This window comes from Streptomyces sp. NPDC050704 (genome assembly GCF_040654355.1).
Taxonomy (GTDB): domain Bacteria; phylum Actinomycetota; class Actinomycetes; order Streptomycetales; family Streptomycetaceae; genus Streptomyces.
The window spans coordinates 115,344-161,751 of the sequence record NZ_JBFAHW010000013.1 but is presented as its reverse complement, the minus strand read 5'-3'; the positions used below and the strand labels follow the sequence as shown (position 1 = coordinate 161,751).

At 71.0% G+C, this 46,408-nt stretch carries 41 protein-coding genes and 1 pseudogene (1 of these 42 running past the window's edge); 9 read left to right on the top strand and 33 right to left on the bottom strand.

The window, feature by feature from the left end:
* From AB0I18_RS10345 to AB0I18_RS10335, 3 genes are all read right to left on the bottom strand, one after another.
* A partial coding sequence (locus tag AB0I18_RS10345; protein ID WP_363104988.1) for a glycosyltransferase family 4 protein occupies positions 1-952 on the bottom strand: 952 nt, incomplete at its 3' end.
* A gap of 23 nt (positions 953-975) precedes the next feature.
* Complete coding sequence (locus tag AB0I18_RS10340) at positions 976-1,374, bottom strand: 6-carboxytetrahydropterin synthase (protein WP_363104976.1); 399 nt, start codon at positions 1,372-1,374, stop codon at positions 976-978.
* 236 nt (positions 1,375-1,610) lie between these two features.
* Entirely contained in the window at positions 1,611-2,594 is a 984-nt protein-coding gene (locus AB0I18_RS10335) for a zinc-binding alcohol dehydrogenase (protein ID WP_363104975.1), read from the bottom strand.
* A 144-nt stretch (positions 2,595-2,738) separates the two neighbouring features.
* Between AB0I18_RS10335 and AB0I18_RS10330 the strand changes: the two genes are divergently transcribed.
* On the top strand, positions 2,739-3,566 hold the full coding sequence (locus AB0I18_RS10330; RefSeq protein ID WP_363104974.1) for a CDP-alcohol phosphatidyltransferase family protein: 828 nt from the start codon (positions 2,739-2,741) through the stop codon (positions 3,564-3,566).
* A 43-nt stretch (positions 3,567-3,609) separates the two neighbouring features.
* Here AB0I18_RS10330 and AB0I18_RS10325 read toward each other — a convergent pair whose 3' ends face one another.
* Positions 3,610-4,485, bottom strand: coding sequence for an oxidoreductase (locus AB0I18_RS10325; RefSeq protein ID WP_363104973.1), 876 nt, complete (start codon positions 4,483-4,485; stop codon positions 3,610-3,612).
* Between the two features lie 147 nt (positions 4,486-4,632).
* Between AB0I18_RS10325 and AB0I18_RS10320 the strand changes: the two genes are divergently transcribed.
* Positions 4,633-5,538, top strand: a complete 906-nt coding sequence (locus AB0I18_RS10320) for a helix-turn-helix transcriptional regulator (RefSeq protein ID WP_363104972.1) — start codon at positions 4,633-4,635, stop codon at positions 5,536-5,538.
* Between the two features lie 13 nt (positions 5,539-5,551).
* On the opposite strand, the gene AB0I18_RS10315 is transcribed toward AB0I18_RS10320, so the two are convergent.
* Together AB0I18_RS10315 and AB0I18_RS10310 are read right to left on the bottom strand one after the other, a co-directional pair.
* On the bottom strand, positions 5,552-8,146 hold the full coding sequence (locus AB0I18_RS10315; RefSeq protein WP_363104971.1) for an FtsX-like permease family protein: 2,595 nt from the start codon (positions 8,144-8,146) through the stop codon (positions 5,552-5,554).
* The gene (locus tag AB0I18_RS10310) at positions 8,146-8,922 is read right to left on the bottom strand and encodes an ABC transporter ATP-binding protein (RefSeq protein WP_363104970.1); all 777 of its coding nucleotides are present in this window, start codon (positions 8,920-8,922) and stop codon (positions 8,146-8,148) included. The genes AB0I18_RS10315 and AB0I18_RS10310 overlap by 1 nt, the downstream gene beginning before the upstream one ends.
* A gap of 327 nt (positions 8,923-9,249) precedes the next feature.
* On the opposite strand from AB0I18_RS10310, the gene AB0I18_RS10305 reads away from it, so the two are divergent.
* The gene (locus AB0I18_RS10305) at positions 9,250-10,572 is read left to right on the top strand and encodes a sensor histidine kinase (protein WP_363104969.1); all 1,323 of its coding nucleotides are present in this window, start codon (positions 9,250-9,252) and stop codon (positions 10,570-10,572) included.
* Positions 10,541-11,209: a response regulator transcription factor gene (locus AB0I18_RS10300; RefSeq protein ID WP_363104968.1), complete on the top strand. Its 669-nt coding sequence runs from the start codon at positions 10,541-10,543 to the stop codon at positions 11,207-11,209. Before AB0I18_RS10305 ends, AB0I18_RS10300 begins: the two co-directional genes overlap by 32 nt.
* Positions 11,210-11,245: 36 nt before the next feature.
* On the opposite strand, the gene AB0I18_RS10295 is transcribed toward AB0I18_RS10300, so the two are convergent.
* The 8 genes from AB0I18_RS10295 to AB0I18_RS10260 all read right to left on the bottom strand — a co-directional run bounded on the left by AB0I18_RS10295 (position 11,246) and on the right by AB0I18_RS10260 (position 17,043).
* Positions 11,246-11,734: a hypothetical protein gene (locus AB0I18_RS10295; RefSeq protein ID WP_363104967.1), complete on the bottom strand. Its 489-nt coding sequence runs from the start codon at positions 11,732-11,734 to the stop codon at positions 11,246-11,248.
* 154 nt (positions 11,735-11,888) lie between these two features.
* Complete coding sequence (locus tag AB0I18_RS10290) at positions 11,889-12,272, bottom strand: STAS domain-containing protein (protein ID WP_363104966.1); 384 nt, start codon at positions 12,270-12,272, stop codon at positions 11,889-11,891.
* A gap of 219 nt (positions 12,273-12,491) precedes the next feature.
* Complete coding sequence (locus tag AB0I18_RS10285) at positions 12,492-13,223, bottom strand: GAF and ANTAR domain-containing protein (RefSeq protein ID WP_363104965.1); 732 nt, start codon at positions 13,221-13,223, stop codon at positions 12,492-12,494.
* Positions 13,220-14,071: a GAF and ANTAR domain-containing protein gene (locus AB0I18_RS10280; protein ID WP_363104964.1), complete on the bottom strand. Its 852-nt coding sequence runs from the start codon at positions 14,069-14,071 to the stop codon at positions 13,220-13,222. The genes AB0I18_RS10285 and AB0I18_RS10280 overlap by 4 nt, the downstream gene beginning before the upstream one ends.
* A gap of 243 nt (positions 14,072-14,314) precedes the next feature.
* Positions 14,315-15,061 carry a dienelactone hydrolase family protein gene (locus AB0I18_RS10275; protein WP_363104987.1) on the bottom strand — a complete coding sequence of 249 codons (747 nt, stop codon included), beginning with the start codon at positions 15,059-15,061 and terminating at the stop codon, positions 14,315-14,317.
* An 80-nt stretch (positions 15,062-15,141) separates the two neighbouring features.
* A complete protein-coding gene (locus AB0I18_RS10270) occupies positions 15,142-15,795 on the bottom strand; it encodes a phosphoribosyltransferase family protein (RefSeq protein ID WP_363104963.1) in 654 nt (217 codons plus the stop codon).
* A gap of 219 nt (positions 15,796-16,014) precedes the next feature.
* On the bottom strand, positions 16,015-16,281 hold the full coding sequence (locus AB0I18_RS10265; RefSeq protein WP_363104962.1) for a GlsB/YeaQ/YmgE family stress response membrane protein: 267 nt from the start codon (positions 16,279-16,281) through the stop codon (positions 16,015-16,017).
* A gap of 66 nt (positions 16,282-16,347) precedes the next feature.
* Entirely contained in the window at positions 16,348-17,043 is a 696-nt protein-coding gene (locus AB0I18_RS10260; RefSeq protein ID WP_363104961.1) for an enoyl-CoA hydratase-related protein, read from the bottom strand.
* A gap of 284 nt (positions 17,044-17,327) precedes the next feature.
* On the opposite strand from AB0I18_RS10260, the gene AB0I18_RS10255 reads away from it, so the two are divergent.
* Positions 17,328-18,224 carry an NAD(P)-dependent oxidoreductase gene (locus AB0I18_RS10255; protein WP_363104960.1) on the top strand — a complete coding sequence of 299 codons (897 nt, stop codon included), beginning with the start codon at positions 17,328-17,330 and terminating at the stop codon, positions 18,222-18,224.
* Between the two features lie 82 nt (positions 18,225-18,306).
* Here AB0I18_RS10255 and AB0I18_RS10250 read toward each other — a convergent pair whose 3' ends face one another.
* From AB0I18_RS10250 to AB0I18_RS10185, 14 genes and pseudogenes are all read right to left on the bottom strand, one after another.
* Positions 18,307-19,113 (bottom strand): N-formylglutamate amidohydrolase, encoded by an 807-nt coding sequence (locus tag AB0I18_RS10250; RefSeq protein WP_363104959.1) that lies wholly within the window; start codon positions 19,111-19,113, stop codon positions 18,307-18,309.
* 128 nt (positions 19,114-19,241) lie between these two features.
* Positions 19,242-19,826, bottom strand: a complete 585-nt coding sequence (locus AB0I18_RS10245) for a hypothetical protein (protein WP_363104986.1) — start codon at positions 19,824-19,826, stop codon at positions 19,242-19,244.
* A gap of 496 nt (positions 19,827-20,322) precedes the next feature.
* Entirely contained in the window at positions 20,323-22,449 is a 2,127-nt protein-coding gene (locus AB0I18_RS10240; protein ID WP_363104985.1) for an elongation factor G, read from the bottom strand.
* Between the two features lie 519 nt (positions 22,450-22,968).
* Entirely contained in the window at positions 22,969-23,811 is an 843-nt protein-coding gene (locus tag AB0I18_RS10235) for a DUF429 domain-containing protein (protein ID WP_363104958.1), read from the bottom strand.
* Between the two features lie 189 nt (positions 23,812-24,000).
* A complete protein-coding gene (locus tag AB0I18_RS10230) occupies positions 24,001-25,512 on the bottom strand; it encodes an MFS transporter (protein WP_363104957.1) in 1,512 nt (503 codons plus the stop codon).
* Positions 25,513-25,931: 419 nt separating this feature from the next.
* Positions 25,932-28,940, bottom strand: coding sequence for a family 16 glycoside hydrolase (locus AB0I18_RS10225; protein WP_363104956.1), 3,009 nt, complete (start codon positions 28,938-28,940; stop codon positions 25,932-25,934).
* A gap of 225 nt (positions 28,941-29,165) precedes the next feature.
* Positions 29,166-30,308 carry a M23 family metallopeptidase gene (locus tag AB0I18_RS10220; protein WP_363104955.1) on the bottom strand — a complete coding sequence of 381 codons (1,143 nt, stop codon included), beginning with the start codon at positions 30,306-30,308 and terminating at the stop codon, positions 29,166-29,168.
* A gap of 174 nt (positions 30,309-30,482) precedes the next feature.
* Complete coding sequence (locus AB0I18_RS10215) at positions 30,483-32,159, bottom strand: (2,3-dihydroxybenzoyl)adenylate synthase (protein ID WP_363104984.1); 1,677 nt, start codon at positions 32,157-32,159, stop codon at positions 30,483-30,485.
* Positions 32,152-32,541: an acetate--CoA ligase family protein gene (locus AB0I18_RS10210; protein WP_363104954.1), complete on the bottom strand. Its 390-nt coding sequence runs from the start codon at positions 32,539-32,541 to the stop codon at positions 32,152-32,154. Before AB0I18_RS10210 ends, AB0I18_RS10215 begins: the two co-directional genes overlap by 8 nt.
* A gap of 139 nt (positions 32,542-32,680) precedes the next feature.
* Positions 32,681-32,944, bottom strand: a pseudogene (locus AB0I18_RS10205) (CoA-binding protein); the annotation flags it as partial.
* A gap of 80 nt (positions 32,945-33,024) precedes the next feature.
* Positions 33,025-34,578 carry an FAD-dependent monooxygenase gene (locus AB0I18_RS10200; RefSeq protein WP_363104953.1) on the bottom strand — a complete coding sequence of 518 codons (1,554 nt, stop codon included), beginning with the start codon at positions 34,576-34,578 and terminating at the stop codon, positions 33,025-33,027.
* 19 nt (positions 34,579-34,597) lie between these two features.
* Positions 34,598-35,323, bottom strand: a complete 726-nt coding sequence (locus tag AB0I18_RS10195) for a maleylpyruvate isomerase family mycothiol-dependent enzyme (protein ID WP_363104952.1) — start codon at positions 35,321-35,323, stop codon at positions 34,598-34,600.
* The gene (locus AB0I18_RS10190; protein WP_363104951.1) at positions 35,320-36,150 is read right to left on the bottom strand and encodes a fumarylacetoacetate hydrolase family protein; all 831 of its coding nucleotides are present in this window, start codon (positions 36,148-36,150) and stop codon (positions 35,320-35,322) included. Before AB0I18_RS10190 ends, AB0I18_RS10195 begins: the two co-directional genes overlap by 4 nt.
* Positions 36,147-37,223 carry a cupin domain-containing protein gene (locus AB0I18_RS10185; protein ID WP_363104950.1) on the bottom strand — a complete coding sequence of 359 codons (1,077 nt, stop codon included), beginning with the start codon at positions 37,221-37,223 and terminating at the stop codon, positions 36,147-36,149. Before AB0I18_RS10185 ends, AB0I18_RS10190 begins: the two co-directional genes overlap by 4 nt.
* A 119-nt stretch (positions 37,224-37,342) precedes the next feature.
* Here AB0I18_RS10185 and AB0I18_RS10180 point away from each other — a divergent pair, with 119 nt between their 5' ends.
* A complete protein-coding gene (locus AB0I18_RS10180; protein WP_363104949.1) occupies positions 37,343-38,128 on the top strand; it encodes an IclR family transcriptional regulator in 786 nt (261 codons plus the stop codon).
* A gap of 59 nt (positions 38,129-38,187) precedes the next feature.
* Here AB0I18_RS10180 and AB0I18_RS10175 read toward each other — a convergent pair whose 3' ends face one another.
* From AB0I18_RS10175 to AB0I18_RS10160, 4 genes are all read right to left on the bottom strand, one after another.
* On the bottom strand, positions 38,188-39,108 hold the full coding sequence (locus AB0I18_RS10175; RefSeq protein WP_363104948.1) for an NADP-dependent oxidoreductase: 921 nt from the start codon (positions 39,106-39,108) through the stop codon (positions 38,188-38,190).
* A gap of 61 nt (positions 39,109-39,169) precedes the next feature.
* The gene (locus AB0I18_RS10170; RefSeq protein WP_363104947.1) at positions 39,170-40,360 is read right to left on the bottom strand and encodes an amidohydrolase family protein; all 1,191 of its coding nucleotides are present in this window, start codon (positions 40,358-40,360) and stop codon (positions 39,170-39,172) included.
* A gap of 121 nt (positions 40,361-40,481) precedes the next feature.
* The gene (locus tag AB0I18_RS10165) at positions 40,482-42,017 is read right to left on the bottom strand and encodes an aldehyde dehydrogenase family protein (RefSeq protein WP_363104946.1); all 1,536 of its coding nucleotides are present in this window, start codon (positions 42,015-42,017) and stop codon (positions 40,482-40,484) included.
* Between the two features lie 320 nt (positions 42,018-42,337).
* Complete coding sequence (locus tag AB0I18_RS10160; protein ID WP_363104945.1) at positions 42,338-43,129, bottom strand: SDR family NAD(P)-dependent oxidoreductase; 792 nt, start codon at positions 43,127-43,129, stop codon at positions 42,338-42,340.
* Positions 43,130-43,201: 72 nt separating this feature from the next.
* On the opposite strand from AB0I18_RS10160, the gene AB0I18_RS10155 reads away from it, so the two are divergent.
* From AB0I18_RS10155 to AB0I18_RS10145, 3 genes are all read left to right on the top strand, one after another.
* On the top strand, positions 43,202-43,657 hold the full coding sequence (locus AB0I18_RS10155) for a MarR family transcriptional regulator (protein WP_363104944.1): 456 nt from the start codon (positions 43,202-43,204) through the stop codon (positions 43,655-43,657).
* A gap of 90 nt (positions 43,658-43,747) precedes the next feature.
* The gene (locus AB0I18_RS10150) at positions 43,748-44,203 is read left to right on the top strand and encodes a MarR family transcriptional regulator (protein ID WP_363104943.1); all 456 of its coding nucleotides are present in this window, start codon (positions 43,748-43,750) and stop codon (positions 44,201-44,203) included.
* A 117-nt stretch (positions 44,204-44,320) separates the two neighbouring features.
* Positions 44,321-45,295 carry an Lrp/AsnC family transcriptional regulator gene (locus AB0I18_RS10145; RefSeq protein WP_363104942.1) on the top strand — a complete coding sequence of 325 codons (975 nt, stop codon included), beginning with the start codon at positions 44,321-44,323 and terminating at the stop codon, positions 45,293-45,295.
* Between the two features lie 46 nt (positions 45,296-45,341).
* Here AB0I18_RS10145 and AB0I18_RS10140 read toward each other — a convergent pair whose 3' ends face one another.
* Positions 45,342-46,408 carry the final stretch of an MFS transporter gene (locus AB0I18_RS10140; RefSeq protein WP_363104983.1) on the bottom strand. Its footprint extends 1,360 nt past the window's final position, so only the last 1,067 of its 2,427 coding nucleotides appear in the window; the start codon falls outside the window, past its right edge — the gene reads right to left on this strand; the stop codon is at positions 45,342-45,344.

Sequence of the window (46,408 nt, the reverse complement as noted above, 5' to 3'; positions counted from 1 at the left end):
CAGACAGATCAGGCAAAAACGAAGTGCTCTTCCGTCGTGCACCGGACAGGCATGAGGCGAGTACGGGAGGCGGCAGCCCGACGGCCTCGGGGAGCCCGCCGACGTCGGTGGCGAGAACCGGGATGCCACGGGCCAGCGCCTCGGTGACGGCCATGCCGTACGTCTCGGCGTACGAGGTGAGGACCATCAGGTCGGCGGACGCGTAGCTGGCGTCGAGGTCGGCACCGGACTTGGGGCCGGCGAGGTGCAGCCGGTCGCCGAGGCCGTGCTGGTCGATCAGGGCCCGGAGCCGGGTCACGTATTCGGGGTCATGGGTGAGACCGCCGACGAAGACGCAGCTCCAGGGCAGCTCGGTGACGGTGGCGAGGGCCTCGACCAGGCGGTGCTGGCCCTTGCGCGGGGTGACCGCGGCGACGCACAGCAGCCGCGAGACACCGTCGGTGCCGGGGGCGAGGGGCGCGATGTCGGCGCCGGGCGCGGCGACATGGACCCGGTCGGGCGCGAGCCCGTGGTGGGCCACGAGTCTGCGGGCCGCCCACTCGCTGGTGGCCACGACGGCGGGCACGGCACGCAGGGTGCGGCGCTCGCGGGCGTCCAGGTCGGCGGCCAGCGCGGGCGTGAGTCCCGTCTCGTCGCCGAGCGGCAGGTGCACGAGGACGACCAGCCGCAGCCGTTCGGCCTCCGGGATGATGATCTCGGGGACGGCGCAGGCGACGATTCCGTCGAGCAGTACGACGGTGCCGTCGGCCAGTTCACCGAGGGTGCGGGCCAGTTCCGCGCGGGCCGGGGCGCCGGGCGTCGGCCAGCTGCCGGAGACGGCGTGCTTGTGGACCTGCCAGCCGAAGCCGGGGAGATCGAGGCTCACCCGGGCGTCGTACGTGTTGCCGCCGCTGGGCCTGGTCAGGTCGTCCACTCCGCCGGGCATCACGAAGTGCATGGCGCGCAGGGACATGGGGATGATGTCGGCGTGCTTGTTCACAGGCCACGCTCGTAACTCGCCCAGGCGATGTGCGACTCGTGCAGGGTGACGGCGATGCCGGCCAGTCCGCGGGCGCCCTCGCCCAGTGCTCCCTTGTGCACGCGCTCGGCGAGGCGGTCGGCGATGACCTTGGCCAGGAACTCCGTCGAGGTGTTGGTGTCGGCGAAGTCGGGCTCGTTGTCGAGATTGCGGTAGTTCAACTCGGCCACCAACTCTCCGAGTTCCCGAGTGGCCAGTCCGATGTCGACGACGATGTTGTCGTCGTCCAGCTCGGCGCGGCGGAACGTGGCGTCCACGAGGAACGTCGCTCCGTGCAGGCGCTGCGCGGGGCCGAAGACCTCGCCGCGGAAGCTGTGGGCGATCATCAGGTGATCGCGGACGGTGATGCTGAACAACGGACGACCCTCCAGGTGCGGTGCGTCTGACCCCTCTTGCCGGGGCGTGCCGTGTAGTACGGCCGGTCTGTTCTCCGTGTTCAGGGGGTTCGGTCGGAGTTTCTGTCGGGTTCGATCCGCTGGGTGGGGCGGAGTGGGGTCGGTGAGGGGGCTGAGGTGAAGTGAGTGCGTTGTTGACTGCGGGTAGTGGGGGCTGGGCGCGCAGTTCCCCGCGCCCCTATAGGGGGCTGCGCCCCCTATTGCTCGGTGTCGTAGCGCACCAGGTGGCACAGCGCGGTCGTGTTGCCCTCGGTCAGGTCTGCCATCGTTCGCGGCAGGTCCTCGAAGGTGCACTCGCCTGTGAGCAAGGCGTCGAAGGCTGGGTCGGCGAGGAGGTCCAGGGAGAGGGCGAGGCGGTCGGCGTAGGTGCGGCGGGCGCTCCGGGCCGGGGAGACGGTGCCTACCTGGCTGCTGCGTATGACCAGGCGGCGGGAGTGGAAGGCCTCGCCGAGCGGCAGGCTGACCTGGCGGTCGCCGTACCAGCTCAGTTCGAGGACGGTCCCCTCCGGGGCGAGGAGTTCGAGGGAGCGGGCGAGTCCGGCCTCGGTGGCGCTGGCGTGGACGACGAGGTCGCAGTCTCCGGCGGCGTCCGCGGGGAGCGCGAAGTCGACGCCGAGGGCTCGGGCGATGTCCGCGCGCGCCGGGTTGGCGTCGACCAGCTGGACGCGGACGGCGGGGTACCGGGCGAGGAGCGCGGCGACACCGGCGCCGACCATTCCGGCGCCGACCACGGCGATCCGGTCGCCGAGCAGCGGGGCCGCGTCCCACAGGGCGTTGACGGCGGTCTCCACGGTTCCGGCCAGGACGGCGCGCGAGGCGGGCACGGTCTCGGGTACGGGGGTCACGGCGCTCACCGGGACGACGTACCGGGTCTGGTGCGGATAGAGGCAGAAGACGGTCCGTCCGAGGAGTTCCGGGGGCCCCTCCTCCACCATTCCCACGTTGAGGTAGCCGTACTTGACCGGACCGGGGAACTCGCCCTCCTGGAAGGGTGCGCGCATGGCCGTGTGCTGGCTCTCGGGCACGCCGCCGCGGAAGACGAGCGTCTCTGTCCCCCTGCTCACCCCTGAGAAAAGTGTTCGCACCTGCACCTCCCCCTCGGCGGGTTCCGGCAGGTCGACGTCCCTTATCTCGGCGTGGCCGGGAGAGCGGAGCCAGAAGGCGCGGGCGGAGCGGTCCATTCGGCGTCCTCCTGAGTGATCCCTGTGAAGGGGCTGAGCGAATCAGCTGAACGGTCGGGCGGCGAGGCACGTACCGACCTTTGCGAAGTCGCGCACAAGGTACGCGGCAATGATCGACTCTGTCACCTGGCCGGAGGATGTGCGGTGGCCCTGAACAACACGTACGACGCGAGGCTCTTGCAGCAGGAGACGGCTGTGGGGGCGGGCGTGCAAGTCCTTCTGCTGGCCGTGCTCGGCACGGCGATCGGCATGGGACCTGCGGGCTGGCTGACGGGGCTGGCGTTCGCGCTTGCCACGTGGGCCGTGCTCTCGCGGGCACTGCACCGCTCCCGGACCCGCTCCTTCGGCCCGGCGAACCGCGTCACCCTTGGCCGGGCGACCCTCGTCGGCGGTGTGACGGCACTCGTCGCGGACTCCTTCCAGAGCCCGCCCCCGATCACGCTCCTGGTCGCTCTCACCGCGGTCGCCCTGATCCTGGACGCGGTCGACGGCAAGGTCGCCCGCCGCACGGGCTCCTCCACCGCGCTGGGCGCCCGCTTCGACATGGAGGTCGACGCCTTCCTGATCCTGGTGCTCAGCGTGTACGTCGCCACGTCCCTGGGACCCTGGGTCCTCCTGATCGGCGGCATGCGCTACGCCTTCGTGGCGGCGGCCAAGGTCCTCCCCTGGCTGAACGGCTCCCTGCCGCCGAGCGCCGCCCGCAAGACGGTGGCCGCCCTGCAGGGCGTCATGCTGCTCCTTGCGGGCTCGGGAATCCTCCCGTACGCGATGACGTTCGGGGTCGTCGCGCTCGCGCTGGCGCTGCTGATGTGGTCGTTCGGCCGGGACATCGGGTGGCTGTGGCGGGTCAGGGACCGCGGGGAGACGGGCTCCGCAGGCCGTCAGGACGACGCCGGCCGGGAGTGTGCCGACGCCGCCGCTCACGAGGTACCGCGGTTGCGGCCCACGTCAGGAGTGGGCGCCGCCCGATGACGCGGGCGGCCGACGCCGACAGGCGGGCGGCCGCCGCTTCCGGTCAGCGGCCGATGGTGTCGAGTTCCGCGATCGCGTCGGCCGGCAGCACCAGGTCCGCGGCGGCGATGTTCTCCCGCAGGTGGGTGCGCGACGAAGTGCCGGGGATGAGGGCGATGGCGGGCGAGCGCTGCAGCAGCCAGGCCAGTGCCACCTGTTGGGGTGAGGCGTCCAGGCGGGCGGCGACGTCGGTCAGGATCCGGGACTGCAGCGGGGAGAAGCCGCCCAGGGGGAAGAACGGGGTGAAGGCGATGTTCTGTGCCGCGCACCGCTCGACGAGGGCGTCGTCCTGGCGGTTGGCCAGGTTGTAGAGGTTCTGCACCGTGACGACCGGCGCGATGGCCTGCGCCTCGGTCAGCTGGGCGGCGGAGACGGCACTGAGTCCGAGGTGGCGGATCAGGCCTTCCTTCCGCAGCTCGGCCAGCGCGCCGAACATGTCGCCGAGCGGCTCCTCGTCCGTTCCCCCCTCGTTGGTGCCGAGGCGCAGGTTCACCACGTCGAGCGTGTCCACGCCGAGGTGCTGGAGGTTCTCGTGGACCTGGGCCTTGAGGTCCTCGGGGTCCCGTGAGAGGTTCCAGCCGCCGTCGTCGCCGCGACGGCAGCCGACCTTGGTCACGATGCGCAGGTCGGCGGGGTAGGGGTGCAGGGCTTCCCTGATGAGTTCGTTGACGACGGCGGGCCCGTAGAAGTCACTGGTGTCGATGTGCGTGATGCCCCGCTCGACCACCTCGCGCAGCACCGCGACGGCTTCGTCCCGGTCCTTGGGCGGCCCGAACACGTTGGGGCCCGCGAGCTGCATGGTTCCGTATCCCATGCGGGTGAGGGTCAGATCGTCGGCGAGGGTGAGAGTTCCGCCGGAGACGGTGTTGGTGTCAGTCATGGTGTGGGGTGCCTTTCGCTGCGTACCGGTGCGGACGGTTCGTCCGCTGCCGACTCTGCGCGTGCTCGACCGCGCCCGGCAGTACCCCGCTGTTCCTGGGAGTGACAGGGACAGTCACCCGCGCCGATACGGACCTACGGTTGGGGCATGGACGGTACGAACGCTCTCGGCGAGTTTCTGCGCGCCCGCCGTGCCCTGGTGCGGCCCCAGGACGCCGGAATCCGCGGCGGCGGGCTGCGGCGCGTACCGGGACTGCGCCGCGAGGAGGTCGCGATGCTCGCCGGGATCAGCGCCGACTACTACCTGCGCCTGGAGCAGGGCCGCGACCGCAACCCCTCGCTCCAGGTCCTCGAAGCCCTGGCCGACGTCCTGAACCTGGACGCGGACGCCACCGCGCATCTGATCGGCCTGACCCGGGCGCGCCCCTCCCTGGCTCGCCGGAAGCCCCGCTCCGCGGACCGTGGACGGGCCGCACGAAAACCCGAGCCCGTGCCGCCCGGCATCCTCCAGCTCATCGACGGCTGGACGAGCAATCCCGCCTACGTCGAGAACAGGTTCAGCGATGTGCTCGCGGCCAACGCGCTGGCGAGGGCCCTGTCCCCGAAATTCACCCCCGGCACCAACATCCTGCGTGCCGTCTTCCTCGACGACACCGAACGGGAACTGCTCCGGAACTGGGAGGAACTGACCGAGGCGGGGATCGCGGCTCTGCGGGCCAACGTCGGGCCCGACGTCGACGACCCCCGCCTGGTGGAACTCGTGGGCGAGCTCTCCGTACGCAGTGAGCGCTTCCGCCACCTGTGGGGCCGGCACGACGTACGGCCCAAGCATCCGCGGGTCAGCCGGCTGCGCCATCCGAAGGTCGGCGACATCGAGCTTCAGTCCAACAAGATGGACATCCGCGGCACGGACGGCCTGATCCTGAAGGTCTTCCACGCCGAACCGGGCAGCCGCGACGCCGAACTGCTGGGCATATTGGGGAGCCTGGCGGCGTCCGACGAAGGCCGGAACCCGACCGGCTCCGACGAACACCAGGCCGCCGACGAGCAGTGACCGGCCGTCACCGTCATTCCCTCGCGCCGATCGCCTCGACCGGGCGGATTCTCAGCAGGAGCCGTGTCGGCACCATCGTGCCCGCGACCGCCAGGACCGCCGTCGCCCCCGCGATCGCCAGATAGCCGAGACCGGGCACGGCCGGGACCGGTGAGCCGCTCAGCGCCAGGGAGACGAGGATCAGCGGGAACGCGGACAGCAGCGTCCCGATGCCGATCCCCGCCACGATGACGATGACGCTCTCCCGGCGCATCATCCCGACGACCTGACCGCGGGCCGTACCGGACAGCCGCAGCAGCGCGAACTCCCGGCGCCGGGCGCCCGTGCTCATCGCCAGTGTGTTGACGACGGTGATCGCCGTGTACGCGATGATCAGGCCGACCACCAGGTAGTTGACCCAGGCGTTGGCCCGCTGTTCCGTCAGCTGGTCGTCGACGGCGAGCCCGTCCCGGAGCACGGTGCCCGGGTAGGCCGCCGCCACGTCGGCCAGGGCCTCGGGAAGGCCGGCCGCCGAGGGGGCGGAGCGTACGAGTACGGACTCGTCGGCCTTCGCCGTGGTGTGGGCGAGCAGCAGATCGTGCTCCAGGGTCAGGTCGGCGAACCCGAAGCCGCGTTCGTAGACGGCGACGACCCTGCCCCGGAACGGGGTGCCGTCGCCCAGGTGCAGTCGGGCGGTGTCGCCGACGCCGAGGTCGAGCCAGGAGGCCGCTGTAGTACTGATCGCCACCGTCGTGGGTGACAGCTCCTTCAGGTCCCCCTCGGTCGGCCGCAGGTCGAGGGTGGTGCCGAGCGCCCCGGGATCCACCCCCTGCGCACTGAGCGAGACGGCATCCTCCGTGCCCAGCATCCTGCCCACCGCGACGGCCTTGGACTTCACGAGTCCGGTGGCCGACTCCACCTGCTTCAGTTCCCCGACCTTCCGGGCCACCTCGGGCGACACCCCGTTCGGCGCCGTGAGGACGTGGTCGGCGACCAGGCCGGCCCGCAGCTGGTCGGCGGACTCACGGAGCCCGGTGGTCTGGGCGAAGACCACGGTCGACGCGAAGGAGACGGCGAGCACGAGGGGGGTGATCGCGCCGGCCAGCCTGCCCACGTTGGCCCGGGTGTTGGCGGCCGCCAGATAGCCGGTGACGCCGGTCCTGTTCAGCAGCGGACCGAGGAGGCGTACGGCGGATTCGGCGACCAGCGGGCCGAGGACCGCGACGGCGATCACGAGGACGAGTACGAGGGAGTTGGCGAGCCCGACGAGGGTGAAGAAGTCGGCGTCCTGCGCGAGGCCGGTGACGAAGACGCCCGCCGAAAGGACCAGCAGCACGGCGCCGGTGATCCTGCGTCCGCGGCCGAGCCCGGGGGACTCCACGGCGGCCTCGCCGAGAGCTTCCGTAGGCCGGATCCTGGTCGCGCGCAGGGCGGCGCACAGGACCGCGACCAGCGCGGTCAGGACGGTCACGAGCACCGCCGCGAGGAAGGGCAGCGGGCTGACGGCAAGCCCGAAGCCGGCCGGCACGATGCCCTGTCCGGCGAACCGGTCGCGGAGCCAGTACACGAGGACCAGGCCGACCGGGCAGCCGAGCACCCCGGCGAGCAGCCCGGTGGCAGCGGCCTCCGCGGCGACCATGCGGCGGATCTGGCCGGGTGTGGTGCCGATCGCGCGCAGCAGGGCGATCTCCCGGCGGCGGTGCCGGATGGACAGCGAGGTCGTGGCGAACAGCACGAAGACGGCGATGAGCAGGACGTTGCCGCCGACCGCGGCCGCAAGGACCACGAGGTTGGAGCCGCTGACGGCGACGTCGAGGAACTCCGCCCGCCCGCGTCCCTCCCCCGTGTGCACGGCGAGGGTGTCGTCGTCGAGCGCCGACTCGATGCGGTCGGCCAGTCGCCCGGGTGACGTGCCGGGGTCGGCGAGGACTCCGAAGGCGTATACGGAGGGCGTCAGTTGGCGCATGGCCGCGTCGGACACGAACGCCACCGGCCGGCGGGGCGACCGGCCGTCCGTCAGTTCGACGAGTCCGGCGACCTCGAAGGCGCGGGGTACCGAGGTGGTCATCAGGCGGACTTCGTCGCCGGGGCGTACGCCCGCCCGTTCCGCGATCCCGGTGTCCAGGACGACCTCTCCGGACGCGCGCGGCGCGTGTCCGGCGGTCAGTCGGAAGTCGCCGAGGCGGCGGCTCGACCAGTTGTGCGCCTCGGGCGCCGTGCCGTGCCGTCCCGCCACCGGCTGCCCGTTCCCGTTCCCGTTCCCGTCCCCGTCTCCGTCTCCGGCAATCAGCCGCACCGGCGCTCCCGCGTCCGCGATCACCGAGCGCACACCGTCGACGCCGGTGATCCGGTCGGCCAACGGGGCGCGCAGCGGCACGCGTTCGGGCAGTGGCTGCGACTGTTTGAGCGTCGAGCCGTCCAGGTCCTTCAGGGTCAGTTCCACTTCCTGCCGGCCCGTGACGACGACGTCTGCCGCCGCGTACCGCTCGGGCGAGGAGCCGGCCCGTATACCGGATTCCAGGAGGACACCGCAGGCGCCGAGGACGGCGGCGCCCAGCAGCAGCGCGACGAACGTACCGGCGAAACCGCCCTTTCGGGCCCTGAGCGTCCGCAGGGCGAGAGTCAGCATCAGGCGGCCCTCCGCAGGCCGGACAGCACATGCGCGACGCGGTCCGCGTTCGGTGCGTGCATCTCGTCGACGATGCGTCCCGCGCTGAGGAAGATCGCGTGGTCGGTGTGCGCCGCGGCCATCGGGTCGTGCGTGACCATGACCACCGTCTGGTGCAGATCGGTGACCGCCTGCCGCAGCAGGCCCAGGATGTCCCGGGCGGTCTCCGGATCGAGGGCCCCGGTCGGCTCGTCGGCGAAGATCACCTCGGGCCGGGTGACCAGGGCGCGCGCGATCGCCACCCGCTGCTGCTGACCGCCGGACAGCTGTGCGGGGAAGCGGGAGAGCCGCTCGCCCAGGCCGATGGTGGTCAGGATGTGGTCGAGCCAGCCCGCGTCGGCCTGCCGGCCGGCCAGCCGCAGGGGCAGCGTGATGTTCTGCTCCACGGTGAGGGAGGGGAGCAGGTTGAACGCCTGGAAGACGAAGCCGATACGGGTGCGCCGCAGCTCCGTGAGCCGCTTCTCCCTGAGCCTCGACAGGTCCTGCGCGCCGAGGCGGACCTCGCCCGAGGTGGGCCTGTCGAGTCCGGCCGCGCAGTGCAGGAACGTGCTCTTGCCCGACCCCGAAGGGCCCATCACCGCCGTGAAGGTGCCGGGTTCGATGCCCGCGCCGACCTTGTCAAGCGCCAGGACGGCCGTCGGGCCCTCGCCGAACCGCTTGGTCACGTCCGTCAGTTGCACGGCGTACCTGCCTTTGACGGCGGACACGTCCGGTTGTTGGCCCCAGGACCGCACCATGACTCCTCGACTCCTCGACGCTTCGACGCCTCGTAGGGCATTTCCGTGATCGCCCCGTACGGCATTCCGTGATCGGATTCCGTGCTGCCTCAAGTGCATCGGCGACGGCGGGTCATGGCCTCGGCCGCACAGTCGAACCCTCGCCTCCACCGGCCGGGCGAGACCCCGCGCGGTCTCCGCCGTACGGAGGAGGGGAAGGCGCCCCTGACCTGGCGCTCGCCGCGGGCTCCTCCTCCCTGCGGAGGATGCCTTCACGAAGGAGGCGGCCGCCCTCTTTCAGCCCCAGGGCAGATCGACGGACCCGGCGATCCGTCTACCGTGGGGTCCATGACCCTGGACTCGTTCGCGGGGCGCCGCGTACCCCCCGCAGTGACCGACGCGGGTCTGGCCCTGTTGCTCGCCGCCGGGCTGCTGGCCGTGTCCGAGGCGATGCCGCCCGGCGGACCCGAACTGCGCGCTGCTGACGCCCGGTTCGTCGTGCTCACCCTGCTCGCCGCGCTGCCCCTGACCGTCCACCGCCTCTTTCCGCTGCCCGCCCTGCTGGTGACGGCGGGGGCCGTGAGCGTCCTCCACGGGTTCCACTACGTTCCGCCGCTCTCCGGTCCCGAGAGCACCTCCATCGGGCCGACCTACCTGGGCGTGGCCACGGCCGTGTTCCTCACCGCCGTGCGCGGCGCGCCCAGGACCGCCACCCTGGTGGTGACCGTGCTCATCCCGGTGGCGTCCGTCACCGAAGCCGCGCTCGCCCCGCCCGGCCACCGGATCACGACACTGCTGACCGAGGCGGTGATCCTCGTTGCCGCGTGGGCCCTGGGCCGGCTCCACCGGGCGCGCGCCGCCATCCGGAACCAGGCCGCGGAGCGGGCAGTCGCGCTCGAACGCGAGCAGGTCGCCAACGCGCGCGCCGCCGTCATGGAGGAGCGGGCCCGGATCGCCCGCGAGCTCCACGACATCGTCGCGCACAACGTCAGTCTGATGGTCGTCCAGACCATCGCCGCCGACCGGATCCAGGACCGCGACGGCGACAAGGCCCACGAGCTGCACGGCACCATCGAGGAGACCGGCCGGGCCACGGTCACCGAGCTGCGCCAGATGCTGGACGTCCTGCGGACCGACGAGGGGGCGGAGACCGACCCGAACAAGGAGCCGCCGCAGCCCACCATCGAGGCGCTGCCCGCGCTGGTGGAGTCGGTGCGCGCGGCCGGCGTCCAGGTGGACTTCACCACCACCGGCTCCCCCGCCGAGCTGCCCGCGGGCTCCCACCTCACCGTCTACCGGGTCGTGCAGGAGGCCCTCACCAACACGCTCAAGCACGCGGGCCACACCCGTACCGCGCTCACGGTCGCCTGGGAGCCGGACCGGCACCGGCTCACCGTCCGGCTCTGCGACGACGGCCCCCGGCCGGACGAGGAGACGCCCCGGCCCCCTGCCCCGGCCGACGGCTCGGGCCACGGCCTGGTCGGCATGCGGGAGCGGATCAGCGCCGTGGGCGGCACCCTCCACACCGGCGCCCGCCCCGGTGGCGGCTACTGCGTCCACGCCGTCGTACCCGTCCCCGAAACCGATGCGCACCACTCACACCGCCCGCACCGCTCACACCACGAAGGGCACTCCCCGTATGCAAGCGATCCGCGTCCTGCTGGTCGATGACCAGCCCATGATCCGGACGGGATTCCGGCTCATCATCGAGGCCGAGCCGGACATCACGGTCGTCGGCGAGGCGTCGGACGGCATCACCGCCGTCGAGAGTGCCCGGGAGTTGTGCCCCGACATCGTCCTGATGGACATCCGCATGCCGAACATGGACGGCGTGGAGGCCACCCGCCGCATCGCCGAGACGGGATCACCGAGCCGCGTCGTCGTCCTGACCACCTTCGACCTGGACGCACACGTGGTGGACGCGCTGCGCGCCGGAGCCAGCGGTTTCCTGGTCAAGGACGGGCCCGCCGACTCCCTCGTGGACGCCATCCGCACGGTCGCCGCCGGTGACGCCGTGCTCTCGCCCCGGGTCACCCACCGCCTGCTGGACCGCTTCACCCACCTCGCCGCCCCCGAGACGCCGACCGTGCCGTCCCGTCTCGACGCCCTCACCGGCCGCGAACTCGACGTCCTGCGCGCCCTCACCCGCGGACTGTCCAATGCGGAGATCGCGCTCGAACTCGGCGTGGGCGAGACCACGGTCAAGACGCATGTCGCCCACATCCTGGAGAAGTACCGGCTGCGGGACCGGGTGCAGGCCGTCATCCTGGCGTACGACAGCGGTCTGGTCGTCCCGCGCACGCGATGAGGGGCGCACCCCGAGGCACTGAACGGTGACCCGGCTCTACGACTGGTCCGCCACCGGGCTGCGCGGGCCGGCCCCACGTTCACGGATCGCGGGCGCCTGCTCGGTCCGTGGCCGCCGCAGCGGGACGCGGTGACCGACGAGCGTGGGGCGGGTCAGCGCCAGGAACCAGGTGTCGGCCCAGACATCGAGGCCGCGGACCGCGGCCAGGCGCCGGCACTCACGGACGTCGTCGAGACCGACGACCCAGCGCGGCCGGGCGATGGCGGTGACGCTGTGCACCTCCCGCAGGGAGCCGGCCAGGTCGTCGGTCTGCAGCACGACGAGCCTGCGCGGCGAGACCACCGTGGCGAGGGCCCGGGCCACCGGGCTCGACTCGCCCAGGAGCGCGACGGGCTCGCCGTCGAAGTGGATCAGGCCGACCGGCTCGATGTACGGCAGTCCGCGGCGGGCGATCGCCAGCCGGGCGGCCTGCGTGCGGCTCAGGACCTCGCGGCACTCCGGCTCGGTCAGGTGACTGCGGTCCACGCTTCGTCCCTCCGGCAGTGTCCTGGTCGGATCGCATCCAGGAGGAGGCGCCTGCCGGGGTCCGGGGCCTGGCGCTCCCGGGCCGGCGCACCGGCCGACGGGGGCTCCTCCCACTCTCGTACGGACCTCGGGTGTCGGCAAGTCGCCGGGGCTGTCAGGCGGGAATGCTGTGCCCGGAGGAGGCGTCGAGAGGGGGCGGCGGTTCGTCGAGGAGGGTGAAGGCACGGTCGAGGCGGGTGACACGAAGTACGTGCCGCACCCCGGCGCAGGCACCGACGAGCCGCAGTGTGGATCCGTTCGCGGTCGCCCGGTTCCTCAGCCTGATCAGCAGGCGCAGGCCGCCGGCGTCCAGGAAGGTCACCTGGCGCAGGTCCACGATCACGTGCGGGCGGGGCCGGGGTCGGTCGAGCAGCACCGCCAGGCGCGGGGACAGCTCCTGGTCCGCCCAGGCGTCGAGTTCACCCCGCGGTTCGAGCACAAGGGTCTCTCCCACCACACGGTGGTGCAGGCCGAATGTGAAGTAGTGATGGGTGCCCATGGCCCACCTCGGTGGTCTCCTCCAGGAAACGACGGCTACGGAACGACGCGGCAGTCGCGCGCCGTGGACGCCACCGAGGTCCGGGGTGGTACCGAAGCGATATTCGTATCGTGCCCGCTCAGGGCACGTCTGTACCCCTTTTTGCGGTGCTTTCTTCCCCGCTCTTCGGGCGCACCCGCCCGCCCAGTGGCACCCCGCGCGTCGAGGCGGGAGCGGGCGTCACCGCAGAGCGCCGAGCACCAGGTCCGGATCGAGGGTGCGGCGTACGACGGCCTGGGCGGTCTCGGTGAGCCGGCCGCCGTCACCGGTGGAGTAGGCGTGCAGCGCGCGCAGGGCCTGCGCCGGATCGAGCCTGCCGTGCTCGGCGAGCATGCCCTGGGCCATCTCGACGGTCGCCTTGGCGGCCATCGCCGCCTGGACCTGGGTGAGGATGTCCGCGGGCCTGGCCGGGATCGGGCTCCAGTTGACCAGCGCCACGGCGGCCACGTCGGCGAGCGCCTGGGCCAGCCGGAGGTCGGCCGGGGACAGGCCGCCCGGCGTGGTGAGCAGCAGGTTGACCGCGCCGATCGTGTGGTTGTTGACGCGCAGCGGCAGGGCGTGCGCGGCGCGGTAACCGGTCCGCATGGCCAGCGGCGTGAGCAGGGGCCAGCGGTCGCCCGCCTCGGCCAGGTCGGGGGCGTCCACGGGACGACGAGTGCGGTAGCAGTCCAGGCAGGGACCCTCGCCGGTCTGCAGCTGGAACAGCTCGACCAGAGCCGCCCCCTGGTCGGAGACGGACATCGTGCGCAGGGCCCCCCGGGCGGTGGCCACCATGATGCCGACCGCGTCCGCGCCGACGATCTCGACGCAGTGCCCGACCAGGCGGTCCATGAGGACCACCGGGTCGAAGCCGTCGGCAAGGGTGTCGGTCAACCCGACGAATGCCTCGGCGAGTTGCTCTTCGCGGGTCATGACCGGTCACCGTCTCCTTCGTCTCCGCCGAGCCGACCGTGGTCCTGGGACGCGTCATCGGCTTCCGGCCGGAAACGCAGAACACGGGCGAGGACATCCTGTGCCACTTCCGTCACGGTCCGTCCTTGGGTGAAGGCTCGTGCCCGGAGACGGTCAAGGGCCTGCTGGGGGTCGACTCCCAGCTGGACCATGACCATGCCGACGGCTTGGTGCACTTCCGTGTGGTCGGCTTCGGCGGCGTCTACCCATGACGCTACTCCTGCTCCGTTCGCGCGATCGTGGCCGTCGCCCCCCGAATGCAGGTTCAGCACCGCGAAGGTGACCGCGTCCCGGGTCAGCAGGGCCAGCCGCAGGTCCCGGTCGGACAGCGGTCCCGTGGTGTCGCGGTACAGGTCGAGCGTGCCGACCGCAAGGACGCTGGTGCCCAGGGGCAGCGAGAACACGGCCCGGACACCCAGGGCGAGGGCCTGCTGGGCGAAGACGGGCCAGCGCCGGGCGTCCGGGCCCTGGGTCAGGTCCGCGGCCAGCACCGGCGCCACTCTGTCCAGGGCGTTCTGGCACGGCCCGTCCCCGAGCGTGTACTGGGCTTCCGCGAGCCGTGCGGCGGTGCGGTCACTGGCGCACCACAGCGCCCGTACGCTGCTGCCGGCGGCCGCGATGGAGATCGAGGCGCCGCTGACCGGGAGCAGGTCCGTACACGCCCGGCAGAGCAGCGCGGGCACCTCCTGGGCGCTCGCCCTCGCCGCGGCGGCGGTGAAGGTGTCGGTGACACGACGCCGGTCATGCGCCTCGGAGGAGTCAGCGGGGTCCGGCATCTCGTGGTCGCCGCCGCCGTACTCGGGCCGCATGCGCATCGCCTCCGCCCGGTCGCGCACCGTTGCCAGACATGATCCACCAAGACCGCCCGTCGCCGCAGCCCGGACGGGCCGGCGTCATCGGCCCGGACTCGGTGAAGTACACGATTGCACAGTGCCACCTTCCACAGTGCCCGCTCCTGGCCGCCTCACCCCCTCTTGGCGTGTGCCGGGACTTCGGGCCCTCTCGGCGTGTGCCGGGACTTCGGGCGTGTGCCGGGACTCCGCGGCCGGCCGTCAGCCGGGGGTACGACGGTTGTCGGCGTCGGCGTCGACGAGTGACCGGGAGGGTGCCGAGGCGACTGCCGTCTGCCAGTCCTCCTCCGTGACCTCTCGCGCGAACCGCAGCCGGTCCCCGATCCATGCCCTGGCCGTCTCGGCGACCCGCTTCAGCGCGCCCGGTTCCTCGAACAGATGGGTCGCGCCCGGCACCACGCGCAGCGAGTGCGGGGCCCTCAACCGCCGGGCCGCCTCCTGGTTCAGGCGCAGCACCTCCGGGTCCCGGCCACCGACGACGAGCAGCACCGGGGCGCGTACGCGGGTCAGCGCCGCACCCGCGAGATCGGGCCGTCCGCCCCGGGACACGACGGTCAGCACACGGCCCGGCCGCTCGGCGGCTGCCACCAGGGCCGCGGCCGCGCCGGTGCTGGCGCCGAACAGAGCGACCGGGAGTCCCCGGGTGCCGGGCTGTGCCCCCAGCCAGTCGATCGCCGCCACCAGGCGGCGGCCCAGCAGTGGGATGTCGAAGCGGTGCTCGGCCGTCAGCGCGTCCCGCTGCTCCTCCCGCTCGGTGAGCAGGTCCATCAGCAGGGTGCCGAGCCCGGTGGCGCACAACTCGGCGGCGACCATCCGGTTGCGCGGGCTGTGCCGGGAGCTGCCGCTGCCGTGCGCGAACAGCACCACCGCCGGCGTCGACGTCGGCGCGACGAGGTCACCGGCGAGTTCCTCGCCTTCGGCGGGTACGAGAACCGTCTCGGAGATCATCGGCGTCATCTTCTTCCTCGGGTTCTTGCTCCGGTTCTTCCTCCGGCTTCGCGGCCGTGTGGCTGGATTGCGTCACCCGCTCAGGTCGCGGGCCGCACTCCGTGCAGTGCCGCGGTGACCTCACCGTCCGAGACCTGCTCGAAGTCGGCGTACCACCGCCCCACGGAGGCCAGGTTCCGAGGCTGGTGCAGACAGATCACGTCGTCGGCCTCGGTGCGCATCGCGTCGACCGTGTCGGGCGCCCCGACCGGGACCGCCAGAACCAGCCGGGCCGGATCCTGGCGGCGCAGGTGCCGGAGTGCGGCCCGGGCCGTGACACCGGTGGCCAGTCCGTCGTCGACGAGGAGCACGCTGCGGCCGGCCACGCGAGGCGCCGGGCGGCCCTTGCGGTAGAGCCGCTCGCGCCGGTGCAACTCCAGCCGCTCCCGGGCGATCTCGGGCCCCAGCTTGTCCTCGGAGAGGTGCATCGCCTGGAGGGCCAGGCGGTCGAACACCGGCGGATCGTCCCCCACGATCGCTCCGATGCCGAGGTCCGGGTTGCCGGGCACGCCGATCTTGCGCGCGACCAGGACATCCAGCGGGATGTGCAGGGCACCGGCGACCTCGGCCGCGACCGGTACCCCGCCCCGGGGCAGGGCGAGCACGAGGGTGCCGGTGAGATCCCTGTCCCCGGCCCATTCAAGGAGTCGTACGGCGAGTTCCTGTCCTGCGTGCCGACGGTTGTCGAAGAACACGGGCTTCGTCCTTTCCCTGCCGACCCGTGCCGTTCTTGCCGTCCTCGCCTTGCCGCGCGGCTCGCAAGGAACGGCGCGAGCATGATGCGGTCACCCCTTCGGGTACCCCGCGCACGCGCCGTGATGTCCACGCCGGGCCGGCCCTCCACGGCTGGCCGTGCGCGGTGACCGTGGAGGGCGTTGATCACTGTGGCTGATCGCTGTGACGGGCAGCGCCCGTCAACGGCGGCGCAGCTTCACCCGGTCCAGCGCGGCGACGCCGAAGCCGGCGAGCGCGATCTGGAAGATCCACTCGACCCAGTCGACGCCGTCCGTGTCGGCCACGTCGAAGGCCGACGCGATGGCCGAGCCCACGAAGGCCGCCACGATTCCGACCACGATCGTCCACAGAATGCCGATGCGCTGGCGTCCCGGGACGACAAGCCTGCCGAGCACGCCGATGATGATGCCGATCACGATCGCGCTGATGACGCCTGAGATCTCCATGGTTCCTCGCTTCGCCGCGGGTTCGCCACGTGGTTGTGCGGCTACGGGTGCCCACCCCGGTCGGCGTCAGTCTCCCGCGACCTGAGCGGTCTCGCCGAGGGGATCGGTCCGGTCCCGCAGGGCGGCCAGGGCGGGTGCGTACATGCGGGCCTTGATCGTGCCGAGGGTGTCGCCCGCCTTGCCTGCCTGCGCCTGGGCGAGCTCGATGGCGGTCGAGCGGACGGCGTCCTCGTCCACCGCGCGGTCCACGATGCCGGCGGCCAGCGCGTCGCCGCCTCCGTAGCGGCGGGCGGTGAGCATGGCCTCGTGCGCGGTCCGCCGGTCCAGCCGTCCCTGGATCAGCGCGGACATGCCCGGCGTGAAGGGGATGTTGATGTCGGCCTCGGGCAGACACCAGTAGCCGCGGTCGGCCCGCATCACACGGAAGTCGTGGGCCAGGGAGAGCATCGCCCCGGCCGCGAAGGTGTGCCCCTGCAGGGCGGCCACGGTGATCACCGGCAGGGACAGCATCCGGGCCAGCAGTTCCTGGACGGAGATGACGTAGCCCTGGTACTCGTCGCCGTGGGCGAACAGCCAGTCGAGGTCCAGGCCGTTGGAGTAGAACTTCCCCGTCGCGGTGGTCACCAGAGCCCGGTGCCCTTCCGCCTTCTCCACCTCGTCCAGCGCGGCGTCGGCGGAGGCGATCCAGTCGGGGTGGAAGCGGTTCTCGCCGTCCCCGAGGTCGAGGACGAAGACGTTGTCCTGGCGGTCGAGCGTGGGCATGGTGGCTCCTTCGGATCGGGTGGGATCGAGAGTCGGGCGACCGGCACCCCAGCCGGGTTACCTGTCGGTAACTTATGGTCCATGGCACAGAACACGCAAGAGGGGTGCGGGGAGGCGATACCGAGGAACGGCCCAGAGCCGACGCACCGGCCGGGCCCTCGCGCGGAGCGGCCGAACCCTATGCTCGACAGCCACGGGCCCGGCCGGACGGCCCGGTCCGCGCTTTCGCCGTCCCATGGGCCCGCACAGCATCAACGATCAGGATGGATCAGGAAGTTGACGTCATGACCGACAAGCTCACCGTAAGCGTTCTGGGCACCGGCATCATGGGGGCCGCGATGGCCCGCAACCTCGCCCGCGCCGGACACTCCGTCCGGGCCTGGAACCGCAGCCGCGCCAAGGCCGAGCCGCTGGCCGCCGACGGCGCGCACGTCTCCGACACCCCCGCCGAGGCGGTGCGCGGCGCCGACGTCGTCCTCACCATGCTGTACGACGGCGCCGCCGCACTGGAGGTCATCCGGCAGGCCTCCCCCGGTCTGCGTCCCGGCGCCGCCTGGGTGCAGTCGACGACCGCGGGCCTCGACGCGGTCGGCGAGCTGGCCGGCTTCGCCGACGAGCACGGGCTGGTCTTCTTCGACGCCCCGGTGCTCGGCACCCGGCAGCCCGCGGAGGCCGGGCAGTTGCTGGTCCTGGCCGCGGGCCCGAGCCAGAGCCGGGACGCCGTACTGCCCGTCTTCGACGCCGTCGGCTCCCGTACGGTGTGGACCGGTGAGGACGGCGCGGCGGGCAGCGCCACCCGCCTCAAGCTCGTGGCCAACAGCTGGGTCATCGCGGCCACCAACGCCACCGGCGAGGTACTGGCCCTGGCCAAGGCGCTCGGCGTGGATCCGCAGAGCTTCTTCGACGCCATCGCCGGCGGCCCGCTCGACATGGGTTACCTGCGCGCCAAGGCCGGGCTCATCCTCGACGACCGGCTGACACCGGCCGCCTTCGCCGTGGGCACCGCCGTCAAGGACGCCCGCCTGATCGTCGAGGCCGGCCGGCAGCACGGCATCCGCCTCGACGTCGCCGCCGCCGGCGCCGAACGCCTCGCCCGCGCCGCCGCCCAGGGTCACGCCGACGAGGACATGGCCGCCGCCTACTTCGCGAGTTTCGACGAGGAGACCGGCACCGACACCTGAGCGCGGGCCTGGGCCCGTTCGTTCGTCCGTCCACCGGAAGCGATGTGGCTCTGATTGATGAACGGAAACGATGCGGCTCTGGTCAGTCGGTGGTTCGGGCGGCCGTGTCGACCAGTTCGGCGAGCGCGTCCGCCAGCGCGTCGAGGCCGGGGCCGGGCGGGCCGCCCGGCTCGGTCATGTAGACGTCCCGCCGGATCTCGATCATCAGGGCGCTGACCCGTGGGTCGCTCCCGTAGTACTTCAAGGGGACGTACGTTCCCTTGAAGGGACTGTCGACTCCCGTGCCGCCGAAGCCCCCGAACGCCTTCTCGGCGAGGGCCACCAGACCGGCCGGGGTGTGGAAGCCGTCCCGGCCCAGACAGACGGGCGGCCGGGGCCCGTCACCGTGGAGCTCGTAGGGCAGGCGCTCGGTCGGGTAGGAGTGGACGTCGATGATCAGGGCCCGCCCGACGGCGTCCAGCCGCCCGGCCACGGCGTCCGTCACGGCAGCCGCGTACGGGTGGAAGTACCGCTCGACGAGCGGTTGCCCGTCGTAGCCGGCCGGGCGGAGCTCCGCCCGGTGCGTGGTCCGCGTGTAGACCGCGCCCATGCCGACGGCCAGCATCTCCTCACGCTCGTCCGGAAACCGCTCGGGGTCGACCACCAGCCGCGACAACTCGTTGACGAACCGCCAGGGCGCCGTGGCGCAGCGCTCGGCGGCCGCCGCCGCGATCCGAGCGGTGTGCGAGTCGGTGATGTGGTCCAACTCCCGTGCCAGCACGGCGTCTTCGAGCACGATGCCGCTCCGTACGTCCGCCGGGATCACCCGCGAGGAATGCGGAACGTGCAGGATCACCGGGGAGTCCGGCGCGCCCGGCAGGAGCCGATAGGAGGCCGAAGGGTTGTTCATTCGAGGGCCCTCACTGTGTGCCTGCACCTGCATCTGCACCGGTTGCACCTGTGTCAGTGCGCTGGAGGGGTACGAGCACGTCGGCGCTCAGGAGCGGTCACCCCTCCAGCGGTCACTGAGTCCTGAGCCTACAAACCGTCACGCACCATGGCGGCCACGATCTGGACATGGCGATCGGCCGCCGTGTTCGAGAACTCGTTGTCGTAGTTCAGGCCGTAGGGCCAGAAGTGTCCGCCACCGGTGGACAACGTGGCGCCGGACCCGTCGAACTGCTTGACGAGCGCCGTGGCCTGCGCGCCGCGCCAGGTGCCACCGCCACCGATGGAGGACCAGCCCGAGCTGGTGCCCACACCGATGGTGTGGGCGATCTCGTGCAGAGCGGTTCTCTCGTTCATGTAGCCGCGGTTGCCGAAGCGGATGGTTCCGTTGATGTTTCCGTCGGCCGTGGGCACGCCCGGGTCGTAGCGGACGGTGATGGCCTTGCCCAGGTCGCTCAGGTTGTTGTAGCGGGCCACCGCGGCGTTCATGGCCGCCGTGATGAGGTTGTAGGCCGTCCGCTGGTCCTCGGTGGGGTTGCTCGCGCGTTCGAGGTTCCAGGTGATGGTGGCTGCCGCCGCCTGTTCCCGGGGTACGGATGCGGGTGCGGGGGCGGCCTGCGGGGCCGCCTGGGCGACGCCCGGCCCGGCCAGCACGGCGGCCGCCAGCGCGGCCATGACCAGCTTCCCGCGCCAGGGCGCGGCCGTTCGCCCAGTGGGCTCCTGGGCCCGTCGTGAACTCATCGAGAGGTCCTCCTGTGGGGGGTGGGCCGTCGAGTGCGGGGATGACGGCTTGATCAGTGGCATACGCACAGCACGATCGACACCATGGACATCGTTCGAAATATCGATCAAACGTAGTGCCGGTTGCTTGAGTGACACGTTGAGAGCCAATTGGTGCGCAATTCCCGAACGCACACGACAGGGTGGGAATGCGACCATTCGTCGGAGAGCGATTCCACACGACTCCGGAAACCCGGTGTCCGTAAGTATCCAGTCGGGGCGCGTGACGTCAAGAGGTTACGCACGTGTAACAGCCGTACGCCTGGGGCGACTTCACCCCCTCCCGCTCTCCGCCTTTTCTGAGTTGCGGAAGCAATCAACACACGCCGGACAATTCCACTCGACCGACTGGACGGCCTCGCCCGCATAGGGGGCGAGGCCGTCCTTCGGACTACCGGGCCGGTGTCCCGCCGGGCGCCGGGCCCGGCGCCGGGGCGTACCCGGCGGGCCGGGTGGTGAAGACTCCCCGGCCCTGGGTCCGACTGCGCAACCGGGTCGCGTAGCCGAACAGTTCGGCCAGCGGCACGGTCGCGGTGACCAGCACGGCGCCCGCCCGCGCGGTCGAGCCGGAGACCCGGCCGCGCCGCGCCGCCAGGTCACCGAGGACCCCGCCCACGGTGTCGTCGGACGCCGTGACCGTGACCTCGACCACCGGCTCCAACAGCACCATCGCGGCGGCACGCAATGCCTCCCGGAGCGCGAGTCGTCCGGCAGTCCGGAACGCGAGCTCCGAAGAGTCCTTCGGATGGGTCGCTCCGTCGGTCAGCACGACACGCAGCCCGACCACCGGGTGACCGCCGAGCGGACCCTCGGCCAGAGCGTCCCGGCAACCGGCCTCCACAGCCCGGACGTACTCCTGCGGCACCCGCCCGCCGACGACGTCCGACCGGAACTCGAAACCGGTCGCACTACCGACCGAGCTGTCGGTCGAACCGTCGGTCGAGTCGTCGGTCGAGCCGCCACCGCCGTCGTCACGGGCGGCGCCCGCCACGGCGGACTCCAACGGCTCCACATCGAGGACGACGTGGGCGAACTGCCCTGCCCCGCCGTCCTGTTTGACGTGCCGGTACACCAGCCCGGCGACCCCGCGTACGACCGTCTCCCGATACGCCACCTGCGGCCGTCCGACACGTACGTCCAGCCCCTGGGACCGGCGGATCTTCTCCACCGCCACCTCCAGATGCAGTTCGCCCATGCCCGACAGCACCGTCTGCCCGGTCTCAGGGTCGGTCCGGACGACCAGTGAGGGGTCCTCCTCGACCAGCCGCGCCAGCGCCGACACCAGGCGACCCGTCTCGGTACTCGTCCGTGCCTCGACCGCCACGGACACCACCGGATCGGCCGTGACCGGCGGCTCCAGGACCAACGGAGCCCCGGGCGCGCACAGCGTCGAACCGGCCCGGGCGGACTTCAGCCCGACCACCGCGACGATGTCCCCGGCCACCGCCTGGTCCAACTGGGCGTGCCGGTCGGCCTGGACCCGCAGAATCCGCCCGATCCGCTCGGTGCGCCGGGTGCCCGAGTCCCACACGGTCTCTCCCTTCCGAATCGTTCCCGAGTACACCCGCAGGTACGTCAGCCGCCCGGTCGCCGTGGCGTTCACCTTGAACGCCAGCGCCGCGAACGGCGCCTGCGGGTCGGCGGCCCGCTCCTGCTCCGCGTCGTCCCAGGTACCGCGTACGGCAGGCACGTCCAACGGCGAGGGCAGATACGCCGACACGGCGTCCAGCAGCGGCTCGATCCCGCGGTTGCGGTAGGCCGAGCCGCACAAGACCACGACTCCGTCACCGGTACGGGTCAGGTCGCGCAGCGCACCTGCCAGGGTCTGTGCGGAGACGGTCGACTCCGCACAGAACTCCTCCAGTGCCACGGGGTGCAGCTCCGCCACGGCCTCCTCCAGCAGCCGGCGCCGCCGCCGCGCCTCCTCCCGCAGAGCTTCCGGCACAGGCCCTTCCTCCGCCGTGTCGCGGCCGTCGGCCCAGACCAGCGCCCGCATACGCAGCAGATCCACGACCCCCGTGAACCCGTCCTCCACACCGATGGGCAACTGCACGACCAGCGGCGCCGGATGAAGCCGCTGCCGGATAGACTCGACCGCCGAGTCGAGGTCGGCACCGGCGCGGTCCAGCTTGTTGACGAACGCGATCCGCGGAACCCCGTACCGGTCCGCCTGCCGCCACACCGACTCACTCTGCGGTTCGACGCCCGCGACGGCGTCGAACACCGCGATCGCCCCGTCGAGCACCCGCAGCGAACGCGCCACCTCGTCCGAGAAGTCGACGTGGCCCGGGGTGTCGATCAGGTTGATCCGGTGACCGTCCCAGGCACAGCTGACGGCCGCGGCGAAAATGGTGATCCCACGATCGCGCTCCTGCGAGTCGAAGTCGGTGACGGTCGTACCGTCATGGACCTCGCCCCGCTTGTGCGTGGTCCCGGTGACGTACAGAATCCGCTCGGTGACGGTGGTCTTCCCGGCGTCGACGTGAGCGAGGATGCCGAGATTGCGGACGCCGGTCAGCGGGCTTGTGGGATCGGCGGGCTGGGTGAGCCGGGTGGGCTGAGTGAGTTCGGTGAGATGTCGGTGCAGGTCGGTACGCACGGCCGATGGCCTTTCGGAACGATCCGGAGTGGGTCGGCGCGATTCCGTACGAAACACCTTGTGCACCATGGCCGGTTCAGACCTGCCAGTTGGCCAGTTCAGGCCACAAGGCCACTTCTGGCGCGACGCACCCTCACCTCACAGGCACACGCCCGGTTCACTCGAACCGGGCGGCGGGCGCGGGGAGATCAGGCGTTCGTGACGGACATCCGGTTCCGGCCGCGCAGCCGGCACCGGGCACCCGAAGACACGAGGATCACCTCGTACCGCGACGGGGGAACAACGACAGCGGTGCGGTAACGCACGGTCGGCTCCCCTCACTCGTCACGATGCGCGCCACGTTGGTGTGCGGCGCGCGGTGTGTGGCGAGTGTAGGGAACGGGGCGTGGGCGAGGCACCAGGTTTTTCCCGGTGAACTGCTGTCTCCCCCTTCTCCGTTCAGCTCGGCCGGCTGTCACGCCGCTGCTCGGGGCGGGCGGGCGCGATGATGGTGGGGGCGCGTCCGGGCGATACGAGGCTGTCCCCTCCGAGTACCTGGCAGCGAGCCGGTCCGTGCCGGGCCCACAGCGCGGCCGTCCACGCGCAGAGCAGCGCGTCGATGAGGTCTTCCCGGTGTTTGTAGTCGGCCGCCCGCTGCGGCGAGGGCTCATCCAGCAGCCGACGGGAGACCGGGTGGGAGGAGAGCAGGAGGGGCGGATCAGCGGTGGCCAGGCCCGCCATGCGCGCGATGAGCGTGTCGCACGCCTCCGCCCGCACCGCTCGCCACTGAGCCGTCGGCACTCGCACGGGCCGGCGCTTGTACGTGGGCCGTTCCTTGTCGTAGCCCAGCTCCCGGGCTCCGACCAAGGCTGTGTACGGATAGCACTCGGACAGGACCAGTCCGCCCGTCGGCGGCCCGCCCCGGCCGTCGTCGTAGGACCAGCCCGACTCCTCCAGCCGTTCCCGCAAGAGCACTCCGGCCCGCCGGGGAGAACTCTGGTTGGTGCTGTTTGCACTCACCTTCCAACGGCCGTACCGCTGACCGACCTCCCGCTCGCACAGCCGCTGTCCGGCGGGATTGTCAACGACGAGCGGCGCGTCGACAAAAACCAGGGTCGCCCCGTCGACGGCCGTCTTGGCAAGCCATGCCACCGTCTCCTCGATCCCGAAGGTCCAGCCGCATTCGACCACCACGCCACGACTGTCGATGGCGGCGACGCCGGTCTCGTTGGGCTTGGTACGACGTCCGGCTCCGCTCTGCGCCCAGGCGAGGTCTATGCCGATGTACCGCTCGATCCCCATGCGCCGCTCCTCCCCGCCGACGACTCGCTCGGCGTCAGCGCCCGTGATCGCAGGATGCCACCAGGACATCCGGTGCACACGGAGATGAACCGAACCGCGCACGACTACGGGCCCGGTGCTCGGAAGCACCGGGCCCGTTGCCCGTACCCTCCCCGTCCCCACAGGTGGGCGCGGGCTGCCACATGCCGCTTACATGTGGACTGTGGGGGCGGCGTCCGCGTCGATCTTCGGGACACCGCGCCGGTAGAGGAGCACCGTGAGCAGCGCGCCGGCCGCGAAGAAGCCGGCCGACCACCAGTAGGCGGTGGAGTAGGACTCCAGTGCGGCCTGGGCCTGGTTGAGCTTGTTGGTGGGGTCCTTGCCGACCAGGTAGGAGGTGGCGGCGCTGGCGGCCAGGGTGTTGAGCAGGGCCGTGCCGATGGAGCCGCCGATCTGCTGCATGGTGTTGACGGAGGCGGAGGCGACTCCGGCGTCGTCGGTGGCCACGCCGCTGGTGGCGAGGCTCATGGCCGGAGCCATGACCAGACCGATGCCGAGGCCGGTGACCACCAGCGGGGGCAGGACGTGGGCCGCGTACGTGCTGTTCATGTCGAGAGCGGTCAGCCAGACCATGCCGACGGCTCCGAGCACCATGCCGAGCGGGACCACGATCTTCGGCCCGATGCGCGGGATGAGGATGCTGGTGGACAGGGTGGCGGTCACCATCAGGGCGGCGACCATCGGGAGGAAGGCCAGGCCGGTCTTGACGGCGGAGAAGCCGAGGCTGAGCTGCAGGTAGTAGGTGAGGAACAGGAACACGCCGAACATTCCGGCCGCCGAGATCAGCATGGCGACGAAGGACGCGCCGCGGTCCCGGTCCAGAAGTACGCGCAGCGGCAGCAGCGGGTGCGAGGCCTTGGTCTGCCACCAGGTGAAGGCCGTCAGCAGCACGGTACCGGCGGCGAGGAAGCCCCAGGACAGCGGCGAGCTCCAGTCGTGGGACTCGGCGTTGGAGAAGCCGTAGACGATGCTGAAGAGGCCGGTGGTGACCAGGACGGTACCGGGCATGTCGAGCTTGGAGTTCCGGTCACGAGCCGTGCGCTTGAGCAGCATCAGGGCGCCGACCATGGCGAAGGCCGCGATGAAGAGGTTGACGAAGAGGGTCCAGCGCCAGTTCATGTACTCGGTGAGTACGCCGCCCAGCAGCAGGCCGACGGCCGCGCCGGAGCCGGCGATGGCGCCGAAGATACCGAAGGCCCTGGCGCGCTCCTTCGGGTCGGTGAAGGTGGTGGTCAGCAGGGAGAGTGCGGCGGGGGCGAGCAGTGCGCCGAACAGGCCCTGCAGGGCGCGGCCCGCGACGAGCATCTCGAAGTTGGTGGCGGCGCCGGCCACGGCCGAGGCGACCGCGAAACCGCCCACGCCCACCAGGAAGGCGGGCTTGCGCCCGAAGAGGTCGGCGATCCGGCCGCCGAGCAACAGCAGACTGCCGAAGGCGAGCGAGTAGGCGGTCACGATCCAGGTCCGGTTGCCGTCGGAGAAGCCGAGGTCGGCCTGGGCGGACGGCAGGGCGATGTTCACGATGGTCGCGTCCAGTACGACCATCAGCTGGGCGAGCCCGATGATGGCGAGAATCCACCACCGATGCCGGGGCCCGGCCTCCTCTGCTTGGGAGCCGGTCTTCCTGAGTGGCGCTGTGTCCGGCGCCGCGGATGTCTGAGCCATGGGGACGTACTCCAGTCGTGGTTCAGGTTACGAACGTGTGAAACGAAACGGTTTCGTACGCCTTAGATTAGGCCCTCCCCGAGCGAAACGCAAACGTTTCGATCGGGGGTGTGGAGTGGGACGGGCAGAGTACGCCTCGCCATCACACGAGGTCACATCGGCGCTGGTCAGGGCCATGTTTTCGGGCGCGAACGACTGATGATCCGTCAGGTTCACGGCCTTCACGACCTTGAGTCACGTGTGTGATGTGGGTCACGGCCGGAGCGACATGGGGACGGAAGCCGGAGGCGAGTTCTTCTGCCAGTTGGGCGAGCCGGGCGCGTGCCGCGGGTGACGTAGCTCCTGCGTCCTACCGGACTCCGCTCCTGGAAAAACCGAGCCGAGGGACCGCGTGGCCCTCGGCCCGGCTTCACGTCACGTCACGTCAGGGGTTCCACCCGGATGTTGCGGAACCGGACCTTGTTTCCGTGGTCCTGCAACCGGATGGCTCCCGCGGCCGATGTCTCGGCTCTGCCCGAGGCCGTGGGTCCGTCGAGGGTGATGTCGTCGTGGACCTGCACGCCGTTCCACACCACCGTCACGCGGGCGTCGGCGGTCTTGCGGCCGCTGTCGTCGTAGCGGGCCGCGCGGAAGACGATGTCGTACGTCTGCCAGGTCTCCGGAGCCGTCGCCGCGTTCACGTCGGGCGCCTTCTTCTGGTAGAACGCCCCGGCCTCGTTGGTGGCGGGTGTGGTGTCACCGTAGGAATCGAGAATCTGGAGCTCGTAGCGGTCCTGGAGGAAGATGCCGCTGTTGCCGCGGTCCTGGCCGGTCACGTCCGGTGGCAGCAGCGGGACGCGGAACTCCACGTGCAGTGCGAAGTCCTGGTACGCGTCCTTGGTGCGGATGTCACCGCAGCACACCTCCATCGACTTCTCGTCGGTGAGCGGCCACGCCAGGCGCCGTCCGTCCGTGTGCTGCCACTGGGCCTGCGAGGCGGCTGTGCCGTCGAAGAGGTCGACCCGGGCGCCGTCCGGGTGCACGGTGATCAGGTCGAGGTTGACATGGCCGGTGTCGCCGGGCTCGTACCGGTAGGAGATTGTGTTGTGTCCGGTGCGCAAGGCCAGGCTCTCGGTCTGTGTGGACCAGGTGTCCCAGCCGCCGGTGGAGGCGAGCTTCGTCTGTCGCACCTTCTTCCCATTGGCGTACAGGGAGAGGGACTTGGTGCCCTCGAAGGGGTTCGGCCCGTTGGAATAGCGCAGGTTCACGTCGTACGTGCCTGACTTCGGGACCGTCACGTCGAACGTCGTGGCGACCTTGCCCTCGGTGGCGTAGCGGTCGACGAAGCCGCTGCCGGAATAGCCGGCATGGTCGGTGTTGATGCCGGCCGTGCCCGTCAGGCGTGCCTCCTCCGCCTCGTACAGGGTGGCGGGTGGCGGCTGCTTGCCGGGCATCACATTGAGCGTGTACCAGGCCTCGGTGTTCCACAACGACTCACCGGAGGCCGAGGTGAAGGGGCGCGGGGAACGCAGGTGCACCACGCGGCCCGGCTTCAGACCGTCCAGTCGCAGCTGGACGGTAAGGCCGTCCTCGGAGAGTGTCGCCGAGCGCACGGGGAGCTGTTCCTCGGCGATCTTCGGGCCGCCGTAGGCGGTGGTCGGCGTGTAGCGCCACTGCTCGGCCCGGTAGCGTTCGGCGAGCTGTGCGGCGGTCTCCGGGGACACCGGCTGGGTGTACTTCAGGTCGAAGCCGCCCGGCACCGCGCGCATGGTCTGGATGTCGAAGGTGTTGCCACCGTTGGGCGTCAGTTTCTGCAGGCCGAACTTGAGCTTGCCCTCCTGTCCCCAATTGCCCTCGGCGCCGAGGCCGCCGGCGTAGATCGCGCCGTCGGGGCCCATGGTGATGCGGTTGACCCCGGCTTCCAGGCCCTGGGTGTAGCGGAAGACGGCGCCCTGGTACTGGCCCTTCACCTTTTCCAGGTCGGCGCGCTGCAGGCCGCCGTAGGTGACGTCGCCGATCAGCATCTGGCCCGCGAACCTGCCCTTCGTCAGGTACAGGGGTGTGGAGGGTGAGTTGGCGATCTCGTTCTGGGGCAGCCACAGGACCGGCTCGGTGACGGGTGAGTCGTCGAAGGGTCCTGAGGGCTCGGTGTAGTGGTTGAAGAAGCGGTCCTGCTTGATCTGGACGAGCTTCGACGAGGGAAGCCAGCCGCCCTGGTTGTCGGTGGTGAAGATGTCGCCTTCCGGGCCCCAGCCGATCCCGTTGGGGGTCCGCAGGCCGCCCGCGACCGGACTGATCTTGCCCGTCTTCTTGCTGATCCTGTACGTGGTTCCGCGACCGGGCGCGGGTTGCGGAGTCGTGGTCGCTCCGCCTTGGTTGATGGCGACGGAGAGGTTCACGTAGAAGTGGCCGTCGCGGTACAGCAGGCCGAAGGCGAACTCGTGGAAGTTGCCTCCGTACGGCCAGGTGGCGACCGTCCGGTATTCGTCGGTCACACCGTCGCGGTCCCTGTCGACCAGCCGGGTCAGCTCGTGTTTCTGCGAGACGTACAGCGATCCGTCCACGTACTTGATGCCCATGGGCTCGCGCAGCCCGCTCGCCACCTTCTTGACTGTGACCTTGTCACGGCTGGTCTCGCCGGTGACGTTGTCCAGCAGGTAGACCTCTCCGGCAACGTTGTCGGTGCCGCCCCACGTGCTGATCGCGAGGCGGCCGTCGGGCAGCCAGTCCATGCCGCTGACCTGTGGTTCGAAGCCTTCGGGGCGCAGGTCGGTGAGCGTCAGGTCGGGGCGCACCGAGGTCAGCGGCAGACCGTCACCGGGGGCGTCGCCGCTCGCCTCGCACTCCTTGCGTCCCGGTGCCGTCACCCGGACGACACCGGCGTCGGTGCTCAGCGCCTCGCGGGGTACGACGGCGAAGTCGCTCTCCCCCGGCGGCTTCCAGGCGAGTTGCAGTTGCTGTCCGCCCGCCCGCTCGAAGTGCTCGACGCGCAGCGGATGCAGCCCCGCGGTCAGGTGGACCGTGCCGTCCTTCGGCTCGGCGCCGTGGAGTCCGTCGTGATCGATGACCGTGGCGTCGTCGATGGAAAGCCGTGAGCCGTCGTCGCTGGTGAGGCGGAACGCGTACGAACCGTCGCGCGGCACGTCCAGGTAACCGGACGCCTCCGTGACGAAGTTGTCCTCGAATCCGCCGAAGTCGGCTGCCGTGGACCAGTCGACCGTGTTCATCAGCTTGTCGTGGTTGGGGGTCTGGCCGGGCTTGAGGGTGCACAGCTTGCTCAGTGGCGTCTGTACGTCGAACACGCGCAACGTGACTCCGGGCTCCTGCGGCGGAATCTCCGAGGGAGCGGCGGAAGCCGCCGGGGCGGCCAAGACACCGCCGGCCAGGATGCCTCCGGCCAGCAGCGGAACAAGGTGTCTTCGGGCACGCAGAAACAGGCGTTTGGACATTGGTCCTCCATGAGGCGGGGACCGGACCGTGCCGGATATCGCTCCGGTCTTCTGCGGTAGGGCGCTGCGGTTGCGCCGCCAAGGTAGGAGACTTTCGACTGAGGTGTCCATACTTTGTCATCCCCGAGTTCAAAGTCCCGAACTGCGCGGGGCGTTGCACCGACGGACATGACGATCACTCAGGAGCCGTGCAGAACCCCGCTACTTGGGAGATCTGACACGACGTCAACTGTGCACGGCCAGCCACGGTTGGGGGTCGGCGTAGTAGCCGTCGTAGACCACCTCGAAGTGCAGATGAGGGCCGGTGGACAGACCGGTGGAGCCGACCCGGCCGATGGGTGCGCCGCTGGGCACGGTCTGTCCGACGGCGATGTCGATCGAGGACAGGTGGCTGTACGTCGACTCCAGACGCTTGCCGTCGATCGTCCCGTGGTCGATGACGATGCGGTTGCCGTACGCCTCGGTCATCGCCGCGAAGACCACCTGACCCTGGCGGGCGGCGGAGACCTGGGCTCCCTGGGGCGCGCCGAAGTCCACACCGGTGTGGAGTTTGGTCACTCCGGTGAGCGGGTGCTGACGGGCTCCGTAGGGGGAGGTGACGACGAGGGTGGTCACGGGTGCGGCGAGGATCGCGTCCGCCGGCCCGCCGCTCTGAGCTTTCTGGTCGAACGTCTTGTAGCGCGGCAGGAGTTCCTTCACCTCGGAGAGGTAGGTCCGGGCCCCGGCGGGCACGCGTCCCGCTTCGGTGACCTCCCGGAGTCCCACCGCGTACGCGGCGAGGGTGAGGTCCACCAGTTCACCGTTGATGGTGCCCTCGGTTCTGAGGTCCGTGACCTTGCGGGCAAGGGAGCAGTCCTGTCGGCCGAGCGCCATGATGGCGTCGGCCGGATCGCGCGGCGAGGACGCCCCGTTGCCGTCGTCGTCCTTGCCCCAGGTCCGCCACTGCGCGGCCGTGAATCCGGCGATGCCCTGCTCGTCCGTGAGCCGACCGGTGTCGGCCCGCCATCCGGTGGCCTGGTCGATCTGGGCGGCGAGCAGTGACGGTGTGACAACCGTGCAGGCGGCGGCCTCGCGCAGCCATGGGCGGTGCGTGTCGTCGACGCGGCCCGCGGCGCTCTGCTCCGCATCCGCGCCCGGGGCCCAGTCCGCGGGGAGGCCGCCCGTCAGGACGAGGAAACCGGCGACCGCGCAGACGGTCACCAGGCTCGGCAGCACCAGCAGGGTGAAAGGTCCCGGGCCGCGCCGACGGGGGCGTTGCCCGGCCGGCTTCTGTTGGGGCGAGACAGTACTCTCACGGGCCGGGTCGGCCGCTTCCGCGGAGGCAGCTGCCTCCTGCGCCGGTGCCCGCACGGCGCCGTCGTCCTTCACGCCACCGGCCGTTCCAGGTAATTCCTCGTACTCACGAGCGGACGCTAACGCCCGCGCCTGACACCCGTCACCGGACAGCGAGGCAGACTCAACTGTCCCCAGGGGCAGACTTGGTGACCGACCGTCACATCGAGACCCCGAGCCGAAGGCGGTCAGCTGCGCCGCCGGGCGCCGTCAGACCGCCTCGACCTGGTCCGCCTCGTTTCGGACGATGTCCCGCAGACGCTTCTTGTCGATCTTGCCGACTTTCGTCAGTGGCAGCTCGTCCACGACGAGCAGGTCCTCGGGCAGTTTGTAGCGGGCCACCTGCATGGCGGTGAGGGCGGCGCGGACCGATGCGAGGGTCAGGTCGGCGCCCGGTTCGACGACCACGACCGCGCACACCCGCTCCCCCAGGTCCGGATCGTGCTTCGCGACAGCGGCGACGCGGGCTACACCGGGCAGGCGGTAGATGAGGTTCTCGACCTCTTCGGCGGAGATCTTCTCGCCGCCCCGGTTGATGAGGTCCTTGTCCCGTCCCTCGACCACGAGGTTGCCGGAGGAATGCGACCGGACGACGTCGCCGGTGCGGTACCAGCCGTCGGGGGTGAACGCGCGGGCGTTGTGCTCGTCGGCCCGGTAGTAGCCGCGCGGGGTGTACGGGCCGCGGGTGAGGAGGGCGCCCATGCTGCCGGGGGGTACGGGGTTGTCGGAGGCGTCGACGACGAGGATCTCGTCGTCGGGGCACATGGGGCGGCCCTGCGTCTCGATCCTGATGTCGTCGGGGTCGTCCATGCGCGTGTAGTTCAGCAGCCCCTCCGCCATGCCGAACACCTGTTGGAGCGTGCCGCCGAGCACCGGTTCGGCGCGGCGGGCGACCTCCGGGGCCAGCCGGGCGCCACCGACCTGCAGCAGTCGTAGCGCGGGCGGGGCGGCATGGCGGCCGGAGGCCACGGCGTCGATCCAGCGCTGGGCGACGGCCGGCACGGCGGCGGTGGCCGTCACGCCCTCGGCGGCCATCAGCGGCAGCACCGTGTCGGGGCCCGGGGTGCGGGCCAGGACCACCCGGCCCCCGTTCATGAGGGTGCCCAGGATCCCGGGGCAGGCCAGCGGGAAGTTGTGTCCGGCGGGCAGCGACACGAGGTAGACGGTGTCGGAGTCGAGGCCGCAGATCTCGGCGCTGCGCCTCGCGTTGTACTCGTAGTCGTCGTGGGTGCGGGTGATGAGCTTCGGCAGCCCGGTCGTGCCGCCGGAGAGCAGGAACACGGCGATGTCGCCGCTCTCCGGGGCGATCCGGTCGAGCCGGGCCCGTGCGGCGGCCGGGTCGTGGGCCGGTTCGGCGAGCACGCGCAGATCCGCGGCGCCGGTGCCGACCGTGCCACCCATGCCACCCGTGTCACCCGCGACGAGCAGCAACCGAACGCTCGGCGTGGCTTCGGCGACCTCCCGCCCCAGGGCCTGGTGGTCGAAGTCGCCGAGTCGGTCCGGTACGGCGATCGCCGTGACCTCGGCATGCCCGGCCAGGTAGCGCAGTTCGTGACCGCGGTGCGCGGGCAGTGCCATCACGGGCGCGATCCCGGCTCGCAGACAGGCCAGGGTGAGTGTGACGAACTCCCAGCCGTTGGGCAGCTGGACGAGCATCGCGTCACCGGGGTCGAGGCCGGAGTCCAGCAGTCGGCCCGCCAATCCGTCGGCCCGGTCCACGAGTTGACGGTAGGTCAGGCGTGTGCCGCCGTCCACGACGGCCACCGAGTCGCCGTAAGTCCCTGCCCAGTCGTGCAGGTACGACCCGAGCGGCCGACCACGCCAGTACCCGGCCTCGCGGTAACGGTCTGCCGCCTCATCGGGCCAGGGGACGAATCCCTCACGCATCATCGGATCCTCCTTGTTCCCGGGAGTCACGCAGCAGCAGTACGGCGTCGAGCGCGACGACGTCACCGTCGGGCAGCACGCGCAGGGGGTTGATCTCGCACTCGGCGACGGTGTTCTCGGCGGCGAGGGAGGCAAGGGCCAGCAGCACATGGGTCAGTCGCGCGCGGTCGACCGGGGTGGCGCCGCGTGCGCCGAGGAACATCTCGCGGGTGGTGAGCTCGTCGAGCATGGCGTAGGCCTCGTCCGCGGACAGCGGCGCGAGACGCAGGGAGACGTCGCCGAGGATTTCGGCGGCCGTTCCCCCGGCGCCCAGGGCCAGCACGGGGCCGAAGACCGGGTCGCGGCGTACGCCGACGATGAGTTCGGGGCCCACGGGGGCCATCCGCTCGACCAGCAGCGCGGGGCTCCAGGTCGGCCACGCCCGGCACGAAGCTGGCCGTGAGCCGTCGGTGGGGGGCGAGGAAGCCTGACGTGTTCGGCCCGAGGACACGGATGCCGGTGTCCCGCACCACCACGGCCAACGCCTGTTGGTACAGCGCACCGTCGCCGCCGGCTTCGGCGAACCCGCCGGCGCACACGAGTGCGGCGCGGGCGCCGACGGCTGCCGCCTCGCGCAGGGCGTCGGCGGTCACGGCGGCCGGAATGCAGGAGACGACCAGGTCCGGAGTGATGCCGTGGGCTTCGGTGGCCTCGCCGGTGGTGCGGAAGAAGCCCTGAACGGGGTCCGGGCGACCGGTGTTGACCCTCATCACCGGGCCGGGGAAGGAGGCGAGCGAGTCGGTCATCGCCGTGCCGAGCTTCCCGGGCGTGGCGGAGGCGCCGAGCACGGCGATGGCTCGTGGTGCGAACAGCGGGTCCAGGGCGGTCACTTGATGCCTCCGACGAGGTCGGCACGGCCGGACAGGAGGAGCGTGGTCGCGGTGTCGTCGTCGTACGCCCCGATGACCGCGGCGGGCAGGCCGTGCGCGAGCCGTGCCTCCTCCGCTACGAGAACCCGGGTCAGCGTCGTACCACCGCGTACGCCGATCAGCGGGACGCCCTCCTCCGCCGCCTCGCGCACCTGGTCGAGGGCGAGCGGCAGACCCTCCTCGGTGTCCGGGGCGTCGATCCACACGCCCGCGCCGGACGACCGACCGCTGAAGGGGGTCATCGGGATGCCGGTGCCGTCGGTCCCGGTCAGCAGGCCGTCGGCGACTGTCACCCGGCGCGACGGAAGCCGGAACGGTCCGCTGCTGAAGGGTGTCTCCAGGGGCGCTGCCTCGTGGCGCTGCCGCCACCATCCGTCGACGTGGTCCACGTACGCCGCGTCGCGCACGGCGAGTTTGCCGCGCGGGATGCTGCGGGTGAGGAAGTGGAAGGCGAACTGTGCCGGAGCATCGAACGAGCGGACGTAGCGGCCGAAGTGCTCCCACCACGACAGGCTGGGCCGTGCCGAGTTCTGGATCCTTTCGACCTTGGGGCGGCGGCGCTCCTCGTAGATTTCGAGCGCCTCCGGCACGCCGCGCGACGCCTCTCCCAGTGCCTCGGCCAGCGCGACCGCGTCCTCCATGGCCATCTTGGTGCCGGAGCCGACGGAGAAGTGCGCGGTGTGCGCCGCGTCGCCGAGGAGCACCCACTTGCCCCGTCGCCACGAACGGGCCCTGCGCGTGGCGAAGTTGGCCCAGCGGGAGTTGTTGCCGACCAGCGGGTGCCCGTCGATCTGCCCGCGGAACAGGTCTTCCAGGTAGCTCTTGGTCTTCTCGTCGCTCGTGCCCGGCGGGGTCGACGGATCGAAGGCGTCGAGTCCGGCCCTGGCCCAGGAGTCGGCGTCGGTCTCGACGATGAAGGTGCTCAGCGAGTCGCTGATCGGATAGGCGTGGGCGGCGAAGACACCATGTGGGCCGTCCTGGTGGACGAAGGTGAGCCCGTCGAACATGTAGGTGGTGCCGAACCAGATGAACTTCGCGCTCGCCACCTCGGCGGTCGGTCCGAAGTCGTCGGCGAACAGCGTGCGGAAGCGGCTGTTGGCGCCGTCGCACACCACGACCAGGTCGAAGTCGTCCAGTTCGGCGGGGTCGCGGACCTCGTGCTGGAAGCGCATCCGGACGCCCTCGGCGCGGGCCCGTTCCTGCAGCAGGCTCAGCAGCGTCTTGCGTACGACAGCCGCCATGCCCATACCGCCGACGCGCTCCCGTGCGCCGTGCACACGCACCTCGATGTCGTCCCAGTGCCTGCCGTGCTTCTCCAGCGCCTCGCTGAGGACGGGGTCGGCGGCGTCGATGGCGTCGAGTGTGGCGTCGGAGAAGACCACTCCGAAGCCGAACGTGTCGTCGGGGCCGTTGCGTTCGAAGACCACGACCTCGGCGCCGGGCCTGCTCCGCTTGAGCAGCGTGGCGAAGAACAGTCCTCCGGGACCCGCACCGATGCAGGCAACTCTCATCGTCTTCTTTCCTTCCCGCTCACAGCCACGCGGGCAGTTTCGGCAGGGGTCCCCGGCCGGCGGGATACAGCGGGCCGGGCACGGGGCGCCCGGTCGCGTAGGCGGCCAGGCTGGACAGGTCACCGCTCACCGCGGCCGGCACCGCGCCGCCGGGCACGCCCAGGAGCCAGGTGCGGGCGTCGCCCTCGGCCCGCAGCTCGACGGGGGGACAGTCCGAGCGGGCCCGGAAGGCGGCGGTCACGTCGTCGAGGAGCGCGGCGCACACCTCGTGCGGGACGTCGTCGAAGGTGGTGCCGGTGTTCAGGTCGACGGCGTGCACCCACACCTCGCGCACCCGCATCCAGGGCACCTGAGAGGCGGGCACCTCACGGCCTCGCGCGGTACGGACGGTCGCCGCCCAGCACTCGTCGGGCAGCGCGGCGAGTTCCGCGGCGAGACGGCTGTCGGCCGTGAGCAGTTCCGCACGCAGTTCTTCGGCCGGGCGCCGGGCGCCCTCCTCGATCTCGCGCGCCCGCCGGCCGCCACTCGCGTACATGGGCGTCTCGACACCCGTACGCGCCCAGGCCAGCAGGTTGACGAGCGCATCGGCGTTACGGGCGACGTGGGCGACGACGTGGGCCCTGCTCCAGCCCGGCAGGTACGAGGGCCTGCCGAGCCCCGGGTCGGTCAGCCCGTGCACGGCTGCCTCGAAGGCGGCCGTGCCCTTGGCGGCCCACTCCGGCATCGGGTCCGGACGTGCGTTCACCGCGTCTCCCGACGGCAGGTGTTGCGGCACTCACCGACCCCCTCGATCCGGGTGGTGAGGACCGACCCGTCCTGGAGATAGCGGGCGGGCTTGCGGGCATGGCCGACCCCGCCCGGAGTCCCGGTGGCGATCACGTCGCCCGGCACCAGCGTGACGATCTCGGACAGGTACGCGACCAGCGTGGCCGGGTCGAAGACGAGGTCACCGGTGTCGGCCTTCTGGACCGTGTCGCCGTCGACTTCACAGGTCAGGCTGAGGCCCTGGGCGGACACCGCGGGGTCGTCGGCGGTCACCAGCCACGGCCCGATCGGGGTGGTAGCCTCGAAGGTCTTGCCCTGGTCCCACTGGGTGGTGCGGTACTGCCAGTCGCGGGCGGTGACGTCGTTGAGCACGGTGTATCCGGCGATCGCGGCCCGTGCCCGCTCCGTGTCGGCGTGCCGGACCTCGGTCCCGATGACGACGCCGAGTTCGGCCTCCCAGTCCATCTGCGTGGAGGCAGCGGGCAGGGTCACCTCGTCGTACGCGCCGACCAGCGCCCGCGCGTATTTGTTGAACAGGGTCGGATGCGAGGGGAGTTCGCGGCCCATCTCCAGAATGTGGGTGCGGTAGTTGAGGCCGACACACACGACCTTCTCCGGCGCGACGACCACCGGGGCGTAGTCCAGGGCGCCTTCGTACGTCCGGCCGTCGGCGTCCGCGGCACGCGCCGCCCAGTCGCCGTGGCGCAGGAAGGCCACCAGGTCGCTCTCGCCCAGGTCCACGGCCTTGGCCTCGTCGACGCGGACGGCGCGCGTGGTGCCGTCGACCCGGATGGTGGCGAGCTTCACTTGTGTTCTCCTCGGGAGGTGCGGGCGAGGCCCAGGGCCTCGTAGACGGGCTCGTCGCTGAAACGGAAGAGGTCGACCTGGGTACGGGCGGACAGCGAGACCTCGCACCAGGACGGCACGACGAACAGGTCGCCCTTGGCGATCTCGAAGACCTTGTCGCCGACATGGGCGACCGCCTCGCCGTCGAACACCTGCCAGACGGCGGAGCCGACCGTGCGCACCGGGGTGGTCTGGGTACCGGCCCGCAGGCGCCGCATCTCGGTACGCATCGTGACCAGGGCGTCCTTGCCGGTGGTGGGGTTGGAGAAGCGGACTCCGGCGTGGCCGGGCTCCAGCACGCCGGATACGCCTTCGTCCTCCAGTTCCAGCTGGGCGGTCAGGGCGGCGTCGGTGTGCTCCCAGCGGTAGGCGCCCAGCGGGGAGTTGGGCTGGTCGGGCTGGCCGATCGGGCGCAGTCCGGGGTGGCCCCACAGTCGCTCGCCGCGCGAGCGCTCGGGGGTTTCGCGGGTGGAGAGCTCGTCGGGGCCGAACTCGAAGAAGCCGGCGTCCAGTTGGGAGACGAGCGGGATGTCGAGGCCGTCGAGCCAGGCCATCGGCTCGTCGGTGACGTTCTGGTGCTCGTGGAAGGCCCAGCTCGGGGTGAGCAGCAGGTCACCCCGCCGCATCGCCACCGCGTCCCCGTCGACGTTGGTCCACACGCCCTCGCCTTCGACGACGAACCGGAAGGCGCCCTGGCTGTGCCGGTGCGAGGGGGCGACCTCGCGCGGCCCCAGGTACTGGATCGCGGTCCAGAGAGTCGCGGTGGCGTAAGGAAGGCCCGGCAGGCCGGGGTTGGACAGGGCCATCGCGCGGCGCTCACCACCTCGCCCCACCGGCACCAGCTCTCCGGAGCGCTGCGCGATGGGCAGCAGCTCCGCCCACCGCCACAGGTGCGGGATGGCGGCGGGCTGCGGCGACATCGGCATGAGGTCGTCCACCTGCGTCCACAGCGGGATCAGGCCCGCGTCCTTGAAGTCCGTGTAGAGCTCGTCGAGCAGCTTGCGCTCGGTCTGTTCGCTGGTGGTGTCGGTCACGGAACCCTCCACGTCGTGTGTGCGGCGACCCGGGAAGAAGCGCCCACCTCTTGGCGCTGGTTCAAGACGCTACGCCGATGTTTCCCCTCACCGGAATCCTTTGCGTCTAGGATTCCGCTATGGAGAATTCGGTGGACCGTTCGCCCAGCCCCTCGTATCCGGTGAGTGCCGCCGGCAACGCCCTGCGCGTCGTCCGGTTGCTGCACGAGCTCGACGAGCTTCGGGTGATGGACGTCGCGGACCGGCTCGGTGTCGCGCGCTCGACCGCGCACCGGGTCCTCGCGATGCTCGTCTTCGAGGGCTTCGCGACGCAGGACCGCCACAAGGTGTACCGGCCGGGACCGGCTCTCCAGACGATCAGGGGAAGCCAGGCGGCCCCTCCCCCGGACCTGATCACCATCGCCCACCCCCACCTGCGACGGCTGGCGGACGCCGTCCGCGAGACGACCCACCTGATGGTGCTCGACGGCAACGGCAGCCGCTTCCTGGACGGCGTGGAGGGCCCGCAGGCGCTGCGCGTCAGCTACCGCACCGGCACCCTCCTGCCCGCGCACACGACCTCGGGCGGCAAGGCCCTGCTCGCGGCACTGCCGGTGGACCGGCTCCGGGCCCTCTACCCCAACGGGCTCCCCGGCGACCGGGCAAAGTCTCCCCACGAGTCTCCCAAGGACTTCGAGAGCCTGATGAACGAGCTGGTGTCCGTGCGGCGCCACGGATACGCCATCAACCTCCAGGAGAGCGAGCGCGGCGTGCACGCCGTCGGCGCATGCGTGCGCGACCGCACGGGCACCGCTGTGGCCGCCGTGGCCGTGGCGGCTCCGTCGGTCCGGTGCACCCGCACACGGCTCACGGAACTGTCCCGGCCGCTGCTCGCGACCGTGCGGGACATCGGCCAGGAACTCTGACCGGACCGGCAGGGTCCTCGGACGACCGCCGGATACGGATCAACGGGGACGAGGGTCCGTCAGGGCTTGAGCACGATCTTTCCCCTCGTGTGCCGTCGCTCCAGTTCCCGGAAGGCGTCGCGGACTTCGTCGAGCCGGTGGACACGGGCGATGGGGATCTCCAGATCACCGTCGGCGATCAGTGTGGCAAGTTCCCGCAGTACGTCGGCGCTTGCCGCCGCCGCGGTGCCCTCGGCTTTGGTCCCGTGCTTCGCCGCGCCCGGGAAGTCGATGATCGTGTTGATCCGTTCAGCGGGCACGCCGAGTTCCAGCGCCAGTTCGATGTAGGGAGCGCCGAAGGTGTCGATGAAGGCGTCGACCGTGCCGTCCGCCGCGGTGCGGACGCGCTCGCCGACGCCCTCTCCGTAGGTCAGCGGGATCGCTCCCTGCCGGGTGAGCCACGCGTGGTTGGGCTCGCTCGCCAGACCGATGACGGTGGCCCCGGCGTGCCGCGCGAGTTGCACGACGAGAGAGCCCACCCCGCCGGCGGCCGCGGAGACAACCACGGTCTCGCCACGCCCGGCCTTGACGGCGTGCACCGCCGCGTACGCCGTGGTGCCGGCGACGAAGAGCGCGCCGGCCTGCTCCCATGGGACGCCCGCCGGTCGGGGGGTGAGGTGGTCCTCCGCCACGATCACGTACTCGGCGTGGCTGGCCCGGTCGTCGGTGAAGCCGATCACCTCGTCACCGACGGCGAATCCGGTGACTCCCGCGCCGAGTTCCTCGACGATCCCGGCGAGGTCGCTGCCCTGGCCCGACGGGAACGTCGCCGGAAACCTCTCGTGGAAGAGACCCTGCCGGATCACGGCCTCGCCCGGGTTGATCCCGGCGGCCACCACCTTGACGAGTACCTGACGTTCGCCGGGTTCGGGCCGTTCTACATCGACCACGTTCAGTACGTCGATGCCGCCGTATTCCGCGAATCGCACTGCTTTGGGCATGGTGACTCCTCTGATCGCCCTGCGGGCGAGAAGTCCGCAGGGCTACGCGGCTGTTGGTTGTTCACAGCCCCAGAATGCGCTCGGCGTTGCCGTGCGCGATGCGCCCGAGGTCGGCCGGTGCGTGCGGTGCGGAACGCAGGAACCCCACCGCCTCGGCGCTGGACTCGAAGGGGTAGTCGATGGCGAACAGCACCCGGTCGACACCGACCGCATGGACGGCTCCCAGCAGTGCGGCATGCGACATGACTCCACTGGTGGTCACGTACACGTTCTTCCGCAGGTAGTACGAGGGCAGGTGCTTCACCCTCCGCTCAACCGGCACCTGGGAGTAGCGGCTGTCGAGCCGGGCCATCTGGAACGGCAGCAGTTCGCCCATGTGTCCCAACATCAGCGACGCCCCCGGGAACTGGTCGAACACACCGCCGTAGATCAGGCGGAGCGCATGGGCGCCCACCATCGCGGTCCAGCCCCAGGACGGCCCCACCAGCGCGGGATACCCGTTGAACACACGCCAGTTGTCGACCGGAATCGCAGCCGGATGCAGATACAGCGGCACGCCCAGGCGCTCCAGCTCGGCCCACACCGGCCTGAACTGCGGCTCGTCCAGATAGTGCCCCTGCACATGGTCGTTGAACAGCACGCCCTTGAGCCCGAGTTCCTTCACCGCCCGGCGCAGCTCCACGACCGCGGCCTTGGGGTCCTGCAGCGGCAGGACCGCGAAGCCCGCGAACCGTTTCGGATGATCGGCGACCACCTTGGCCAGATAGTCGTTGACCCGCCGCGCGACGGCCACGACCTCCGCCGGATCCTCGATCACTTCCAGACCCGGCGTGGCATACGAGAGGACCCGCATGTCGACGCCGTTGGCGTCCATGTCCGCCAACCGCAGCTCGGTCCTGTCGTCCAAGCGCCGGTACCACTCCCGCTTGATCGCCTCCGGCACGTCCGTGCGCTCACGGATCGCCGCCTCCTGCCGGATGGCTCCAGGGATGGAGAACGCCTCTTCCACGGCCACGATGCGCATCTTCTTCTCCTTCTTGGCGTTCCGGTCGTCCTTCGAGCCGCCGGCCGCCGTGGTGGCACGGCTGCCGGGCGCCGCGTCGGCGGCGAGCGCGGGTTGTCCCGCGGCCAGGCCGCCGACCACGGCGGCTCCGCCGGCAGCGGCGGTCGCGGCGATGAATCTTCGCCGGGTGGCCGCGGTCGGGGGCTCGGCCGGCGGAGTCACGGCTTGGACGGGACGCTCGTTGGACATGTCCGCTCTCCCTCATCGGTGGCGCGGTGGTTGTCTGGACGTGCCGATCGCTGTCGCGCTCCGCGACGGTGCGCGTCGTTTCCTCCGGAGTGGTCCGACGGCCCGGGTCAGACGGCCCTGGTCAGTCGGTCTGCTCGCCGCTCTCGGCCAGGATTCCGTTGCGCACGCCGGCGAGGGCTCCCGCCATCGCGCCCGCGGGCCTGCCGAAGGTGGTGGCCGAGAACTGGGCGGGGCCGGTCTTGGCGGTGAAGGAGTGCGGGTAGGCGAATTCCCGGAGTCCTTCCTCGCCCTGCTTGCGCCCGTAACCGCTGTCGCCGCGACCGCCGAAGGGCACCGCGGGGTTGATGGAGAACACCAGGGCGTCGTTGATGCTGGTCATGCCGACGCGGAGTCGACGGGCGATGTCTTCGCCTCGGCCGCGGCTGAAGACGGCACTGCCCAGTCCGTAGCGGCCGGAGTTGATGTGCGCGACGGCCTCCTCGGTGTCGGTGACCTTGACGACGGCGAGCGTGGGCCCGAACGTCTCCTCCGTCACCGCCAGGGCGTCGGGGCTCACGCCGACGAGGATGGTGGGGGTGACATAGCGCTCTCCCACCGCGTCGAGGCCGCCGACGGTGGCTGTCGCGCCGCGATCGAGAGCGTCCCGGATGTGCTCCCGGATGATCGGGATCTGGGTGGGCAGGGGAACAGGCCCGATCTCCGCGTCCTCGTCGCTGCCGACGCGTACCTGCCTGGCGAGGTCGCTGATCTTCTCGACGAACGCGTCGTGCACCGACTCGACGACGTAGGCCACTTCGAGGCTGATGCAGCCGTGTCCGGTGTTCTGTATGGCACCCCAGACGATGTGCTCGGCGGCTTCGTCCAGGTCGGCGTCCTCGGCCACGATGACGCCGTCCTTTCCGCCGAGTTCCAGCAGAACGGGGGTCAGGGTCTGCGCGCACTGGGCGGCCACCGTCTTGCCCGTGTTGACGCTGCCGGTGAACGCGAGCTTGTTCAGGCCGGACTCGATGAGGGCCTGGCCCGTGGCTCCGAACCCGTTGAGGCACTGGAGGACGTCCGGGAAGTCGGGGACCGCGCGCCGCCAGGTCCGGACGAGCCACTCCCCGATGCCGGGCGTGATCTGGCTGGGCTTGAGGATGGCGGCGTTTCCGGCCGCGATCGCCTCGACCAGGATGGCCCCCGGCGTGAGCAGGGGGAAGTTCCACGGGCCGATGACACCGACGACGCCATAGGGCTGGTATTCGACCCACGCATGCTGGTTGGGCACGGTGCGGCTGCCGGGGACCTCCCGGCGTCCCAGCACGCGCTCGGCGTTCTCGACGGCGTACTGCACGTGCTCCAGAATCCCGAGCACCTCCACGCGGGCTTCGTCGAGCGGCTTGCCGTTCTCGGCGTGGATGAGGGCGACTCCCTCCTCGCCGCTGACGGCCATCTCCCGCCGCCACGCGCGCAGTTGCTCGGCACGGCCCTCGAATCCCAGGTCCCACCAGGGCCCGGAGACCGAGCGGGCGGCCCCGACAGCCGCGGCCGCCTCTTCCTTGCCCGCCGCGGGGTACCGGGCGAACTCCGCCCCGGTGGCCTGATCGACGGTGACCACCTCGCTCCCGTCGTATCCGATGACTCCGTCACGCGTGATCTTCGGAGGATTGTTGGTCACGGGTTTCTCCCACTTCCTTACGACCGCTTCACCCCGAGCGGCACCCCGAGGGTGTTGGCAGGCTGCGGATGCGGTCTTCAGCGCGGTGAAGGGCCGCCGTGTGACAGCGGGTGCGCGCCGACGTGAATGACTTCAGCGATGGCTCGAAGGCCTCGGCAAGCGCCAGATTAGCAAACCATTGGTCAGAGTCAAGTGCTTGATGGTGGACAACGCTCTTGTGACTCAATCAGCCGGTCAGGTCAACAGCGGCACGAACGAGACGGCGGCCAGGAAGCCAGGGCGCGCGGAAGACAGTCACCCGCCCGTCGGCCATGGCCGCCCTAAGCGCGCGGAGCCGCGTAACGAACCGCGAGTGCCGGCTGGTTGCCGCCCGAGACGAAAGCGGTCTCCGCGGCGAGCAAGGCGTCCAGGGCGGAGCCCTGACCCTCCAGACCGGGGGCGCAGACAGTCTCCCCCAGGCGCAGCCCGGCCAGGCTGGCCGACGCCACGTCCTCGGGCGTCATCGCCCAGGGGATGTTGTGGCCGGCGCCACCGTTCCACTCCGTCGCCACCACGCCGGGGCACAGCACCTGGACGCGGAGCGGGGTGTCGGCGAGTTCATTGGCGAGGGTGCGGGTGAAACCCAAGGTGGCGGCCTTCGCGGCGACGTACAGGGTGCGTCGAGGCGCTCGCGGGTCCGTGAAGCCCGCGCTGAAGGCGAGGAGCGAGGCGACGGTGACGATCGCGCCTTCGCCCGCCGCGAGCATTCCGGGAAGTGCGGCGTGGACCAGCCGGACGGGGGCGACGGCATTGAGGGTGAGCAGGCGGTCGATGTCGGCCGACTCGACATCGGCGAGCGGGGCGTAGCCCCCGGCGCCGGCGTTGCTGATCAGCGTGCGCACATCCCCGGCGGCCAGGCGGTCGGTGACGGCGGCGATCCCGTCGTGGGTCATGAGGTCGGCGGGCAGCACCTCGACGGCCGCCCCATGGGCGCGGAGATCCTCGGCGAGGTCGGCGAGCCGGTCGGCGCGTCGCGCCACCAGGACGAGGTCGTGGTCGTCGGCCAGGAGTCGGGCGTAGGCGGCGCCGATGCCGGAGGAGGCGCCAGTGATCAGAGCGAGGGTACGAGTCATGGGGTAAGTGTTATTCAGATACTGGAGCAGTGTCAAACACTTGATGATTATGAAGTGTCGTATCCTTCTCCCGTGACACGAAACAATGAGGAGCCCATCGGGCCCAACGCTCTTGACCGGGTGACCTGGGCGTTGCGCCGCGCGGAACTGGCGGTACTGGCACTCAAGGAGCAGCGGCTGCGCCCGCTGGGCCTGGTGGCCTCGCACTACACCCTCCTGATGTCGGTGCACTCCGACCCGGGACTGACCGGCGCCGAACTGGCCCGCCGCCTCAACGTGACCCCGCAGGCCGTCGCGTCACTGGTGGCGCGGCTGGAGAGCCGCGGGCAGCTGGAGAGACGCGAGCACCCACGGCACCGGCATGTGCAGGAGCTGCACCTCACCGACGCCGGGCGCGAGGTCCTGCGCGCGGGCGACCAAGTGATCGCCGGCATCGAGCTGCAGATCACCGGCGGTCTCGGCCCGCAGGAAAGCGCCCAACTGCGGGGGCTGCTCGACCGGGTGGCCGAGACGGTTCGCGAGGACTGAGCCGCGGCAGGCCCTCAAGAAGGACCAGTGGTCAGGCAGTTGGCTGTGATCAGGTGTTTGACATATGCCCAGGTGTCGTATTCTCGCGGCGTGAGACACGACGATGACGGGCTGATCGCTGCCGACGCACTGGACCGGGTGACCTGGGCGATGCGGCGGGCTGAGTGGGCTGCTCAGGCCTGGAAGGATCAGCGGCTGCGACCGCTGGGTCTCGCGGCCGCGCAGTACACCCTGTTGATCAACGTCCATTCCGATCCCGGTCTGACCGGCGCGGAACTGGCCCGCCGCCTGAACGTCACCCCGCAGGCAGTGGCCTCCCAGGTTGCCCGCCTGGAGGAGCGTGGCCACCTCGAACGCCGACCGCACCCGCGCCACCGCCACGTGCAGGAGCTGCACCTCACCGACGCCGGCCGCGAGGTCCTGCGTGATGCCGATGCCGTAATCGTGGAGATCGAACAGCAGATCGCCGAGAAGCTCGGTCCCGAGAAGACCTCGCAGCTGAGGGCACTCCTCGATGAGGTGGCCGACGCGGTCCGGGCGCCTTGACCGGTCCCGTTCCAGAGGGGAAGCGGGCCCGTGCCCGGCTGCGCCGAGCGCACCGCTCACCGCCCGTACTGTTCCGCGCTTCAGCGGCGCGTTCCGCCCCTGCCCGAAGGAGAACCGGTGGGCGTCCCCACACTCGATTCCCTCGACCTCCAGATCATGCAAGCCCTGCAGCTCGACGGGCGCGCCCCGTTCAGCCGTATCGCCGCCGTCCTCGGGGTCTCCGACCAGACCGTCGCCCGGCGGTACCGGCGGCTGCACGACACCGTCAACGTGCGGGTGCTCGGCATGACGGACGAGAACCGCCTCGGCCGGCAGAGCTGGATGGTACGACTGCACTGCACTCCGGACGTGGCGGAACAGCTCGCGGACGCACTCGCCAAACGCCCCGACACGCTCTACGTGAATCTCATCTCCGGTGGCACAGAGGTCGTCTGCGGCATGAAACCACGCAGCCGAAAGGAACGGGACGAGCTGCTCTTCGACCGGCTCCAGCGCACCCCGCAGATCGTCACGGTGACCGCCCACTGCCTGCTGCACTCCTTCTACGGCGGCCCGCTCGGCGGGCTGAACAAGTCCAACGCGCTCACCCCCGACCAGAAGGCTGCTCTGCGACTGCCGGCTCCGATGTCGCTCGATGCCCCCGTCACTCCGGACGAGGCCGACAAGGCGCTGCTCACGATGCTCCGCCGCGACGGCCGGGCCACCCTCACGGACCTGCGGAAGGCCACCGGCCAGTCCGAGTCGGCGGTCACCCGGCGGCTCGAGAACCTGCGCTCCACCGGCGTGCTGTACTTCGACGTGCAGTACGACCACGGGTCCCTCGGGCAGGACGTCGGCGCCATGCTCTGGCTCACCGTGGCGCCCCGCGCGCTCGCCGACGTCGGCCGCAGCCTGGCCGCACACCCGGAGGTGCATTTCGCGGCCGCCACCACGGGCCAGGCCAACATCGTCGCCTCCGTCCGCTTCCGCAGCCCCGACGAGCTGTACACCTACCTGAGCGAGAAGATCGGTGCCCTCAGCGGCATCCAAGCGGTGGAGTCGGCTCTCATCCTGCGCCAGGTCAAGCAACTCACCTACGAACCGCCCCGCTGACCCCGGCACACGATCGCGTCGAGGTCGGCTTGTCATGGTGGCCGGCTCAGCTCTCCGGATGAGCCAGTTCCAGGTCGAGCTCACGTCCCGGTCCGTCCACTGCCACCGGCGCGGCAACCGGCGGATAGCCGCCGGCGATCACCGAGTAGTCGCCCGCGTCCAGGTCGGTGAAGGCGTAGCCACCGTCCGGTCCGGTGGTCGCGGTGCCGATCACGTTGCCCGCCCTGTCCACGAGCGTGACCCGCGCGTCGGTCAGTGGTCGGCGATCCGTGCCCGCCCGAACGGTGCCCCGAAGTACCGCCCCCGGCCACAACGCCACGTCCAGACGGGCGAGTCGAGGGCCGAACACCCGCACCGGGAGAGCGGCGGGCCGGAATCCCGCCGCGTTCACGATCACCGTGACATCACCTTGCGGCAGCTCTCCGAACGCGAACGCGCCTGATGCGTCGGTCGTTTCGGCGGCCAGTGCCTCTCCCCGCACGTCCGTCACCGCCACCGTCGCGCCCTGCACGGGCGCCCCGTCTCCGGCGGTGACCACCGTGCCGGCCAACCCGCTGTTCGCGGACAGCAGGAGGTCGTGGGACAGCGGCTCCTCGCCCACCACCACGGTGGACGCCTGCGGCTGGTGGCCCTCCGCCGCCGCGATCAGAACGTACGATCCCGCGCTCGGTGCGTCCAGACGGTAACGCCCTCCGGAATGCGCCACGGCCCGGCCCAGTTGGCGCCCGCCCAGTGAGATCAGCGTCAGTGTGGCTCCCTCGACGGCCTCCCCACCCGTCTCAAGGGTCCGGCCGTACAGGGCGGGACCCAGTCCACCGTCAGGGACGAACGTGTCGCCACCGGTTGCGGAGCCGACCGCGCCCGGCCGCTGCCCGGGCTCCTCCGACCGCCCCCGGGCAGGGGCACCGACCAGCACCGGCTCCGGCTCGACCTCGAACGCGACGGAGGGCTCGGCATCCTCGGATGCCACCTGGACCGCGGAACCGGCAACAGTCGTCATCGTGCGCCGCGGAGTCCGCAGCAGTACCGCGCCGACGAGTGCGGCGAACAGGGCCAGGCATGCGGCCACGATCAGACACAGGTAGAGGCCGTCGAGGAAGGCCTCGCCCAACG

Bases quoted from the DNA above. Each gene is read 5' to 3' on its own strand.
- AB0I18_RS10280 (WP_363104964.1), bottom strand. From the start codon at position 14,071: ATGCGGCCCGAGTACGGCGGCGGCGACCACGAGATGCCGGACCCCGCT.
- AB0I18_RS10160 (WP_363104945.1), bottom strand. From the start codon at position 43,129: ATGACTCGTACCCTCGCTCTGATCACTGGCGCCTCCTCCGGCATCGGC.
- AB0I18_RS10215 (WP_363104984.1), bottom strand. From the start codon at position 32,159: ATGCGTGAGGGATTCGTCCCCTGGCCCGATGAGGCGGCAGACCGTTAC.
- AB0I18_RS10250 (WP_363104959.1), bottom strand. From the start codon at position 19,113: ATGAACAACCCTTCGGCCTCCTATCGGCTCCTGCCGGGCGCGCCGGAC.
- AB0I18_RS10315 (WP_363104971.1), bottom strand. From the start codon at position 8,146: ATGCTGACTCTCGCCCTGCGGACGCTCAGGGCCCGAAAGGGCGGTTTC.
- AB0I18_RS10285 (WP_363104965.1), bottom strand. From the start codon at position 13,223: ATGACCCGCGAAGAGCAACTCGCCGAGGCATTCGTCGGGTTGACCGAC.
- AB0I18_RS10305 (WP_363104969.1), top strand. From the start codon at position 9,250: ATGACCCTGGACTCGTTCGCGGGGCGCCGCGTACCCCCCGCAGTGACC.
- AB0I18_RS10325 (WP_363104973.1), bottom strand. From the start codon at position 4,485: ATGACTGACACCAACACCGTCTCCGGCGGAACTCTCACCCTCGCCGAC.
- AB0I18_RS10210 (WP_363104954.1), bottom strand. From the start codon at position 32,541: ATGGCCCCCGTGGGCCCCGAACTCATCGTCGGCGTACGCCGCGACCCG.
- AB0I18_RS10200 (WP_363104953.1), bottom strand. From the start codon at position 34,578: ATGAGAGTTGCCTGCATCGGTGCGGGTCCCGGAGGACTGTTCTTCGCC.
- AB0I18_RS10260 (WP_363104961.1), bottom strand. From the start codon at position 17,043: ATGCCCACGCTCGACCGCCAGGACAACGTCTTCGTCCTCGACCTCGGG.
- AB0I18_RS10245 (WP_363104986.1), bottom strand. From the start codon at position 19,826: ATGGCCGCGCTGGCGGCCGCCGTGCTGGCCGGGCCGGGCGTCGCCCAG.
- AB0I18_RS10175 (WP_363104948.1), bottom strand. From the start codon at position 39,108: ATGCCCAAAGCAGTGCGATTCGCGGAATACGGCGGCATCGACGTACTG.
- AB0I18_RS10310 (WP_363104970.1), bottom strand. From the start codon at position 8,922: ATGGTGCGGTCCTGGGGCCAACAACCGGACGTGTCCGCCGTCAAAGGC.
- AB0I18_RS10335 (WP_363104975.1), bottom strand. From the start codon at position 2,594: ATGGACCGCTCCGCCCGCGCCTTCTGGCTCCGCTCTCCCGGCCACGCC.
- AB0I18_RS10265 (WP_363104962.1), bottom strand. From the start codon at position 16,281: ATGGAGATCTCAGGCGTCATCAGCGCGATCGTGATCGGCATCATCATC.
- AB0I18_RS10230 (WP_363104957.1), bottom strand. From the start codon at position 25,512: ATGGCTCAGACATCCGCGGCGCCGGACACAGCGCCACTCAGGAAGACC.
- AB0I18_RS10170 (WP_363104947.1), bottom strand. From the start codon at position 40,360: ATGTCCAACGAGCGTCCCGTCCAAGCCGTGACTCCGCCGGCCGAGCCC.
- AB0I18_RS10180 (WP_363104949.1), top strand. From the start codon at position 37,343: ATGGAGAATTCGGTGGACCGTTCGCCCAGCCCCTCGTATCCGGTGAGT.
- AB0I18_RS10255 (WP_363104960.1), top strand. From the start codon at position 17,328: ATGACCGACAAGCTCACCGTAAGCGTTCTGGGCACCGGCATCATGGGG.
- AB0I18_RS10290 (WP_363104966.1), bottom strand. From the start codon at position 12,272: ATGGGCACCCATCACTACTTCACATTCGGCCTGCACCACCGTGTGGTG.
- AB0I18_RS10275 (WP_363104987.1), bottom strand. From the start codon at position 15,061: ATGATCTCCGAGACGGTTCTCGTACCCGCCGAAGGCGAGGAACTCGCC.
- AB0I18_RS10225 (WP_363104956.1), bottom strand. From the start codon at position 28,940: ATGTCCAAACGCCTGTTTCTGCGTGCCCGAAGACACCTTGTTCCGCTG.
- AB0I18_RS10300 (WP_363104968.1), top strand. From the start codon at position 10,541: ATGCAAGCGATCCGCGTCCTGCTGGTCGATGACCAGCCCATGATCCGG.
- AB0I18_RS10320 (WP_363104972.1), top strand. From the start codon at position 4,633: ATGGACGGTACGAACGCTCTCGGCGAGTTTCTGCGCGCCCGCCGTGCC.
- AB0I18_RS10235 (WP_363104958.1), bottom strand. From the start codon at position 23,811: ATGGGGATCGAGCGGTACATCGGCATAGACCTCGCCTGGGCGCAGAGC.